The organism is Mycolicibacterium tusciae (assembly GCF_002086795.1).
In the GTDB taxonomy this organism is placed as follows: Bacteria; Actinomycetota; Actinomycetes; order Mycobacteriales; family Mycobacteriaceae; genus Mycobacterium; species Mycobacterium tusciae.
Window position 1 is genome coordinate 55,406 of the sequence record NZ_MVIM01000017.1, and the last position, 56,158, is coordinate 111,563.

The window sequence follows — 56,158 nt, forward strand, 5'->3', positions numbered from 1 at the left end:
GATACCACCGAAGATCAGCGAGCCGATCAGGCTGACGCCGGCCACGCACCAGAGCAGCACGGCCCACACCGCTGACGGCCCGGCGGGCGGGCCGTACGGCGACCATTGCGTGGGCTCCATCGCTATATGGTGGCGCACAATTCGCGAGGGACCAGCCTATTGGATGAATTCGGTTATGGCGTTCACGAATTCGCCTGGCGCCTCGACCATCGGGCTGTGCCCCGAGCCTCGGATGACGACCGGCGTCAGCCCCGCCTCGCGGTAGCGCTCGACGTTGGTCGCTGTCGGCGTCAAAACGTCGCGCTCACCCCAGACGACCAGCACCGGCTGCTCGAGGCGGGCGATGCGGTCCACCGCCGCGGGCGCGCCGCCCTGGCCGCGGGCATGACACAGCCCCGAGTGTGTCAACTGCTCCAGCGATCGGTGAGCCAGTGACGGCACCGCGAAATCGGTGGCGAAGCCCGTCTGCAACGCGCTGTCGCTGATCGCATCCACGGGGCGCAGCCTGTCGATGGCCTGTCCGATGATCGGCGCGCAGGCCAATCCGGCCAGCGCGGGCATCTGCGCGAGGCTCATTTCGGCGGGGGTATCGGAGATCACCACTCGCTCAACACGTTCGGGATCGTGCCCGGCGAGCGCCAGCGCCACGAACCCGCCCATCGAATGTCCCACCAGGACGGCGTGGCGCACCTCGAGGGCATCGAGCGCCTTGCGCACGGCGTCGGCCTGGCTTTCGACGCGGTAACTCTCGGCGTTGCGGGGTGCCTCTGACCCACCGTGGCCGACGAGATCGATGGCGATCACGCGTTGCGCGGGCAATGCCGCCGCGACGCGATCCCACCACTGGACCGACGCCGAATAGCCGTGCAACAAAACGACTGCGCGATCACCAGGCGGGCCGAACTCCTTGACGTTGAGGTCCGGGCCTTCGAGTTCGATGACCCGCCCGCCGTCGAACGCCTGAGCCTGACGTGTCGCCCTGGCTACCAGGAATGCGTTCACCACCAGCGCGGCGACCACGACGACGATCGCGATCACGCCGATTCGCCACTTCATCCGTCGGACGCTACCGCTGGGGCTGCATTGCGCGCCAACGGTTTTTCAGCTGATGGGTTCCGGCGGCGATGTCGCGGTCACCCGCGTGCCGTGACCAGCCGCGGAGTCGATCTCCATCGAACCGCCCATCGCGTCGAATCGCGCCAGCAGCGACCCGAGGCCGATATGTCCGTCGGCGACATAGCTTTCGACGCTCGCAGGGTCGAAGCCCGTCCCGTCGTCGGTAATGGTCAACACCACCCTGTCCCGGTGCCGCGACAGGCTCACCCTGACGTTGCTCGCGCGCGCATGCTTGCCGATGTTGTTCAGCAGTTCTCGCGCCGCCCGGTACAGCAGCTGCTGCGACTCGGGCTTTCCGACGTCCTCCAGGTCGGCCTCCACGGCGCCATCGGAGCGAGCCTGGAACTGCCGCAGCAGTTCTCGCACGGCCTCCGTCAGCCCGAGCTGAGCAAGCACCTGGGGATGCAGCTCGGTCACTGTCGACCGCAGCGCGGCGGCCGTCTGCTGTAGGGCGGCGTGCACGGCCTCCAGCGCAGGATCGCCGGTGCGCTCGCGGACCTCGTCGAGGTCGAGGCGGGCCGCCAGCAACGTCTGCAGCGGGCCGTCGTGCAGATGCTCGGCGACCTCCCGGTTGTGCCGCTCATCGGCCTGCATCGCCTCGGACACCAGCTGCCGACGGACCTCCTGCAGCCTCGTGACACGCGCCCGGCGCGACACCAGCACCACACACAGCGCCGTGGTGGCCGCCGCTGCCCAGAGTAGAAACCCGAAGTGCGAGTAGACGATGTCCGGCATGCCGACGGTGTCGTCGCGCTTGGAATACACGATCCACACCCCGAGATAGCACAGTGCGGTGCCGGTGCCGAGGATCGCGGTGCGCCACGGCCGGTCCTGAAAGGCGATCGCGACCGGCAGCAGGAAGAAGACCGGCAGCAGGGCCGCCGTCGCTCCCCCGGACACCAGGCACAGCAGCACGACGACGAGAACATCGAAGGTGGTCGAGGTCCAGTCCGCCCAGCGCGGCACCGGACCGCGCAGCACCACGACGAGCCACACCACGGCGGCAGCCGCGTAGATCCCCAGCACCACCTCGTACACGCCGGGCAGCCAGTGGTCGACGTCCCACGTCCACACCAACAGCGCGATCAGCGCGATCAACGGCAGCCGGAGGAGCGCGCTGACGCGCACGGGTTCTGCCGTGAGGTATCGGGCGATGCGGTCGAGCAAAGCTAGTCCAGCAGTTTGCGGCGCATCGCCTCGGCCACGGCCGCGGCGCGGTCGTTGACGCCGAGTTTCTCGTAGAGGCGCTGCACGTGGGTCTTCACGGTCGACGGCGCGAGGAACAATTCCTTGGCCATCGCGGGGATGCTGCCGCCCGCGGCGATCAGCTTGAGCACTTCGCGTTCACGCGGACTGAGCACCGGTCCTTCGGGCTCGGCGCGCTTACGTATCTCACCGGCCAGGCCGGCGGCGAGGCTGGGTGCCACGACGTCACGGCCCTTCGCGCAGTCCAGCACCGCGTTCACGAGTTCGGAGCGGCTCGACTCCTTGGGCAGGAATCCGGCCGCACCCTCCTGTAGCGCACGGAAGACGATCGCCGACTCGTCGTGCGCCGAGATCAGCAGGACGCGGGTCGGCAGGTCGTCGCGCACCACCGCGGCGGCGACTTCGGCGCCGTCCATCCCCGGCATGCGGTAGTCCAGCAGCGCGACCTGGGGCTGATGCCTACGGATCGCCTCGAGTGCCGAAACGCCGTCGTCGGCCTCGGCGACCACCTCGATCGACCCGCTGGATATCAGCGCACGGACGACTCCGTCGCGAAACATCGGATGGTCGTCACCCACCACGACTCGCACTTTTTCGCTGGTCAGGCCTGTCGACACAGCTGCCAGCTTCGCACAGCCACCTGCGTTGTTCATCCGAATGAACGACACGCGTTCACTCGGCGGCGTGCGATTCTCGGCGCGTGTAACGCCATTGCCCGGTACCACTGGCCGCCGATGTCGCGGCATTCGTACTGAAACCGTACGGCGATGCGGTTGTCGTGGAAATCCCACAGGCTTCTGCGCAGGACGTAGTCGAGCTCGCGCTGCCACTTCTGTGTCAGGAACGCGACGATCTCGGCGCGGCCGACGACGTGCACGTCACGGTTGCGCCACTCTGAATCGGGCGTATAGGCCAGGCTGACGCGCTCGGGATCGCGCCTGTTCCAGGCGTCCTCAGCGGCGTGCACCTTCTGGACGGCGGTCTCGAGAGTGAACGGCGGAAACGGCGGACGGCTTTCGGTCATGTCCTGTTATACGTGTCATACACTGCCGCGATTTCCGTATTTCCCGGGTGTCATATCGTGACTGTCATGGACTTCGCGATGTCGGCCAAGGGGCAGGACTACCACAAGCGGCTCTCTGACTTCATGACCGAGTTCGTGTTCCCGGCGGAGAAGGACTACGAGGCCTACCGGCACGAGAAGGGCCCGGACGACCACACCGTCCCACCCGTCATCGAGGACCTCAAGAAACTGGCCAAGGAACGCGGTCTGTGGAACCTGTTCCTGCCCGCCGAGTCGGGGCTGACGAACCTCGAATACGCGCCGCTGGCCGAGCTCACCGGTTGGAGCATGGAGATCGCGCCCGAGGTGACCAACTGCGCGGCACCCGACACCGGCAACATGGAAACCCTGCACCTCTTCGCGAACGAGCAGCAGAGCAAGCAGTGGCTTGAACCACTGCTGAACGGAGAGATCCGCAGCGCCTTCGCGATGACGGAGCCCGCGGTGGCCTCCAGCGACGCCCGCAACATCCAGACCACGATGCTGCGCGACGGCGGCGACTACGTGATCAACGGCCGCAAATGGTGGATATCGGGGGCAGCCGATCCCCGCTGCAAGCTCCTCATCGTGATGGGCCGCACCAACCCGGATGCCGCCAGCCATCAGCAGCAGTCGATGATTCTTGTTCCCGTCGATACACCCGGTGTGTCGATCGAGCGGTCGCTGCCGGTTTTCGGATGGCAGGACCAGCACGGCCACTGCGAGGTCAGCTTCGACAGCGTACGGGTGCCGGTGACGAATCTGCTCCACGAGGAGGGCAGCGGTTTCGCGATTGCGCAGGCCCGCCTGGGGCCCGGCCGCATCCATCACTGCATGCGCGCCATCGGGGTGGCCGAGCGCGCACTGGCACTGATGGTCGACCGGGTGAACAATCGCATCGCCTTCGGTAAGCCGCTGGCCGAGCAGGGCGTGGTCCAGCAGCAGGTGGCGTTGTCGCGCAACGAAATCGACCAGGCGCGCCTGCTGTGTCACAAGGCGGCGTGGGTGATCGACCAAAAGGGCAACAAGGAAGCGCGCAACGAGGTCGCGATGATCAAGGCGGTGGCCCCGCAGATGGCGTGCAACGTCATCGACCGCGCAATCCAGGTGCACGGCGCGGCGGGCGTCAGCGACGACACCGTGCTGGCTCGGCTCTACGGCTGGCACCGGGCCATGCGCCTGTTCGACGGCCCCGACGAGGTCCACATGCGGAGCATCGCGCGGGCCGAACTCGGTAGGGAGAAATCGGCTTTCGCTGCGGCGGTGACCGCTGGACCTACTCGGTGACCTCGAACCCTAGCGACCCTGATGCCCTGTCAGGGGCGTGGAACTTCCGTGACATCGCCGAGGAGGCCGGCATTCGGCCCGGCCGGTTCTTCCGGTCCAGCGAGTTGAGCGGGCTCGACGATTCGGGTCAGGAGTCGCTGCTCCGTTTCGGCATCACCGACGTCGCCGACCTGCGCTCCGACCGTGAGGTCGAACGTCGCGGACAGGGCCGGGTGCCCGGCGGCGTCGTGATTCACCGGCTGCCGTTCCACGAACTGTCAAAACCGGGTGCCGAGGCGCCGCACGAGCAGAGCTTCGAGCGGATGATGACGGAAAAACCCGACGACGAAGACGTCGCAGTCGCCGCGGGCCGGTTCATGACCGAGGAATACGAGCGTTTCCCGACCCTGGCCGGCGCACAACTGGCTGTGCGGCAGGTCATTTCGATGCTGACCGAGGAACGACCGGTCATCACGCACTGCTTCGCGGGTAAGGACCGCACCGGTTTCACCGTCGCGACGGTGCTCGAGGCCGTCGGCGTCGACCGCGACGCGATCATGGCGGACTTCCTGCGCAGTAATGCCGCGGTGCACCGGCTTCGGGAGAGCATCCTCGAGTCGATCCGCAATCGGTCCGAGGACACCACCGACGAAATCGTGACGTTCGCGGAGGCCCGGCTCACCGAAGAGGTGCTGGGCGTGCGCGAGGTGTACCTCGACGCGTCCAGGAAGGCCATCGACGACCAATACGGCTCGTTGGGCAATTACCTTGAGGCTCTCGGTATTACGGGGGCACAACTGGATCTGTTGCGACGCTCGCTACTGGGTTAGATAAACCCCGAACACCCACGCGACGGTGGCGAACAGGGCCCCGGCGAGTTCGACACCCATCGACAGCGCGACACCCTTCACGGCGTGCTTGGTCGACGTCCACGCCAATCGCTGGTCGCCGCGCGTGGACAACTCGGCGAGATAGACGCCCAGCACGAAGCCGATCACCAGACCGATCACCGGGATCACGAAGAAGCCGATGATGCCCAGCACCGCACCCGCCGCCAGGCTCAGCGTGCGCACGTCGTTGGCGCGCATCCGCTTCACCGGCCAGGTGTACTTGATCAGGGTGGCCGCGCCGAGCAGCGCGGTGACCACCCCGAACGTCACCCAGCCCGTGAGGTTGTTCTCGACGACGGCCCAGACCGCGATCGCGGCGAACACCAGCAGCGTGCCGGGCAGAAGCGGCACCACGATGCCGACGATGCCGACGGCGATGGCGAGCGCTACGAGGATGATGCCGACGGTACCCACGACACGAACTTAACGGGTCAGGGCTTTCTGGCGCGCACCCACTGGAACGTTGCGAGCGTCTTGGACCGTACGCCTTCCATACCGAGGCCCTCGAGGATGTCGGCCAGCTCGTCCTCGGCGAAGAAGTTGGCCTGGCCCTCAGGCAGCAGGCGCAGCAGCGGTCCAAGGTTCCCGGCGGTCGGCACCATGATGGCCATTCGCCCGCCCGGCTTGAGCACCCTGACCATCTCGGCGAGCGTCTGTGCCGGGTTGGGTATCAGCTGCAGCACGGCCAGCGACGTGGTCGCATCGACCGTCTCGTCGCGCAGGGGAAGCCGCTGCGCGTCCGCGCGCATGAAGCCGACGTTCGGGCCCGCCTGGGCCTCGACCGCCCTGGCCAGCATCGGCTCGGAGATGTCCAGACCAAGCGCGAGGCCGCCCGGACCCGCCGCCTGCCCCAATTGCGCGGTCACATTGCCGGGACCACTGCCGACGTCCAGCGCCACGCCATCGGATGGGATGTTCAGCCAATCGACCGGAAGCCGCCACACGCCGGCCACCCTGCGGGCGAGCGCCTGCGCGTTGTCGTAAAGCATCGAGCCGATCCCCGACGCCCACGCGGCTTGAATCAGGCCGGTGTTCTTTGGTGTGCCTGTCGCGAGATCGTCGGTCAGCAGATCGAGATAGCCCTTGCTGACGTCGGGATTCGCCGGCGGATCCGTCAAGAGGTCCAACGCCTTGCGGAGTGCTTGCGGGATCTCGGTGTTCAATTGCTCGGTCACCCTTCCACGCTACGCCGCGCCGATCACGCGTCCAGTTGGTCGGCGAGGTCCAGAAAATCCGTTGCCGCGAAGTCGAATTCGCCTTCGGTGACCTTGTGCGGTCGCTGGTTGGGACCGTATTCGAGCGGACGGGTCACATAGGCGGTCATGAGCCCCGCATCGCGAGCGGCCCGCAGGTCGCCCGGATGCGCGGCGACCAGCATCAGCTCACCGGGAGCAACGTCGAGGAGCCCGGCGCAACCGAGGTATGCCTCGGGATCAGGTTTGTAGTGATGGAACAACTCGGCGGAGATCACGCAGTCCCACGGCAGCCCCGCGCGCTTGGCCATGTTGGTCAGCAACGACATATTGCCGTTCGACAGCGTCGTGATGAGAAACCGTTCCTTCAGTCGCGTGAGGCCCGCGACGCTGTCCGGCCACGGGTTCAGCCGGTGCCAGGCCCGGTTGAGATGGTCGACGTCCGCATCGCTGACCGAAGTGACGCCCGCGTCGTTCAGCAGCTCGTCGAGGATCATCCGATGCAGGACGTCGATCTTGGTCCACGGCAGCTCGCCGCGGCGGACCCGATCCATCGCGGGCAGATACCCCTTGCGCCAGCTGTCGGCAAGTATGGCCCAATCTGCCTGCACACCATGGCTTTCGCCGAATTTCTCCAGTTCGGCGATGATGCTCGAACGCCAGTCGACGACCGTGCCGAAGGTGTCGAACGCCAGCGCTTTCGGCGGGGTCACGGTTCCAGCACGACCTTGCCCAGCACACCGCCGTCGGCCAGACTCTGCAGCGCCGCTGCACCGTTGGCCAACGGGTACCGCACCGGCGGCGGAGGTCGCAGACCGGCCCGGACCAGCTCGGCCACCCCGAACTCGAAGAGCGACTGCGCGCCCGGGGTGCGGTTGACGTACTCGCCGTATCCCACGCCGATGACCGAGACGTTGCGCAGCAGCAGCCGGTTCACCTTGACGGCGGGAATCCCACCGCCCGAGGCGAATCCGAGCACCAGGAGCCTGCCCTCGGTGGCCAGTGCGCGAATCGCGTCGTCGAACACCTCACCGCCGACCGGATCGACCACCAGGTCGACACCGCGGCCGTCGGTGTGGTCCTTGACCGTCTGCAACCACCCATCGGTGAGCGGCAGCACCACGTCGGCGCCCAGTGACTTCACGAAATCGGTGCCATGCGGCCGGTGCACCATCGCAATCACCTTGGCGCCCAGCGCCTTCGCCACCTGGATGGCCGCCGTGCCCACACCACCGGCCGATCCGAGGACCAACACCGTTTCGCCGGCCCGCAGGGCTCCGCGTTTGGCGAGCGCGAAGTACATCGTCTGGTAATTGCCCAGGAGGGCAACGGCTTCGGCGTCATCGAGGTCGTCGGGTGTCGGCCGCAAGTTGGCAGGCGGCACGGCGACGCGTTCCGCCCAGGCGCCCAACATCGTCAGCGCGGTCACCCGCTGGCCGGGCTTGAACTCCGACTCGTACGGCGCGGAGACGACGACCCCCGCCGCCTCCATGCCGGGGATGAACGGGGGCTCCAGCCGCAGCTGGTACTCGCCGCGCAGAAGCAGCAGGTCGGGGAAGCTCACACCGGCAGCACCGACGTCGACGACCACGACCTCCTCACTGGCGACAACCTCGTCTACGTCTACGTAGGCCAACCCCGATGGACCGGAAAGCTCCTGCGCGACAAGCGCCTTCACTTTCAGCCGAGCGAGAACGTGGCGCGCTGCGCCGCCGACAGATCGGTGATCTCGCTCCACTTACCGGCCACGTCTTCGATCGAGGGCACCTCGGTGAACGTCACGCCCTCGTTCTGGAACAGCGCTGTCCGTTGCACTTTGCCGCCGCCGACGATGAACACCGATGCGGTCTCGGGCAGTTCCTCCGTGCACAGGTACGCGACCACCGGGGCGACATACTCGGGGGTGAGCTTCTCGAAGACCTCCGGCGGCAGGATGTCCTGCGTCATCCGGGTGGCCGCGATGGGCGCCACGGCGTTCGTCTTGATGTTGTACTTCGCGCCCTCCTGGGCCAGCGTGTTGATCAGCCCGACGAGGCCGAGTTTGGCGGCACCGTAGTTGGCCTGACCGAAGTTGCCGAAGAGGCCGCTGGTCGAGGTGGCCACGACGACCCGGCCAAAGTTGTTCTCGCGGAAGTGCGGCCAGGCCGCGCGGATCACGTTGTAGCCGCCGTAGAGGTGCACCTTGAGCACGGCGTCCCAGTTCGCGAACTCCATCTTGTGGAACGTGCCGTCGCGCAGGATGCCCGCGTTGCTCACCACACCGTCGACCTTGCCGAACTCGTCGATCGCGGTCTTGATGATGTTCTCGGCGCCCTCTTGTTCGGCCACCGAGTCGTAGTTCGCCACGGCGCGCCCGCCTGCGTCCTTGATCTCCTTGACCACCTCGTCGGCCATGTTGTGGCCGGCGCCGGTGCCGTCACGCGCACCGCCGAGATCGTTGACGACGACGCTGGCGCCCTCCCTGGCAAGGGTCAACGCATACTCTCGCCCGAGCCCGCCTCCGGCACCGGTGACGACGATGACACGATCCTGCACTCCTGGCATGGGGTTCCTTTCTCAGAACAGCCGTTTCGCGAGCTTCAAAGCCTTCTCTGTATACGGGGGATAGATGAACGCGCCGACATCGGGTCGGGTCGACTTGGTCATCACGGTCTTCTTGTGGCTGAACTGCTCGAAGCCGAACTTGCCGTGATAGGCGCCCATACCCGACGGGCCGACACCACCGAACGGGAGCTTGTTGGTGGCGAAATGGAACAGCAGGTGGTTGACCACCATGCCGCCGGCCGCGACCTCTTTGATCACCCGTTCGCGAATGCTCTTGGTCTTCGTGAACAGGTAGGCGGCCAGTGGTTTGGGCCGGGAATTCACGAAACTGATTGCGTCGTCGAGGGATTGCACGGTCATGATCGGCAGGATCGGACCGAAGATCTCGTCGGTCATCAGCGATTCGGCGGGGTCGGGGTCGACCACGACGGTGGGCTGGATCTTGATCGTCGACGCGTCCGAACCGCCGCCCGCGACGACGGTGCCCTTGGTCGCCGCCAGCGATGCGGTGAGCCGGGCGAAGTGGCGCTCGTTCACGATGCGCTTCCCGCCGGGGTTGTCCGCCTCGAAGGTCGCGACGGCGTCCTTGATCTTGTCGACGAGCTCGTCGCGGATCTTGGCGTCGGCGAGCACGTAGTCCGGCGCGATGCAGATCTGGCCTGAGTTGATCAGCTTGGTCCAGGCGATGCGCTTGGCCGCGACCTCGATGTCCGCGTCAGCGGCCACGATCACCGGGCTCTTTCCCCCGAGCTCGAGGGTGACCGGTGTCAGATGCGGTGCGGCGGCCTCATAGACCTTGCGACCGATCTCGGTGCCGCCGGTGAAACAGATGTGGTCGAAGCCTTGCGCGATGAGTTCCTGGCTGCAGGAGGCGTCGCCCTCGATGACGGCGATCGCGTCCTTGTCGAGATACTTCGGCACCAGCTCGGCCATCAGGGCCGACGACGCCGGGCACACCTCGGAAGGTTTCATGAGCACGGTGTTGCCCGCTGCGATGGCGCCGACGGCGGGGCCGAGCGTCAGGACGAACGGGAAGTTCCACGCGCCGATGACCAGAACGGTGCCGTACGGCTCGTATTCGACCCAGCCGCGGCCGGGCAGCTGCGACATCTCCAGCAGCCGGTACTTGCGGCGCATCCACTTCTTGACGTTCTTCGCAGCGTCCTTGGCCTCGCCCGCGGTGCTGGCGATATCGGCCAGCCAGGCTTCGAACGGGCCGCGGCCCAGATCTTTGTCGAGGGCCTCCATGATGGCGCCCTCGTTGTCATTCATCATTTTCTCCAGCGCCAGCAGCTGCTGCTTACGCCACTCGACGCTGCGGGTTCGGCCGGACGCGAACGTCTCCCGCAGCTTGCGGACGGTGCCGGGGATGTCTGGGGTGGTCTTAGCCGCAGCGGCGGCGAATTCGGTGGTCATGGTGGGTGTCCTTCCTGACCCTGGGAACACCCGATACTAACCAACCGGTTGGGCAGCGCTGAAGGGGCAACTTTGTGCCCCTCGCGTCGTCCGTTCGGGCGGTCAGCCCAACTTCTCGCCGGTGACGAACGACGAGAACCCGTCTTCATCGGATTGTTCGGGCGGCAACACCCACCGGTCGAGCCGGCGCATCTCGTCGGCAGAGGTCACGGCCGATGCCTGCCATCCGTGCGCGTTGAGCCACTCGGCCACGTCGGCGCGGTCGGGGTCGTTGTACATCAGCTCGGCGACGTCGGGCGCGTCCTGCATCCCGAACTGCGCGGCGATGCGCTCGAACTTCTCCCGAAACTCGGCCCGCCGGTCGTCGGATCGGTGGCCGACCGTCTCTGCGGCCACGCGGCTGCCAGCGGCACTGAGCGCGGTGATCTGCTCGAACAACCGGTCCTGGGCTTGCGCGGGCAGATACATCAGCAGGCCCTCGGCCAGCCATGCGGTCGGGGCATCGGCATCGAACCCGGCTTCGCGCAAGGCATTCGGCCAATCCAGCCGAAGGTCGATGGCCACCGCGTTGCGCTTGGCCGACGGCAGCACGCCGTGCTCTGCCATTCTCGCGGCCTTGTATTCGAGGACCTTGGGCTGGTCGATCTCGAAGACGACGGTGTCGGCCGGCCAGTCCAGCCGGTAGGCCCGCGAGTCGAGGCCCGACGCCAGGATCACGACCTGGCGGATGCCCGCGGTCGCGGCGGCGGTGAAGCACGCGTCGAAGAAGTGGGTGCGCACGGCCTGGTAATTGCCCATGTGCTCGAAGATCGCGGCGACCTCGGCATCGGCCTCGGCCACCTTGGCGGCGAACTCCTCGTTGCGCACAATGTCCCACACGCCCGGGCCGACGCCGGCGACCAGCACCTCGGCGTAGGGATCGCGGATCAGGGGGTCGGCCTTGGCGGTCTCGCCGGCGCGGGCCGCGGCCACCATGACTGCCGTCGAACCGACGCTGGTCGCGATATCCCAGGTGTCGTCGTGCGTGCGCAATGAACTCATGGCGTCATGCTAGCCAGATACCGACGAGAAGTTAGCCGAGCTATATGAACTGTGGGAGATGCAACACTCAGTCGCTGAGTTGCCAGAGCTTGTTGGCGAGCAGCAGCTCGAACTTCTCCACGACCCTGGAGAGCTCGTCGTGACCGCCGACGAATCCCGCGTAGAACCCGATACCCCACATCATCGCGACCAACATCTCGACGAGGTCATTGACGTCCGTGTCGGTAGTGAGCTCGCCGGACTTGATTGCGTCGTCAACCGCCCACGCGATGAACTCGCGTGAGTTGCGCAACGAATCGTGCTCGTCGCCGCTCAGTTCCGGATGCCGCTGCGACTCCAGCACCGAGGTCACGAGAAAGGCTGCCGCCGAACGGTCTTCGGAATCGGCCTGGATCGCCGCGGTGAAGAATGCGGACAACCGATTCAGCAGGTTCGTTTCGGACTTCGCCCGCGCCTGGCCCGCGCTAACTACCAGCGCATCTGTTTGCTCGACAACCTGGGCCCACAGCACGCGCTTACTCGCGAAGTAGTGGTTGATCGCCGGCCGGGTCAAACCCGCACGGATGGCGATCGCCTGAAACGTGGCGGCGTCGTACCCAAGTTCGCTGAAGACCTCGCGCGCGGCTCCTATGATGCGCTCCCGCGTTTCGGCGGCCTTCGCTGCAGGCGGGCGACCCGGACCCCTACTCGCGGTGTGTTGCGGCACAGTCAAATTGTGCCACAGCCCGCTGGTGGGCCTGTGCGGTATTACCTGCGGGGCTCCCAAGATCGCCATTTCAGCAAAGAAATGGGAGTCGCAACACCGAAGGTCGACGTAGAGATTCGATTGTCCGAGCACTAGGGTGCCGTCCCATGGCCAGCGTCGTTTCTCGGGAGGCCTACTTCGAGACCGGTCTCGATGTGCTGTCCGATCTCGGCTATGGGGGGCTCAAGCTTGCAGAGGTTTGTCACCGTCTCGGTGTCACGACCGGATCCTTCTATCACTACTTCACCAATTGGCCGACCTACACCAAGGAACTGGTCGCGCACTGGGTGCAGGAGCGGACCGTGCTGGTGATTCAGGCGGTGCGCGGCGAGACGGACCCGCGCCGTCGCATCGACACCCTGATCGAGGTGGCACTGGGCCTGCCGCACGGCGCGGAGGCGGCGATCCGGGTATGGAGCTCGCTGGATCCGCACGTGCACGAGGTGCAGGCCATGGTCGACCGGCAGCGATTCGACATCATGTACTCCTCGGCGTTGGAGATCCTGCAGATCAAACGGCAAGCGGAGGTCTTCGCCGCATGGTCGGTGTATGTGCTCGTCGGTTACGAGCAGTCGGCCCTGCCCCCCGACCCGGATGCGTTGGCGTGGATCGCCGGACAGATTCGCGGCAAGCTCGACAACGACGGGTTCGCTTCGGTGCCCGATAGTGACTGACGCAGCATCCGCCACCGAGCCGGTCGAGGTCGAGCACGTCGTCGCGATGCTGCGGGAGCGTCTGTACGGGGCGATCTCGTGTCTGGCGACCCTGGCGATTCTGGCGCGGTACAGCGATGGGGAAACCAGCGCCTTGGCAAGGATCCTCGATATCGCGGTGGCCACCGGCGGTCTGTGGGCCGCCAGCCTGCTGTCGCACTTCGTGGCGCAGATGGCGGTGTTCGGTAAGGCACCGCGAGGGCGGCACTGGATCCAGCTACTGCAGGCGTCAGGTCAGATTCTCTGGGCCGCCGTTCCCCCGGTGATCGTCTTGCTGCTTGCGGTGTTCGACGTCCTCGACACCGACACCGCGATGTGGATCGGGATGTGGACGCTGGTGGGCGAGCTGGGCGTCATTGCGTTTCTCGCGATGCGACGCACCCGGTTGCCGGGGTGGCAGCAGGCGATATCGGTCGCCGGGCTCGTCAGCCTCGGGCTGCTCGTCGTCGGCATCAAGACGCTTGCGCACTGACATGACGAACCTGTGGCGTCGCGCGGTCGATCGGCTTCGGCAGCGCGATCCCGAGTTCGACGCGCTGCGGCGTGCCGTGCGCGCGGCGCTCGTGTTGCCGGTCGCGGCGGCGGTCGGGTTCGCCGTCGGCGATTCGCAGACCGCGCTGTTCAGCATCTTCGGCTCGGTGGCACTGCTCATCCTCGTGGACTTTCCCGGAAACCGTCCGGCCCGGGCACTCGCCTACTTCGGGCTCGGCGTCAACGGCTTCGTCCTGATCACCCTCGGGACGCTGGTGGCCGACCATCCGTGGATCAGTGTCGCGGTGATGTTCGTCCTCGGTGTGGTGGTGACGTTTTCCGGTGTGCTCAGCGAGATCGTCGCCGCCGGCCAGCGGGCCACCCTTCTGACGTTCGTACTGCCCGCCTGCACACCGGTCGGCCCGATCGGCGATCGTCTGCTCGGTTGGATCGTCGCGCTGGCGGTCTGCGTGCCCGCCGCCCTGTTCCTTCTCCCGCCACGCCATCACGACGAGTTGCGCCGCCATTCGGCACTGGTGTGCACCCGGCTGGCCGACACCTTGGAGGGCAGCGGAAGCGCCAAAGACGCGACCCGCGCCATGAATTCGCTGTGGGAGAGCTTCCTCGGCGCCGACTTCCGGCCGGTCGGGCTCACCGCGGGCAGCCGGGCGCTGGTGCGGGTCGTCGACGACCTCGGCTTCCTGGCGGACCGCATCACCGACGACACCGGCCGCCAACTCGGTGACCTCAAGCCACCGTTGATGCGCGTGCTGCGGGATTGCGCCGCCGTACTCAGTGTTCCCGAACCCTCGGCTCGTGCGGCCCGAGGCACGGATCTCAACTCCGCACTGGCCGAATTGCGATCGATCGCACAGGGCCGCTATCGCGAGGACATCCTCGAGATACTCGGCGTGCCCGACGACGCGGCGGCCGTGGACGTCGGGCGAAAGCTGTTGGGGCGACGTACCTTCTCGGCCACCGTCGGTGTGACCGGCCGAATCATCCGCAACGCCGCCGAGGCCGACGCGCGTCCGGTCTGGGCACGGGTCCTCGGGCGACGCCTGCCGCCCACGGGGACCGCCGACTGGGTGATGCCGGAGACGGCGGCGGTCGCGGCGATCACCAAGGGACTGGTAGCCACCAGGGCGGTGGTGCTGCGCAGCAGTCTGCGTACCGGTCTCGGCTTGGCTCTCGCTGTCGCCGTCACCCAGGTGTTCCCACTGCAGAACGGCTTCTGGGTCGTGTTGGGCGCCATGTCGGTGCTGCGCAGCAGTGCGCTGTCGACCGGCACCCGCGTCGTGCGTGCGGTCGCGGGCACCACGCTCGGCTTCCTCCTGGGTGTGGTCGTCATCGAACTGGTCGGGGTCGACCCGATCGTCATGTGGGTCCTGCTGCCGGTGGTGGCGTTCGGTTCGGCGTTCGTACCCGAGGTCGCGTCGTTCATCGCCGGTCAGGCGGCGTTCACCATGATGGTGCTGATCATCTTCAACCTGATCAGGCCGACGGGATGGAGCGTCGGGCTGATCCGCATCCAGGACGTCGTCATCGGCGCCGGAGTGGGCATCGTCGTTTCGGTCCTGCTGTGGCCGCGCGGCGTACGCACCCGGGTGTCGAAGGTCATCGACGCGTCCTTCGCCGTCGGCGCCTCGTTCCTCACGGCGGCCGTACTGCGGGTCACCCGCGGTGCGTCCGAAGAGGCCACCGACAAGGTGATCGCGCTCAGTCACGACGCGCTGGAGGCCTCACGCACCGTTGACGACGCTGTGCGACAGTATCTTTCGGAGAGCGGCGGGGCCGCCGACGTCCGGGCTCCGATCGTCCGGCGGGCCAACCGCGCGGTCCGGTTGCGCGCTGCTGCCGAATTGATCGCCGACGTCGTCCCACCACCGCACGGTGTCTACCCGCTTACCCGCGCGGTGCTCGAGAGTCACACCGAAGCGGTGTGCCGTCACGTCACCGGCGGCTCAGCCGGGACGGCGCTGGACCCGATCAGCGACGACTTCGTGATCGCGCTGCGCGCCGACGCCTCCGATGACGAACTTGCCGTCGCGGCGGCGCTGCCGTTGGTCACCGCCGCCGCACACATCGGGGAGCTGGAGCTCCTCTATCCGAGAAGCGATTCCAGCGACCACGACGATCTCAGCGTCAAACCCGGTGCGGCATGAGCGCGTCCGGCGGGACGGCTCCGAACTTGCCGTTGTTGTAATCCTCGAGTGCCTCGATGAGTTCCGTCTTGGTGTTCATCACGAACGGTCCGTACTGGAACACCGGCTCGCGGATCGGCTTACCGCCGAGCAGCAGAACCTCGAGTGCGGGGCGGTGCGCATCTTGCCCCGCGTCGGCGCTCACGGTGATCCGGTCGCCCGGCCCGAGCACGGCCAACTGGCCCTGGTGAATGGGATGACCGACCGGTCCGACCGCGCCGCGGCCCGAGAGCACATAGACGAGCGCGTTGAAGTCGCGGTTCCACGGGAGGTTCAGTCTCGCGCCCGGCTGGATCGTGCTGTGCGCCATGGTGATCGGGGTGTGCGTGGCACCCGGGCCCCGGAGCCGCTCGGCCGTCGACATCGGATCTGCGTGTCCGGCGATGTCACCCGCGATGAGGCGGACCAGCGCCCCACCGTCGTCGGAGGACAGCAGTTTGGCCTGGGTCCCCTCGATGGCCTGGTACCTGGGCGTGGCGAACTTGTCCTTGCGCGGCAGATTCACCCATAGCTGGATGCCGTGGAACAGGCCGCCGCTCTCGACCAGTTCGGCCGGCGGCGTTTCGATGTGCAGGATTCCCGAGCCCGCGGTCATCCACTGGGTGGCACCGTCGGTGATCAATCCGCCGCCGCCATGCGAATCCTGGTGCGCGAAGCGCCCGTCCAGCATGTAGGTGACGGTCTCGAACCCGCGGTGCGGGTGCCAGTCGGTGCCTCGGGGCTCACCCGGTTCGTACTCCACCTCGCCCATCTGGTCCATGTGGACGAACGGATCGAGATCGGCGCTGTCGACGCCGGCGAACGCGCGCACGACGGGGAAGCCCTCACCTTCGTAGCCGCGTGGACCGGTGGTGACCGACCGGACGGGGCGTTCGGTATCGGACGGTTGGGCCGCGGCGATCCTCGGCAGTGTCAGGGTGTCAGCGGTGATGGCAGGCATGCCACGACTAACCGGACCGTAGTCCGAATTATTCCGTATTATTCCTTATCATTCCAAAGCGCCCAGCGCCGCTGCCCGCGCTTGCGCCGCGGTGCTCGCCGCGAGCACGGCCTCGGCCGCGTCGCGGCACTGCTGCAGCGACACCTGAGCGAGTTTGGCGCCCACACCCTGTACGGCCGCGGCCGCCGCCGACAACGACGTCACACCCAAGCCCGCCAGCACGCAGGCGAGCAGCGGATCCGCGGCGGCTTCCCCACACACACCGACGGGCTTGCCCACCGCGGCGCCCGCCCTCGCCGCCATGGCGACCAAGGTCAGCACCGCGGGCTGCCATGGGTCGGTGAGCGCGGCGAGTTCGGCCGACATACGGTCGGCGGCCATCGTGTACTGCGCCAGATCATTGGTCCCGATCGACAAGAAGTCCACGTGCTCGAGAATGCGGTCGGCCAGCAGAGCCGCAGCCGGCACCTCGATCATCACGCCCGGTGTCAGTCCGTGCGAACGGACTTGCGCGGCAAAGTGTTCGGCTTCCTGCGCCGTCGCGATCATCGGTGCCATCACCCACGGCGGATTGCCGGTGCGTTTGCCCGCGGCGGCAATGGCCTCGAGTTGGCGGTCCAGCAGAGCCGGATTGATGCCCGCGACCCGGATGCCGCGCACACCGAGCGCGGGGTTGGCCTCGTTGGGATGGTCGGCGAACTTCAGCGGCTTGTCCGAACCCGCGTCCAGTGTCCTGACCACCACCTTGTGCCCGGCGAATGCGTCGAGCACCTCGGCGTAGATGTCGGTCTGCTCCTCGACGGACGGCTCGGTTTCCCGATTGAGGAAGCACAGTTCGGTGCGGAACAACCCGATGCCCTCGGCCGCGGTGTCCCTGGCGGCCCGCGCGGCGGCGCCGTCCTGCACGTTGGCAAGGACCGCGACCGCGTGACCGTCGGAGGTGGCACCGGGTCCGGACCATCCCGCGGCGCGTTCGGCGTCTCGGCGCGCCGCCTCGACGGCCTCGCCCGCGGCCGCCGAGTCCGGCGTGACGGTCACGGTTCCCGCGGTGCCGTCGACGAGCACCATCGTTCCCGCCTCGACGGCGTCCAGGCCCTCGACGGCGACGACGCACGGGATGCCGAGCTGGCGCGCGATGATCGCCGTGTGGCTGGTGGGCCCACCCAGCGTCGTGGCCAGCGCGACGACGAGCGCCGGGTCCAGACCTGCGGTATCGGCCGGGGCGAGGTCGTCGGCGCACAGGATCGACGGTGCCGAGGGCAGCGGCACGCCCGGTTCGGGCAGCCCCTTGAGTTCTGCGATCACGCGGTCGCGGATGTCGCGCAGGTCCGTGACCCGTTCGGCCATCAGCCCGCCGAGTTTGGTGAACATCTCGGCGAACTGGTCCACCGCGCCGATCACCGCGCGTACCGCGGGCGCGCCGGTGGCGATGCGCTTCTCGGCGGCGGCCAGCCATGCCCGGTCCTGCGCCAGGGTCGCGGTGGCGGCCAGCACCTCCGAGGCGGCGCCGGTTGCATGCGCCGCGCGGTCACGCAGCCGCGTTGCGACCGCCGATGCGGCGGCGGCGAAGCGGTCGGCCTCCGCGGGCCGATCCGGTTCGGCGACGTCGCCCGCGTCGTCGATGGACGTGGGCAGCCGGCCCGGCCGGATCACCGGTGCGTAGGCCACGCCCGGCACCACCGGGACGCCACGAAGGGCGGTGCCGGGTAACAGTGACGTGTTCGCGGATGAGGCGGTCATGTGAACCAGATTACAAGAAATGGTTGACAAGTCAACACAAACAGTAGTAAAACCAATTAAATCAACATTCAGAAGCCTGGATACCCACACATACGGAGCGCCATGTACGCCGAAGAGCGTCAGCAAGCGATCGCCTCGCTGGTGATCGCCAACGGCCGCGCCTCGGTCGCCGAACTGGCACAGACCCACGACGTCACCACCGAGACGGTGCGGCGCGACCTCGCCGCACTCGAGAAGGCCGGAGTCCTGCGGCGCGTGCACGGCGGCGCGGTTCCGGTGCGCGCGCTGCATCTCGTCGAGGCCGGCGTGGGCGAACGAGAGGCCACCCGAGCCGAACACAAGGACGCGATCGCGGCGGCCGCCGCCGAACTCCTCCCCCAAGACGGCTCCACCGTCCTGTTGGACGCGGGCACCACCACTGCGCGCATCGCCGCCCACCTGCCCACCGATCGGGAACTGATCGTGGTGACCAACTCGATACCCGTCGCCGCGCGCCTGGCCGCCCTGCCCTCGGTCTCACTGCAACTGCTCGGCGGCAGGGTGCGTGGTGTCACGCAGGCCGCGGTCGGCGAACAGACACTGCGGGTGCTCGACACGCTCCGAGTGGACATGGCGTTCATCGGGACCAATGGCATCAGCGTCCGTCACGGCCTGTCCACGCCGGACAGCGACGAGGCCGCGGTGAAGCGGGCCATGGTGAACGCGGCGAATTATGTAGTGGCGGTGGCGGACTCCTCCAAGATCGGCCGCGAAGACTTCGTCAGTTTCGCGCCGCTGTCCAGTGTCGACACCCTGATCACCGACGCTGAGATCACCGGCGCTGACCGCGCAGAACTCACCGACCACGGCGTCGAGGTGGTGGTCGCATGATCGTCACCGTCACGCCCAACCCGAGCATCGACCGCACCGTCACCCTCACCACACCGCTGACGCGCGGCAGCGTGCACCGGGTCACCTCGGTCACCACCGAAGCGGGTGGCAAGGGCGTCAACGTCGCGCGCGCGTTGACGGCGGCCAGCGTCAAGGCCGTCGCACTGCTTCCCGCGCCCGCGGCCGATCCATTGATCACCGCTCTGCACAACGCCGCGGTGCCGTTCCGGTGCGTACCCACCGACACGCCGGTACGGACCAACCTCGCGATCACCGAAAAAGACGGGACCACAACCAAGCTCAACGAACCCGGCGGTGCACTCGACGGTGCTGCCGTCGACGCCCTCACGGAGTCCGTGGTCGCCGCGGCGGAGTCAGCGTCCTGGGTGGTGTTGTCGGGTTCGCTCCCGCCGGGAGTCCCCGACCACTGGTACGCCGACGTCGTGGCACGGCTCGCCGCGTTCGGATGCCGGATCGCCGTCGATACCTCCGACGCCCCGTTGACGGCCCTCGTCCAGTCGTTCGGCCGCGCCGCTCCCGACCTCATCAAACCGAACGCCGAAGAACTCGCCGGTGTCCTCGGCCTCTCGCCGTTGGCATTGGAAGCCGCTGTCACCCAGGGCGATCCGGAGCCGGTGATCTCAGCAGCCCAGCAGTTGATCGATCGGGGTGTCGGCGCGGTGCTCGCCACCCTGGGCTCCGCGGGCGCCATCCTGGTCGACGACAACGGCGGCTGGTTCGCCACCCCGCCTCCCATCACGCCGCGCAGCACCGTCGGCGCCGGTGACGCCGCCCTCGCCGGATACCTCCGAGCCGAGGTCGGCGGCGCGACCCCACCTCAGCGACTGCAGATGGCGGTCGCCTACGGCAGCGCCGCTGCCGCGCTGCCCGGATCGGCTCAGCCGCACCCCGCCGATCTCGACCTCGACGCCGTCCACGTGACACCCGTAGTTCCCGCAACCGATCCGAAAGTAGTGCCATGACGACAGACGTCTCGATCATCAGCACCGATCTGGTCCTGCTCGACACCGACGCAGGCGACGACAAGCAGGCCGTGATCCGCAGGCTGGTGCAGCGCCTCGCCGATGCCGGACGCTCCACAGACGCCGACGGCCTGTTCGACGCCGCGATGGCGCGCGAGGGGCAGTCGGCCACCGGGCTGCCCGGTGGTATCGCGATCCCACACTGCCGCTCGCCGCACGTCGACACCGCTTCTATCGGTTTCGCGCGGCTGAACCCGCCCGTCGATTTCGGCGCACCCGACGGACCCGCAGACCTCGCGTTCCTGATCGCCGCCCCCGAGTCCGGCGGCGCCGAGCACATGAAGCTGCTGTCCAGTCTCGCGCGCGCACTGGTGCGAAAGGACTTCGTGGAGTCGTTGCGGCAAGCATCCACCCCCGACGAGGTGGTGGCGCTCGTCGACGGTGTGCTGAACCCCGAAAAGCCATCTCCTGCAAAAGAATCTGCTCCCAAGCAAGCCAAGACGCTGCTCGCGGTGACCGCCTGCCCCACCGGTATCGCGCACACCTACATGGCCGCCGACTCGTTGGTCGCGGCAGCCAAGAAGGCCGGCACCACACTGCACGTCGAGACGCAGGGTTCCTCCGGCAGCACCCCGCTGGACGCGGAGACGATCGCGGCGGCCGACGCCGTCATCTTCGCCACCGATGTCGGCGTCAAGGACAAGCACCGCTTCGCCGGTAAGCCCGTCGTCGCCTCCGGGGTCAAACGGGCGATCAACGAACCGGACAAGATGGTCGCCGAAGCCCTTGCCGCCGCAGACGATCCGAACGCCGCCCGCGTCGAGGGAGGCGCCGGTCCGTCCGCGCCGAGCGGCGCAGCCCGGGCCGGCAACGTCGGCTGGGGCACCCGCACGCGTCAGATCCTGCTCACCGGCGTGAGCTACATGATTCCGTTCGTCGCCGCAGGCGGCCTGCTGATCGCGCTCGGATTTCTGCTCGCCGGATACGACATCGCGAACACGCCGGACGGGGCGGAACCACTGTCGTTCGGCATGAACTCGCTTGGCAGCCATATCGCCACCGAGAACACGTTGACCAACCTGCCCTCCGGCGGCCTACTCCAATACCTCGGCGCGGTGCTGTTCACCCTCGGCGGGCTGGCGTTCATGTTCCTGGTGCCCGCGCTGGCCGGCTACATCTCGTTCGCGATCGCCGACCGGCCGGGCATCGCCCCCGGATTCACCGCGGGCGCGGTCGCCGTGTTCGTCGGCGGCGGCTTCATCGGCGGCATCGTCGGCGGTCTCATCGCCGGCTTCACCGCACTGTGGATCAGCCGGATCGCCGCACCGCGATGGCTGCGGGGTCTGATGCCGGTCGTGATCATCCCGCTGTTCGCCTCACTGGCAGTCGGCCTGCTGATGTTCCTGCTGCTCGGCCGCCCATTGGCCGCCATCACGTCGGGCCTGACCAACTGGCTCGGCGGCATGACCGGCAGCTCCGTCATCATCCTCGGCGTCATCCTCGGCCTGATGATGTGCTTCGACCTCGGCGGCCCGGTCAACAAGGCGGCCTACGCGTTCGCCACCGCCGGGCTCAACGTCGCCGACCCCGCCTCGCTGCGCATCATGGCCGCGGTGATGGCCGCGGGTATGGTTCCCCCGCTCGCGATGGCGCTGGCCTCGGCGGTCCGGCCCACGCTGTTCACCGAGCCGGAGCGGGAAAACGGCCGGGCCGCTTGGCTTCTCGGCGCCTCATTCATCTCTGAGGGCGCGATCCCGTTCGCCGCGGCCGATCCGCTGAGGGTGATCCCGTCGATGATGTTCGGCGGCGCCATCACCGGTGCGATGATCATGGCGTTCGACGTCACACTGAAGGCTCCGCACGGCGGGATCTTCGTCTTCTTCGCGATCGGGAACCTGCTCTGGTTCCTCGTCGCCCTAGCGGCGGGGACCGTGGCGGGCGCACTCGCCGTCGTCGCCGCCAAGCAGTTCATCAAGCCCAGCACGCAAACCGAAGAGGCGCCCGCGCTCGCGGCCGTCTGATTCCAACCCACCATTGAAGGAGAACCATGCCCAGCAAGACCGTCATCGTCGGATCGGCCATCGGTCTGCACGCCCGCCCCGCGGCGATCATCGCCGAGGAAGTGGTCAAGGCCGGAGTGCCCGTCACGCTCTCGATGGACGGCGGCGAGCCCGTCGACGCAGGATCTGCGCTGATGATCATGACGCTGGGCGCAGGCAACGGCGCCGAGGTGACCGTCGACTGTGACGACGCGGACGTGCTCGCCACCGTCGCGGGATTGGTACAGCAGGACTTGGACGCCTAGGCCGCCTGATCTCACGTGAGGCCCCTCACGTGCGCCGAGCCAAGATTGCGGACCTGACCCCCTTCGCCGCCCCTTAAGATTGGCTGCGTGCAATCAGGCAGTTCGCTCGTCGTTATGCTTTGTGCTGCCCTGGGGCCCGTAGAGGGTTTGCTGTGGGCGCACCGGCATACTGCCACCTGGTCGAAATTCGGGGGAGGTGCGTAACGAGTGCACCGTTTTGGTGTGCTGCTGGCGGTGCTGTTGCTGGCACTGGTCAGCGCTCCTCCGGCAGCGGCTATCGAGCCACCCAAGATCGATCCGGCGGCGATGCCGCCCGACGCGACGGGCCCCGATCAGCCCATGGAACAGCGCCGCGTCTGTTCGGCCCCGACGGCGTTTCCCAACTCGAATTTCGCCGACAAACCCTGGGCGAACGACTACCTGCGCCTAGCCGAGGCACAGAAGTTCGCCACGGGCGCGGGCATCACCGTCGCCGTCATCGACACCGGGGTCAACGGCTCACCGCGCGTCCCCGCAGAACCCGGCGGCGACTTCGTCGACCAGGCCGGTAACGGGATGTCGGACTGCGATTCCCACGGCACGCTGACGGCATCGATCATCGCGGGCAGACCGGCGCCGACGGACGGCTTCATCGGGGTCGCGCCCGACGCCCGCATCCTGTCGCTGCGGCAGACCTCGGAAGCCTTCCAAACCGTTGGCGCGCGAACCGACCCCAATGACCCGAACTCGACGCAGACGGCCGGTTCGCTGCGCAGCCTGGCCCGCGCGGTCGTGCACGCGGCCAACCTCGGCGCACAGGTCATCAACATCAGCGAGGCCGCCTGCTACAAGGTGACGAGGCTGATCGACGAGGCAGGGCTGGGCGCCGCGATCAACTACGCGGTCAACGTCAAGGGCGCGGTCATCATCGTCGCGGCGGGCAATACCGGCCAGGACTGCAGCCAGAACCCACCACCCGATCCCTCGATACCCGCGGACCCGCGCGGCTGGAAGCAGGTGCAGACGATCGTCAGCCCGGCGTGGTACTCGCCGCTGGTGCTGACCGTGGGCGGCGTCGCCCCGAACGGTCAGCCGAGTACGTTCTCGATGTCCGGACCATGGGTGGGCGCCGCGGCGCCCGCCGAGAATCTCGTCGCGCTCGGCTACGACGGGCGGCCGGTCAACGCGCTGACTGGTCAAGACGGACCGATTCCGATCAGCGGCACCTCGTTCGCCGCCGCCTACGTGTCCGGGCTGGCCGCACTGCTCAAACAACGGTTCCCCGTTCTGACACCAGCTCAGATCATGAACCGGATCACCGCCACCGCGCGACATCCGGGCGGAGGCGTCGACAACTATGTCGGTGCAGGCGTCATCGATCCGGTCGCCGCGTTGACGTGGGACGTGCCCGCAGGACCGCGGGAGGTGCCCTATCAGGTCAAGGAAGTCCCGCCACCGGTCTACATTCCGCCACCGGACCGGGGACCGATCACCGCGGTCGTCGTCATCGGCTTCGGTCTGGCCCTGGCGCTCGGGCTCGGCGCCCTTGCCCGGCGCGCGCTGAGGCGCCGATGAGCGGCTTCACGTCCATGTTCGGGCTGCGCCTGACGACCGGCCATGCCATCTGGGCGGCGGTGCTGATACCGGCCGTCATCCTCTTGTTCATCCAGCTCGACCTGCTCTGGGTCGGGATCACCCTGGCGGTGATCATCGCTCTCGCAGCGATTTTGACGGTTCGTGGCCGACGGCTCACCGGCTGGATCGCGGCGGTGTTCGCATGGCGGCGGCGCCATCGCAGAGTTCCCGAGAAGCCGTCCGAACCGGCCGTCGGGGCCACCGTCATGCCCGGCGATCATGTCGCGGTCCGCTGGCAGGACGGCTACCTGATCGCCGCAATGGAACTCGTCCCGCGGCCGTTCACTCCGACCGTGATCGTCAACGGCGAGGCCTTCACCGACGATGTCGTCGACACCCGGCTCGTCGAGCGGCTGCTCGCGGCGCACTGTCCCGATCTCGAAGCCGACGTGGTGTCGGCCGGCTATCGAGTGGGAAAGACCGCGCCGTCGAGCCTGGTCGCGCTGTACGAGCAGGTCGTCGGGCCCTACCCGGCCCCGGCCAATCGACGCACCTGGATCGTGCTGAGGGCCGATCCCGAGCACACCCGCAAATCCTCACAGCGACGCGACTCCGGCGTCGCGGGGCTGGCGCGGTATCTGGTGGCGTCGACCACGCGGATTGCAGATCAGTTGGCCAGCAACGGTATCGATGCCCAGCCAAGCCGAAGCTTCGACGACTTCGACCGCGCGACCGAGATCAGCTTCGAGCGCGAGACCTGGTCGGCGATCAAGGGACGCAGCACCTTCACCGCCGCGTACACCGCGCCCGGCGGCCCCGACGTCTGGTGGTCGGCGCGCGCCGACCACACGATCACGCGGGTCCGCATTCGGTCGGGGGTGGCTCCCACCGCCACCGTGTTGTTGACGACGCTGGCGAATCCGACTACGCCGCGCGGATTTTCGTGCCTGTTCGGCGGACAGCGGGCCGCGTTGCTGGGCATCAGCCCCGTCAACGACCGCCACTACGAACTGCCGGTCGGTTCTGCGGGGGTGCTCGTCGGCGAGACCGCCGACCGCTATCCGGTGTACATGCCGTTCGACGACATCGACGTGAGCATCAACGTGGGCGACGCTCGATTGTTCACGCAGTTCGTCGTGCGATCGGCCGCCGCAGGAGCGGTCGTCACCCTGCTCCCGCAGTTCGCGGAGTTCGCGGCTTCCGTCAACGGCCACATCGGCCAGGAGGCCAAGGTCGCGTGGCCGAACGCCACCACTTATCTTGGCCCACACCCCGGCATCGGACGGGTTGTGTTGCGCGACAATTTCATCCAGACACCACGCCATCGTCAGCTGCCAATCCGGCTGATCAATCCGCGTGAGGAGAGCCGCTACCAGATGGTGCTGGAGAGCTGAGCGATGTCGGTCCAGCGGGTCAACCCCGGTTCGCTCACCAGCCAAGCCGCAGAGATGAAGGGCCAGAACTGGCACAACCCTGCTGAGGACGTCGTGGCGCCGCCGGACGCGGTGCCCTCGACGGCCGACGCGATCGCCAACCTCAACCAGAACGCGCAGTCGCTCAAAGAGTTCGAGGAGTGGGCGAAGGTCGAGAATCAGCGCGTCGCAGAGATGCTCGAGATCGCCGCGCAGGCCTACCAGAAGGTCGACGACGAGTACGGCATCGCGCTCGACAATCCCGAACGGGCCGCTGCCGTCGACGCCATCAGCATTCCTTCTCCGCCGACACCAGCGCCCGAAATCCCGGCTCCCGCAGGTACTCCGCGGCTCCTTGATGCCAGCGGATATCGCAACGTCATCCAGACGCAGATCGAACTGAGCGCACCGGACACCGGCGCTTCGCTGAAGAACGCGATGCTGTACTGGTCGGCGGCGTCCAACCGGGTCAAGGGCAACAAGCCGAAACCTCCGCCCGGCGACTGGGAGGGCGACGCCGCCGACGCGGCCTACGCGCGAATGACCGCGTTCGGTAACTGGCTGGCGCAGCTGTCGGAGGCGTGGCACGAGCTGGCCGAGGCCGCATCGAAGATCCTCAACGCACATGAGAAGGCAAAGGCCGCCCACGTTCCCATCTACGACGAGTACGTCGCGCTGGAAGCGCGCATAAAGGAGCTCGCCGACGCGCCCGGGCCGCAGGCCGGGATTCAAAGACAGATCGATCTGGCCCGCCGGCGGTTGGCAGAGCTACAGGCGCTGTCCGACGAGTTACGCCAGCAGTACGCCGGCGAGGCGACGTTCACACCGGTGCGGCCGGTGGATCCGCCGTTCAAACCGGCCGACAGCTTCGCCCCCGGGGGCGGCGGTGGCGGCGACGGTGGTGGTGGCGGCGCTGAGCCCACCGGTGATCCCGCAGCGATGGCCCAGAAGATGGGCGAGTCGATGGGCACCTCGCAGCATCAAGCAGGTGCGGGGCAAGGTGGCGGCTCCGGAGGAGGATCGCCATCCGGCGGTGAATCACCCTCGGGCGCAGGCCCTTCCGCGAGCAGCGTAGGCGGATCGGAGGGCGGAGGACCCCAGACGGGCTCGCCGAGAGCACCCACCGACCCGAGCCTGCGCCCCGCGGGGGCAGGTGGTGGATCGGGCGGCGGCTCGGGCGGTGGAGCGGGCGGTGGCGCCGGATCGGCACCACTTTCACCCGCGGTGTCGGCCGAGACCGTCGCGCCCGCCCCACCCATGCCGGTGTCCGCGGCGCCCGCGGCCGCCGCGGCCGCGCCGGGAGGCATGGCCGGCGGGATGGGCGGCATGGCGCCCATGCACGGGGGACACGGCGCACAGCAGGGCAAGGAGAAGCGTCGCGATCCGCGCACGGCACCCGACGAGGATCTGTACGTTGAGGACCGCCCGTGGACCGAGGGCGTCGTCGGTAACCGCCGCCGCCGCGAAGTGCAGGACGGCGGGCCGCGCGAACACGACGACGAGCAGGACGACGACGAGTGACCGACGACATGCATCCCGACGTGGCCGCTGTGCTGCAGCAGGCGCAGCGGCTGCAGTCGCTGATGGACGAGCAGCTGCACAAGATGAAGAACGAGACGTTCACCGCCACCGACGACGCCGAAACCGTCGAGGTGACGCTCAACGGCCACCACCACCTCACCGGGACCTTCATCGCGGACGGTCTGCTGCGGTTGGGTGCACCGACAGTCGAGCAGCGGCTCAACGAGGCTCTTCGGAAGGCCACCGACGCCGCGTCCAGGTCGATCGAGCTCGACAGGGACCGTATCGACGCCGTCGTCGCCGATATCACCGCGGGTCTGCAGAAGGACTGAGCCCGAGTATCGTTCGTTCGTGGCGAACCGCGATCACGGCGACCCGGGCGATGCCCCCTCGGTCCCTCCCCCGCTCACCGAAGTGGCCAATTCCACCCGCCCGTCCGCGGCCGAGGAGGCCCGCACCATCGCGGCGTCGACCAATACGGGCACGCTGGCCACGCTGACCGAAGCCGGCGATCCGTGGGCGTCGTTCGTGACGTACGGATTGCTCGGCGGCGCACCGGTGTTGTGCGTTTCGAACCTCGCCGAGCACGGTCGTAATCTCGCGGGCGACCCGAGGGCCAGCATCGCGATCGTCGCACCGAGCTCGGAGTCCGATCCGCTGGCCAGCGGCCGCGTGACCCTGGCCGGCGTAGTGGAAGCCCCGACGGGCGACGAGTTGGCCTGGGCCCGCGACGCACATCTGGCTGCGGTCGCGGCTGCCAAGTACTACATCGACTACAGCGACTTCACCCTCTGGGTGCTGCGCGTGCAGCGGGTGCGCTGGGTCGGCGGCTACGGCCGAATGGAGTCGACCACCGGCGAGGACTACTGCGCTGCCACGCCGGACCCGGTTGCGCCGCACGCGGCGGGGGCGATCGCTCATCTGAACGCCGATCACGCCGACTCGCTCGCCGCGATGGCCAGGGCGCTCGGCGGTTACCCGGACACCACCGCGGCGACCTGCACCGGCGCCGACCGCTACGGCCTCGATCTGCGGCTGACGACCGAACGGGGCATCGCCTACACGCGGATCGGTTACGCCGACCCGATCGACTCGTACGACCAATTGCGTTCGGCGACCGTCGAGCTGGCGCGTCGCGCCCGGGGGGACTGAAATACGATCGCCCTATGGCAGATGCGAGCGCACGCCCCGAGACCTGGCCAGCAGCGTTCGAGCTGATCCGCACCCGCGGTTACGAGCACCGCGAGGAACCCTTCAAGCTGGCCAGCGGTCAGCTCAGCCATGACTACATCGACGGCAAGTACGCCATCGACAACGGGGAACGCCTGACGATCGTCAGCCGCGCCATCGCCGACCTGGCCGCGCTGAACGGCATCGAGTTCGACGCGGTCGGTGGGCTCACCATGGGCGCCGACTCGATCGCCATCGGTGTCGCGATGGTGACCGGTAAGGCCTGGTTCTCCGTACGCAAGGAACAGAAGTCGCGCGGTCGCGAGCAGTGGATCGAGGGGACCAGGCTCGAGCCGGGAACCCGGGTGCTGCTCGTGGACGATGTGATCAGCACCGGCGGTTCCACCGAGATCGCACTCGAGCGCGTCGTCGCCGTCGGCGCCGTCGTCGCCGGCGTGATCCCGATGGTGGATCGCGGCGACGTCGCGGCCAGGCGCTTCGCGAAACGCGATGTGCCGTTCGCGGCGCTGGTCACCTACCGCGACCTCGGCATCGAACCCGTCAAGGACGTCTGACGACCAGCACACCGCCCGGCTCGATTCCGACGGTGACGGGATCGCCAGGGGTCAGCGCCCTGGCCGCCGCGCCCGATATCTGGGCGTTGATCACCGAACCGTCCGGCATCGCGACGTAGACGCGCGAGATCGGTCCCAGGAACGCGATCGAGCTGACCTTGGGCGTTCCAGCACCGCCGGCCGGCCCGGCGGTGACGGTGACAGCCTCCGGGCGCACCATCGCCAGCCCGGTGCCCGACGTGATCGAGCCGGGCAGCGTCGGCACCGCGGTGCCGAGCAGCTGCGCGCGGCCACCCGAAACCTGCACGGGCACTTTGTTGTTCAACCCCACGAACTCCGCGACAAACGGTGTCGCCGGGGTGGCGTACAGGTCGGCGGGCGTGGCCAGCTGTTCGAGCCTGCCCTGATTCATGACACCCACCCGGTCGGCGACGGCGAGCGCCTCCTCCTGATCGTGGGTGACGAACAGCGTCGTGATGCCGACCTCGAGTTGCACCCGACGTATCTCGTCACGCAACTGCGCGCGGACCTTGGCGTCCAGCGCCGAAAGCGGCTCGTCGAGCAGCAGTACCCGCGGCTGGATCGCCAGCGCACGCGCCAGCGCGACCCGTTGCTGCTGCCCGCCCGACAACTCGTGCGCGTACTTTGCCTTGTGCGCACCCAAACCGACCAGGTCGAGCATATCGACGGCCCGAGATATCCTCTCGAGCTTGCCTTTTCCGCGCATCTTCAACCCGAATGCGACGTTGTCGAGCACGGTCAGATGCGGGAAGAGGCTGTACGCCTGGAACACCATGCCCATGTCACGCTTGTTGGCAGGGACGCGGCTGACATCGCGACCGCCGACGGACACCGTGCCCGACGTGGCGTCGTCGAGGCCCGCGAGGATGCGCAGCGCGGTGGTCTTGCCGCAGCCCGACGGACCAAGCAGCGCAACAAGTTCGGATGGTTCGATGTGCAGCGTCAGCCCGTCGAGGGCCTTGACGTCGCCGTACAACCGTGTCAGGCCGGCCACATCGACGGCCGTACCCTGCGTTTTCGCGTTCATGCGGTCACTCCTTGGACTCGTCTGCGCCCGCGTGTCACCAGCGACAGGACAAGCAGCAGCACGAAGCCGAACACCAACACCGCCAGCGAGGCGGCCACCGACGTCGGACCGTCCGTCTTACCGATCCCGACGATCTGCACCTGCAGCGTCTCGAACCCGGAGAGCGACGCGATCGTGTATTCGCCGAGCACCACCGCGATCGATATGAAGGCGGCAGAAAGAATCCCGGACCAGATGTTGGGCACCACGATCCGCAGCATCGTCGTCCCCCATCCCGCGCCCAGCGACCGTGCCGCTTCAGTGAGGGTCTGCAGGTCGATCGACGACAAGGCCGCATCGAGCGCGCGGTAGGCGAACGGCAGCACCAGCACCACGTAGACGAACGTCAGCGTCAGCGGGGATTCACCAAAGAAGTACGCCACCCACAGGTACACATTGCGTAGCCCGACCACGATCACCAACGCGGGGATCGTCAGCGGCAGCAGGCACAAAAACTCCACTGCGCCCCTGGCCCACGGCGAGCGCAGTCGGACCCAGATCATCGTCGGGACCAGGACCACCAGCGTCGCAACGACTGTGAACACGGCAAGCAGCAGTGAGACCACGATCGCCTGATACAGCGCGTCGTCGGTGACGAGGCTCGTCCAGGCCTGCCATGTGCGGCCGTCATCGACGAGTCGGCGGGTGGAGAAATCCGCCATGGCGTACAGCGGAAACAGGAAGAACAGGCCGAACAACACCCAGAGCCCGGCGCGGGCTGGACGTTTCATCGCAGCCACCGCGCCGTGCGCCGCACCAGGACGTTGTAGGCCGCCATCACCACCGCGACGACGACGATCATCTCGAGCGCGAGCGCGTAGGCGAACCCGGACTGACCGAGCACCACCTCACTGACCAACGCGGACCGAATGAGCAGGGGCACGATCGGGCTGCCCTGGCTCACCAACGCGGCTGCGGTCGCGTAGGCGGCAAAGGCGTTGGCGAACAACAACAATGCCGATCCGAGGAAAGCCGGCGTCAGCAGTGGTACGGCCACCTCACGGAAGTACTGCCACTTCGACGCGCCGAGACTGACGGCGGCTTCGCGCCATTGCTCGCGGATGCCTTCGAGTGCGGGCAGGAAGACGATCACCATCAGCGGGATCTGGAAGTACGTGTACACGAGTATCAGCCCGGCCAGGCCGTAGAGCCATCCCGAACCGGACAGATTCCAGCCGAAGACCTCCTGCACCCACACTGTCAGCACGCCGTTGATGCCGATCGTCGCCAGGAACGCGAAAGCCAGTGCCACACCCCCGAACTGAGCCAGCACGCTGCACAACGAGATCACCGCCCTGCGCACCATCGACGTGGGCGGGCTGCTCACGATCAGCCACGCCAGCACCGCTCCGAGCACCGCGCCGATGATCGCCGTGCTGGCCGACAACAGCACGCTGGACCACAGCGCCCCGAGCGCTGTCGACGAGAAGAGCGCGCCGATGCGGCTGAGGGAGAACGCGCCGTCCACGACGAACGCGTTGACGATCACCGTCACCGTCGGGATCACCAGGAACACCACGACGACCGCGAAGAACGGCAGCAGGGGCAGGGCCTCTGTGAGTCGGTTGCGTAGTTGCGTTCCGCCCGGCACGTCAGCCGATCGCTTCAGCCCAGTTGTCGGAGAGATACGCAGTGGCCTTGTCGGTCTGCTCGGGGCTCGGCACGGTGACCGGCCCGTCGATCACCGGGATCGACGCCGCGACCGCCTGATCCAGAGAGCCGTCCGCCATCATGTTGTCCGCTCGCACCGGACGCACACCGCCTGCCGCGTAAAGGTTCTGGCCCTCGTCGCTGAAGAGGAACTCCTGCCACAGCCGCGCTGCCGCGGGATGCGGGGCGTCCTTGTTGATCGCCTGGTAGTAGTAGCCCGCGACCGCATGGTCCGGCGGAACCAGCACCTGCCACGACGGGAGCTTCTTCGTCTCGACCGCGTTGAGATAGTTCCAGTCGATGACCACCGGGGTCTGGCCGGACTCTATGGTCGCCGGGGTCGGGTCGACCGGCAAGAAGTTGCCCGCCTCGTTGAGCTTGCGGAAGAACTCCACACCCGGCGCGATGTCGTCGGCCGAACCGCCCTGCGACAGTGCGACCATCAGCACGCCGGAGAACGCGGCACCGGCCTGGGTCGGATCGCCGTTGAGTGCGACCTTGCCGTTGTATTCGGGCTTGAGCAGATCGTTGACCGAGGTGACCGGCGGCACCTTGGCGGAATCGAAACCGATCGACATGTAACCGCCGTAGTCGTTGACCCACGCCCCTTCGCGCTCCTTGTATGCCATCGGGATGTCGTCCCATACCGCCACCTTGTAGGGCGCGAACATCGCGGTATTGGCCAGCGCCACCGACTGGCCGAGGTCGAACACGTCAGGCGCGGTGCTGCGGCCCCGCTGCTGGTTCGCGGCATTGATCTCCTCCTTGCTCGACGCGTCGGGCTGTCCCGAGTTCACTTTGATCCCGTACTTGTCCTCGAACGCCTTGATGATGGCAGCGTAGTTAGCCCAAGTAGGCGGCAGCGCAATCACATTCAGCTCGCCCTCCTTCTTGGCGGCCTCGACCAGACCGTCCATGCCGCCGAAGTCCTCGGCCGACGTGGCCGCACGGGCGTTGACCCCGGATTCTGTCTGCTCCTCCGCGTTGTTCTTCTCCGGAGGTGCGCAGCCGATCAGACCGGTGAGCAGAAGGACCGATGCGGCCGCGGCCGCCGTGAGGCGTGAGAACTTCATTGCCGAACCTTCCGATGGCGGGGAAGCGGCGCAGTGGCGCAGACATGACGGCTGTGCGACGCGGCGTGAAACGATTGCATATGCGGCGCTCGACCCTACCGTGATCACGCCAGACCGTGTGCGTGTTCACACGACTTCGGTTGCCGCACATATGCGCAGGTAACAGCGATAGCATCAGTGTGTGGCCGAACGCGAAGCCTCGGGGGATTTCGATTACCTGATCGGCGACCTGCCTGAAACGCCCTCGGAATCCGAGGACTCGGACGGCGACGAGACGCTGCTGGAGTCGGGTCCGGCCGACGACTACGAACCGGCGCCGCACGACCACCCCCCGGGGGCGTTCGACGCCTTCGACGCGGACACCTGGTACTTCGAACCCGCGCCGGCGCCCTGGTACCGCGGCAGGCATGTGCTGGCCGTGTGGATCGCCGCCGGGGCCGCCGCGGCGGCGCTGGTGGTCTCGGCAGTTCTGTTGATCGTTCGCAATCCCGGCCCGGAAGTGGAGACCACGGCGCCGACCGAGGCGCCGTCGACCACGACGGCGGTGTCGACCGAACGGACGGCCAGCAGCGAGGTGCCGCCGCCACCGCCTGCGACGTCGGCCGAGCCCATCGACCCCCCTCCGGCGCAGACGGTGCGGCCGCAGAACCCGCGGCCGCGCAGTACTCGGCCGCCCGAGATCGGGGTGACGCGCACACCGGTGACGCGGTCACCCATCAGCGTCGCGCCCCAGCCGCGCGGACCACGCTGACAGCGGTACCACTCAGCGCTGATGCCCGCGGTGATGGAACACGATGCCCGGAACTCCGTACCCGAAGAACGGGTCGTGCTCTGCGTCACACCCGTCACACGGCGAATCCGCACATCGCGCCTTCGACCACGTGAGTGTGCAGTTCCGCGTTCACCAGCGGGTCGAACTGCGCCTCGCCGATCAGTTGCGCGAAGACTCTCCCGCTACCGCCGCCGTAGAAGTGGCCCAGCCCGCGGACCACGCATTGGAAATCCTCGCGCGCGGACCCCGTATCCGGATCGGGCGCCTCGGCCATCATCTCGGTCAGGAACGCCGCGGTGCCGGAACTCACGCCTTCAACTATCGACCACCAACTGGGCCTCAGGCAGCGTTCTCACCGACTTCCCACAGCGCATCAATCGTCTCCATAGCCTGGTTCAGGCTCGCGGCCGCAAGCGGTTTGAGCTCAGCCATCGCGGGATTGACATCCGCCATCGTCAGTTCGGCGACGATGAAGCGAGGCGACAAGCCCGTCATCGACACCGCATGGGGCAACCAAGATTCAGCGTGATCCCAACCCTCCCGGGGTGTGCCCGGACCGTAGCCGCCGCCGCGACTTTCGAGCACGACGAACTCGGTATCGCCGAGCAGACCCGCCCCCGTTTCGGCGTCGATCGACAGCCCGGGCGCGACGATGTGGTCCACCCACGCCTTGACCGTGCTCGGCGGGCCGAAGTTGTACAGCGGAAGTCCGAGCACCACCGTGTCGGCGCGCTTGATCTCGCCGATGAGTTCGGTGGTCAACGCCGGCGACGTCGCGTCACCGAAGTGCGGAATCGAATCCCTCGCCAGGTCGCGATACACGACAGAGCCCTCCGGGTGGGCGTCGCGCCACCGCTGGACGGCACGGGCGGTGAGACGGCGGCTGACGGATTGATCGCCCTGGACCGACGAGTCGATGTGCAGCAACTGGTTCATCAATTCCTCCATCATAGATAGTTAGTGGATAACAAGCTATCTATACCAAATAGATCATATGCATATTCCCGTAGGCTGATGACGTGCCAGAACTGTCCGCGCCGCTGCTCGTGCACCTGGCGCGGCGCATGCAGACCGAGGCCGAAGTGGAGTTGATCGCCTTCGGTCTACGCGCGCGGCACGTCGTCGCCCTGACTCTGCTGCGTGACCTCGGTGGACAGAATCAGTCCGACCTGACCGCGATGCTCGGAATCGACGCGACGAACGTGGTGGGCCTGCTTAACGAACTCGAGTCCGGCGGCCTCATCGAGCGCAGGCGCTCCACCGCAGACCGCCGGCGGCACACCGTGATGCTGACCGCGGCGGGCACACGCAAGCTCACCGAGATCGAGAAGGTGCTCTCTGTCGTCGAACAACGGGTACTCGCCCCGCTGAGCGATTCGGAGCAGCACGATCTGTACGCGCTTCTCGCACGGGCGACCGCGAGCAGCTGCGCTGAGGTGCTTCCGACCACGCAGGCATGCATCGAGGGTTCGGAATAGTCTGAATGCCATGGCCCAAATCGACGCTGCGGCCTTGTTCGCGCAATCGCCCGTTGCGATGCTCGCCACCGTCGGGCCCGACGGCGCGCCACACATTGTGCCCGTGGTGTTCGCGGTCAACACCGACCGCGAACAACCAGTCATCTACACCGCCGTCGACGCCAAACGTAAGTCCACCAAACGGTTGCAGCGGCTGACCAACATCGAGGCCAACCCCCGGGTGAGCGTGCTCGTCGACAACTACGACGAAGACTGGACCCAGCTATGGTGGGTGCGGGCCGACGGCGTCGCCGAGATCCACCACAGCGGTGATGAGATGGCGAGCGGCTATGCGCTGCTGCGGCGCAAATACGTTCAGTACCAAAGGCTTGCACTCGACGGTCCCGTCGTCACGATCACCGTCGGGCGGTGGTCGGCGTGGCAGGCGTGACCCGTCACCTCCGTCGGATGCTCTGAGGCCACACGCCACGAGTTGTGTCATTCCCTTGTGCTCGGTGACGGTTCGGAGAATTCTGGTTCAACGAACCTGGAGGAAACGTCATGGCCGACAAGACGACAACTTCCCAAGCCGGAGCTGCCCCCACCGCGGACAGTCCGGCCGCCATCCGCAACGTGGTGCTGGTGGGCCCATCGGGTGGCGGCAAGACAACACTCGTCGAGGCGTTACTGGTCGCCGCCGGAGTACTCAACAGACCGGGATCGGTCGTCGACGGGACCACCGTCTGCGATTGCGACGAGGCGGAGATCTCGCAGCAGCGCTCGGTCGGTCTCGCCCTGGCGTCACTGGAGCACGACGGCGTCAAGGTCAACCTGATCGACACACCCGGCTACGCCGACTTCGTCGGCGAACTGCGCGCCGGGCTGCGAGCCGCGGACTGCGCGCTGTTCGTCATCGCATCCAACGAGCAGATCGACGAGCCGACCAAGTCGCTGTGGCTGGAGTGCAGCCAGGTCGGGATGCCGCGGGCCGTCCTCATCACGAAACTCGACCACGCCCGCGCGAACTACGACAACGCGCTGACGGCGGCGCAGCAGGCGTTCGGCGACAAGGTGCTGCCGCTGTACCTCCCCGCCGACTCCGGCTCAATTGTCGGCACCGCCGGCGGGCCGTGCACAGGGCTCATCGGATTGCTCTCGCAGACCCACTTCGAATACGCCGACGGCAAGCGCACCGCGTCCCACGAACCCGACACCTCCTACCGCAACGCGATCGACGAGCTGCGCGGCAGCCTGATCGAGGGAATCATCGAGGAGTCCGAGGACGAAACGCTCATGGAGCGTTATCTCGGCGGCGAGGAGATCGATCAGTCGGTGTTGATCGACGATCTCGAGAAGGCCGTCGCGCGCGGGTCGTTCTTTCCGGTCATCCCCGTGTGCAGCACCACCGGCGTGGGCACCCACGAGTTGCTGGAGGTCATCACCAGCGGATTCCCGTCCCCGCCCGAACACCAGCTCCCCGAGGTGTTCACCCCGCAGGGCAAGTCCCGCAACAGCTTGCCATGTGATCCGGCCGGCCCCCTCCTCGCCGAGGTCGTCAAGACCACGTCGGACCCGTATCTGGGCCGCGTCAGCCTGGTGCGGGTGTTCTCCGGGACCATCTCCCCCGACGCGACCGTGCATGTGTCCGGCCACTTCTCGTCGTTCTACGGCGCCAACGGCTCCTCCCCCGGCCACGGCGACCCCCGTTGGACGGCCGGCCACGCCGACCATGACGAGGACGAGCGCATCGGCACGCTGTCATTCCCACTCGGCAAGCAACAGCGGCCCGCACCGCAGGTGGTGGCCGGTGACATCTGCGCCATCGGACGGCTGTCGCGCGCCGAGACCGGCGACACGCTGTCCGCGAAGGCGGACCCGTTGGTGCTCAAACCATGGACCATGCCAGAACCGTTGCTGCCCATGGCCATTCAACCACACGCCAAGACCGACGAGGACAAGCTTGCGGTCGGGTTGCAGCGGCTTGCGGCCGAGGATCCGACGCTGCGCATCGAACAGAACCCCGAGACACATCAGATCGTGTTGTGGACCATGGGCGAGGCGCATTCCGGTGTGGTGCTCGACGCGCTGGCACGCCGCTACGGCGTCGCCGTCGACACCGTCGAGTTACGGGTGCCCCTGCGAGAAACGCTGGGCGGCAAGGCCAAAGGACATGGGCGGCATGTCAAGCAGTCCGGCGGCCACGGCCAGTTCGCGGTATGCGACATCGAGGTGGAGCCGCTGCCGGAAGGGTCCGGTTTCGAGTTCGTCGACAAGGTCGTCGGCGGTTCCGTTCCACGGCAGTTCATTCCGAGCGTGGAAAAGGGTGTGCGCGCTCAGATGGAGAAGGGCCTTCTCAACGGGGCGGGCTCGGGCTATCCGGTCGTCGACATCAAGGTGACGCTGTTCGACGGAAAAGCGCACAGCGTCGACTCATCCGACTTCGCGTTCCAAATGGCAGGCGGGCTCGCGCTGCGTGAGGCGGCTTCGGCGACCAAAGTGAACCTGCTCGAACCGGTCGACGAGGTCTCGGTCGTGGTGCCCGACGATTTCGTCGGCGCCGTGATGAGCGACCTGGCCGGCCGGCGCGGCCGCGTGGTGGGCACGGACAAGGTCGGCGAGGACCGCACCGTCGTGAAGGCCGAGATACCCGAGGTCGAGTTGACCCGGTACGCGATCGACCTCCGGTCCCTCGCGCACGGCGCCGGATCCTTCACGCGATCCTTTGCTCGCTACGAGCCGATGCCGGAGCAGGCGGCGGCCAAGGTGCGGGCGTCCGTATAGCAGGACAGGACAAGCTCACTGACGCGTCGCGTAGTACAGCACGCTGTGATACACCTCGCGCAACAGCATCGGAATCTTCGTGTGAACGGTCTTGAAGGCGCTGGTGGGAGTGGGCGACGGGTGCGCGTCAAGCCCTAGGTGGGCGGCGACGCGCGTGGCGCGGCGCATGTGCAGCGGGTCGGTGACAATCAGCACTCGGTCCAGGCCATGTTCGGAAAGCAGCGGCTGGGCGAAAACGAAATTCTGCTTGGTGGTGCGCGATTGCGCCTCGATGAGCAGACGGTCCTCCGGGATGCCCGCCCCGATCAGCCACTCGCGGCCGGCCTCGGATTCGGCAAGCGTGTCGCCCTGCCCGACGCCGCCTGTCACGACGATCCAACCGACTCGGCCGGACCGAAACAGCTCGGCAGCATGCCGCAATCGCTCCTCGAACACCGGTGACGGCTCGTCGTCGTCGACGGCCGCGCCGAGAACGATTGCCGCATACGCCGAGACGGGGTCGGATTGCTCGCTGAATGCAGCGATGTCGATGGCAAGGCCGAGGACCCCTGCCAGAAACAGCGCGGGAGCGATTGCGATTCGTCGAAGTCTTCGGACGAGCCGTCTGCGTCGCGCCGGTCCGACGAACCGCATCCATGTCACGATACTTTGTGCGACCCCCTTCCCTGGCGTTCACTATGGGGGCTAACGCGACCACCCACTAGCGCGGCGGGTCGCCCTGCCAGCTGAAGCTGTTGACGTATTTGCCCATATCCAAAGCGATCTGGGTGTTGGCGCCGGAGGGCTTGCCGAACCCGAAGTCGGGTCCGAATTCGTGGTAGGGCCCCACCGCCGAGGCCACGAGAGCGAGATCGTTCTTGATGGCGACCATGATCAGCACCCGCATCCTCTGGTAATTGCTGTTGGCACCCTGCGGCCACCAGTCGACGATCTCTCCGAACCCGCGCTGGTAGCCGACCATCGCGTTGGGAATCTCGTACGCGGTCCGGGTATCGGGAAACATCTTGCTCACCAGTTCTTCAGCGATCTGCTCAGGTGACCGGCCGGCGACGGGAACACTGAAGAACTGCATGCTGCCGCCATCACCGCCAAGGAACTCGGCCATCACCTTGTTCGGCTCGGTGGTGATGCGGTAAGCCGAACTGGGCGCGGGATGCGACACCGAGAACGTGCCGTCGGCGGCGGTGAAGCGTGGGTTTATCGTGACCGGCGTACCCGTCGGCGGCCTGCCGCACTCCGGCGGGCACATGTAGCGCGCGGGGGGCTTGCTGATCATCGCCGACAGCCCGACCAGCGCCCCCGCCACGACGGCGATGGTGGCGAACCATATCAGCACCAACCGTGTGCGCGACGTGCGACGCGGCTGGGGCGCCTCGTACGTGCCGGCCGGAACCGCGTATCCGGGAAAGAAATCCGTCGTCGTCGTGGTCACGGCGTGTCGGGACCTTCACGCACCGGACGGGCGTCGCGCCGGTCTTCGCGTGACGACCGTGACGATGCCCGCGTCGCCACCCCGCACGCGGGGCAGAAAGCCATGTCCGGCACCACATGTCCGCAGTGCGTACACAACAGCGGCTCATCCGACTGGATCTCGTCGTGCACCTCGTGCAGCAGCGCCAGATGCAAACCGATGCGCAACACCAGCATGGCGACCAGCGTCAGTGCCAGATAGAGCACCAGCATCAACAACTGCGGGACACGGGCGACGTCGATCAGGCCCAGCCCGAGATAGACGGCGAGGATCGCCGCCGCGAGGCCGACGAGAACCAGCCGCACCATGCCGGGGTGCTGGTCTTTCTTACTTGCCGGGCGGGTGAACCACAGTGCAGCACCGATCAATCCACCAGCGGCCGCAGTGATCAACGGTATCGAGATGCCCCTGATGCCCGCCTCGACGAGCAGGCTCTCCAGTGGGCGCTTGCTGATGGCCCCGGTCCCGAACAGCGGAACCGACCGCGTCATCGCCGCCGCGGCCATGAACGCGAAGGCGCCCAGCATACCGATCCTGAAGCCGTCCAACGCTTCTCGTGAGGACGGTCGGAACACCCTCACGATCACAGCCGGCATCAGCATCAGGATCACCCCGCCCAGGGGGATGCCGATCCCTACGCGGAGCATCCGCATGCCCGTGATGGCCGAGCCCAGACCGACCTCGTACGAGCGGGCGACCATCGCACCCGTGAGCAGGACCCATCCCACCCCGAATCCAACGCCGAGCACCGCGGTGAGCACCAATGTGCTGACCGGGAAGTCGCGGAAGGCATCCGACTCGCGGAGATAAATGAGGTACAGCACGGGCAGGCCCAACGTGCCGACGGTGATCAGGGCGGCGGGCAGACGCAGCAGTGTGAATGCGACGAGGCACACCAGCAGCACCACCAGACCCAGCCGGAACGCCGTTCGGGAGCGCTGCGCCACCTGAGGGAACAGCGAACTGGCCAACGACAGCTGCAGCAGGTGCTCGTTCGGCGCCGCCCCGAAGTTCTTGAGGCGCAACCAGTCCGGGCCCTCGCCAGGCCGCGGTTGCAGGTGGCATCCGCACAGTCCGCAGTACTCGCCGTCCGGTACGTCGGTCTTGCAGATGCGGCATTCCGTTGTCGGGACGGAATCGTCGGGAGTCGTCATTCGGCCGCCTCTTGGAGGATCAGCAGGTTGCGTACGAGGTTGTCGACATCTGGGGTACCGAGCCCGGTGATGAGGTCGTAACCCGGTCCGGCCTCGGCGACGGCGTTGGCGCCGAGCGTCACGTCACGGAACGCGGGCAGCGGCGCCCCCTCGGCGATCCGGTAGAGCAGCGGATTGAAGGCACCGATCAGCTGCCCGCCGTTGGCGAGCAGGTACTGGTTCATCACCGCGGCAAGGCCCGCCCAGATCGGCGCGGACTGCGAGGTCCCGCCACCGACCAGTTCGGTTCCCTTGAAGATGATGCGCACGCCGGTGAAGGGGTCGGCGACGGCCGCGACGTCCGGCGTCAGCCTGCGCTCGGTATCGCTGTCGGGCATCACAGCCCGTTGCCATTCCGGGCGGTCGAACAGGTTGGAAACCCCGCCGCCGCTGCCGACCGACAGCGGGACGTCGTACCAGGCCTGCTCGGCAAGCCACCTGCCGTCGGCGTCGGTGGACAGCGTCGTGCCGCCGACATCGGTCATCTCCGGCAGTGACGCCAGCGAGTCCAGCCCGATATCGGCGTCGCCGGGCGGAGACGACCAGTCGTCGCCACCCTTGCACTCCAGGCCGGCGAGATCGCCGCTCGCGTTGAACGCGGTAGTGCCGTTCGCCTGTGCCGCCGCGAGTGCTTCCCGCGCCGGTGCGAGATCGGCGGCGGTGATGAGTTTGTCGCAACCCCATCCGATCGAAAAGCTCCAGATCGCGCCGGGATAGCGGCGATCGGCTTCGGCGAACAACTCGCCGATCTTCTCGAACGTGCCGTCGCCGGAGATCGTCGACTGGGCGCTGAACACGACCTTGCGCGCATCCGGTGCCACGGCGTGGGCGACTTCGAGATCCATCGTCGTCTCGCCGCGCGGGTCGTCGAGCTCGCCACCGACGACTTCCGGCGTGAACTGGGGCAGCCCGTACGTGGTCGCGAACGCGTCCAGATCGGACTGGTCGAAACCGTCGAAGGCGAAGAACACGATCGTGGTGCCCTTGCCCGTATAGCCGTCGGCGGCCAGCCGCGAAGCGTTGTAGGTGTTCAACAGTGCGCTGGGCTTCAGTCCCTTGTCCGGCACGTCGAGCGGAAACATCCGCGTCTGCGACGTGTGGTGTGGCAGGTAGCCCAGGATCCGTCCCACCTCGGCGACCTCGGGGGTCAGCGCCTCGGGAATCGAGGGCTGTTGCGGCGACGCGTAGAACACCTGACCGCGCTTACCGCGGTAGTCATGGACCTCGACGTCGAATGCGTCGGCCACCTTCTCCGCCGCGCCCTCGAGCACCGCCCAGGCCCGCCCCGGCTTCCACCTGACGTCCAGGCCCTGGCTGTGCGCCCAGTCGAAAACGCCGTCCGGGCGCGCCGGCCCATGCAGCGCGAGGGTCAGCTGGGCGTTGTCGTTGTGCGACGGCCCCAGATCGGTGGAGCTGGCAAGCAGGTACGAGTACGGCCCTGCGATGGCATCGCCGCCGTCTGTGCCGGGACGCGAAGACGTCAGTCGTAGGTCGGAAACGAGCATCATCACGCTGACGGCAACCAACGCCAGCACGCCGATATGCCGCGCCTTCACTCCAACCAGCGTACTTGCGAGAATTCCGCCCAGCCGGTGCTAGCCCGTTCGGGGGTGCGTGGCCGACGGGGCCGGCGGGGCGATCACCGACGGGGAGAACGGGTTGGGGCCACCGGGCTCCAGACGCGGCGCCTTCTCAGTCGGCTCGACCGGCGCGGCCGACGTCGTGGTCGTGGTGGTCTCCGAGGTGGTGGTCTCGGTGGTCTCGCTCGGTGCCTCTTCTTCGCTGGAGCACGATGCGGTGAGCACAACCATCGCGGTGACCGCGGCGCCGCCGGCGATGGCCGCCACGCGGCGACCCAAAACTGACCTCATGTCTCAGTCCTTACTGTCCCGACCAATGCCAGCTGCTACCAAGATCAAACCGGCATCCGGAACTTTAGCCGAACGCTGAGCAAGCCGCCCGACGAATTTCTCCGTTGGCGATCGTTGTCACCGGACAACCGAACCCTTCGCTTCGGCGACCGACGATGAGAGCGACAAAACCTGGTCCAAGCCGGTTAACTGGATGGGCCGACTCGTGGCCGGACCGTCGGCGACAACCGCGAACCCCGCGGAGCCGCCGATCTTCTCGTGAGTGGCCACCAACGCCTGGAGCCCCGCCGACGCGAGGAAGTCCACCGCAGAGAGATCGACGATCAACGCCTTGGGTCGCTGGGCGAGCGCGTCTGCAATGGCCGCCTCGAACGCCGGGATGGTGGCCAGATCTATTTCGCCGCTGACCGCAAGCACAGCGACGCCGTCGTCGTCGTAGCTGACCGAGGTGGTGATCAGATCCTTCGCGGGCACGGCTTTCCTTAAGTCAGCGCCGCAAACTGGTCACGGCGGTGCGCCGAGCTTAACCTGTTGTCGCCGAACGATAGATCTTTGCTTCCACACCGCAGCCCCAGACCCGCAGGCTAGGGTCAAAACAGCAGCGGAAAGCCGGGGAGGTTTCTTCGATGTCCTATCCGACAGATGTGGCCAGCGCGAGCGTCTCGACCGAGGGCTTGTTACCGCAACTGGTGGAGCACCTCAGACAGAACCGCACCGCGCTGCGCGAGGAGTGGGCACGCAGGATCACCGAAGCGGAGTTGTTGACCGCGATGTCGCCCGAGGAGATCTTCTCGGAGGCGACCACGGTGTACGACAGCTACGTCGAAGTGCTCGAGACCGGCAGTGTGGAAGCGCTGCAGGACTACGCACGCGATCTGTCCGAGCGCATCATTCCGCGAGGTGTGGAGACCAACGAGGTGGTCGGCATCGTGCTGCTGCTGCGCGACGTGCTGGCCCGCTCACTGTTCGAGAAGTACCAAACCGACTTTGAACTGCTCAACCGCGTGCTCGACGCGTACGAGCCCGCCGCGAACCGCATCGCCAACACGGTGGCCGTCGGATTCGTGCAGGAACGCGAGCGCATCATCCGCCAGCAGCAGGAAGCGATCCGCGAGCTGTCGACACCGGTGCTGCAGGTGCGTGAGCAACTGCTGATTCTGCCGATCATCGGCGTCCTCGACAGTCAACGTGCACGACAGGTCACCGAACAGCTGCTGCGGGCCATCCGCGCCAACCGCGCCAAGGTCGTCGTCATCGACATCACCGGTGTGCCCACCATCGACTCCACGGTGGCCAACCATCTTGTGCAGACCGTCGACGCGTCGGGACTGATGGGTGCCAGCGTGATCATCACCGGGCTGTCGTCGGAAATCGCGCTGACCCTGGTGACGATCGGTCTCGACCTGTCGAAGATGAACGCCGTCGGCGACCTGCAGGGTGGCATCGAGGAGGCCGAACGGCTGCTCGGCTACGAGGTGACCCGCACCGGCGAGCAACCCGGCTAACGCGAGGCACGGCGCAGGATCTTCATGGCAGTTCCCATCCTCAAGCAGGGCACGATCCTCATCGCCTCGGTGCAGGCCGCACTCTCGGACTCCGACACCGAACAGCTTCGCCATGACCTGATGGAGCGGGTCAGCCGATACCGCGCGCACGGCATCATCGTCGACGTGACCGCGATCGATGTGATGGATTCGTTTGCAGCCCGGTCACTTCGAACGATCGCGCATATGACCCGGCTGCGCGGTGCGGACACGGTGATCGTGGGCCTGCAGCCCGAGGTGGCGTTCGCCATGGTCCAGTTGGGACTCACATTCGACGACATGCACACCGCGCTGGATCTGGAAGAAGGCCTCGCTCTACTGAGTCGGCATCTGCCGAATCGGAAGCTCGAGGATCGGAAACCGGCGATCGGACGCGACCCCGGAAATGTCCATGCCGACTGACTTCGTGGTCGACATCAACGACTCCGATGACATCGTCACCGCGCGCCAAGCGGGGCACGAACTCGCCAAGCAGCTCGGATTCTCGCTGACCGACGTCACGATGATTGCGACGGCGATCTCCGAAATCGCCCGCAACATAACGAGTTACGCCGGTCGAGGCGAGGTCCGCGTCGGAGTTCAGCTCCGCGACGGCAGGCAGGCGCTGGTGGTGAGGGCCGAGGACGACGGTCCGGGCATAGCCGACGTGGAACGCGCGCTTGACGACGGCTACTCCACCGGACGCGGACTCGGGCTCGGACTGCCCGGTGCGCGCAGGCTGATGGATCGACTGCAGATCGAGTCGGAGACGGGCCGCGGCACCGTCATCGAGATGTGGAAGTGGATACCCGAAAGTGTTTAGGCATGGCAAGTTCGGGCCCATCGAATGGGCCGCGGTTCGCCGCCCGCGGTCGGGGGAGGTGGTGTGCGGCGATCATCCGGTGGCATTCGACATCGGCGAGGGTGGCGCGCTGTTCGGGGTGATCGACGGCCTGGGCCACGGCGAGGCGGCGGCTGTGGCCGCGCAGTTGGCGGCCGAGGTCGTGGACCGGGGCCGCGCCGACCCGCTGGATGTGTTGATACAGCGCTGTCATCTCGCTTTGACTGAAACACGCGGCGTCGCAATGACATTGGCCTGCGTCGACTTCGAGGCCAACGAGCTGAATTGGATCGGTATCGGCAACGTGGCGGCCGATCTCGTTGCCAAGCATCCGAGCGGAGTCGAGGTTCGTTCCTCTGCGCTACTGGTCGGGGGCATCGTCGGATACCGGATACCGCAGAGCCTTTCTCCCACCCACGTGCCGATCTCCCCCGGCGACCTGCTGGTCATGTCGAGCGACGGCATCGCCGAACAACACCTCAACGACATCGACTTCGCCGCCCACGCAACGACAATCGCCGAACAACTCGTGGGCCGCTACGGCAGGGAGACCGACGACGCGCTGGTGCTGGCGGCCCGTCATCGAGGTACCGCGTGAGCGACGATCCGGGTGCCGGGGACTTCTACGCGCACTACGCCGCGGCTCTGACCGAGTACGTCAAGTCGGGGTCCGAGGCCAGTCTGGCGGTCGGACACGAACTCGGTAGGCGCGCCTTGAGCGACCGGATGAGCATGCTCGAGATCATCGAGAATCACGCTCGATTCGTCGTCGAGATGAAGCAGGACATGTCGATCGATCCCGACGCCCCGCTGCAGTTCCTGTTGCAGACACTGGCTGCGCTGGATGTGGCGACTCGTGGATTTCTGGACGGTACAAGGCGTTACGAACAGCAGCGGGCCCGTGCGGAGGATCTGGCCGACCGCGACGAGTTCCGCGATGCACTGGTGAATTCATTGCAAGAGGGCTTCTACGTCGCGGATCACACCGGGGCCATCGTTGAGATCAACGACGCCTTCGTCGACATCACCGGGTATGGCCCCGACGGGTTGCCCTACCGGGCCCCGTATCCATGGGTGACCGACGAGACCGCGACGAATCAGCGGCTGTCCGCACTGAGCGAGCACGGCTCCATCGCTACCGATACCGCGATCCGTCATCGCGACGGAACCGTTCGGTGGGTGGCGATCAGCATCAACGCGGTGAGGGAGCAACGCACCGACCATCACGCCTACGTCGGGACCATGCGCGACGTGACCGCCACGCACGCCGTGGCGGAGCGCGAACGAGCGGTGGCGCGGTTGGCCACCGCAGTCAGCGTGGCCCGAAACGTGGACGAGGTGTTGTCGGCCGCACTGACCCAGTCCCGATCTCGGCTCGACACGCAACGCCTGATCGCCGTCGTGTGGCCGCAGGGCGAGGGCGATCCGGTTGTCCACACCGCAGGCGAGCCCGCTGTTTCGAATTGGCGTGAACTCGACGAGGATTGGCGGCGCACCCTCGACGATGCCCGCGACTGGTTGCCTTTGACGGTCACGCCGGTCGGAGCCGTGCCCAGCGCGGGGACGACGCGCGGGTTCGTGGCGGTGACCTCGGGTGCTCGCGACGTCGTCGTATGCCTAGAGCACCGGATTCCGCGCCGGGTCAGCGACGAGGACCGTCAGCTCGTCATGGCGTTGTTCGGACACATCAGTCTGGCCATGCAGCATGTGCGACAGTTCGAGATCGCGCGTGAAACCTCACTGACCCTGCAGCGTTCGCTGCTGCCCGCAACGACGCTGCCCGTCGGCTGCGCCGTGCGGTACGAGCCCGCGGTTCCTCCGCTGGAGATCGGCGGCGACTTCTACGACGTGCTTCCGGTCGGCGAGAACCGCATCGGCATCATCGTCGGCGACTGCGTGGGCCGCGGTCTGGCCGCCGCGGCGGTCATGGGCCAGTTGCGTGCGTCGACGCGCGCCCTGCTGCTCACCAGCGCTGAACCCGCCAGGGTGCTCGAACAGCTCGACTCGGTGGCCGAATTGATCCCGGATGCGTTCTGCGCCACGGTGTTCGTCGCTGTCGCCGACCTGGACTCCCAAACGCTGCGCTATAGCAGTGCCGGCCACGTGCCGCCGGTGTTCGACAGCGGTGCGGAGCGCCCGGAGCTGCTCACCGATGGTCACTCGGTGCCGCTCGCGGTGCACCGGGACGGGCCCCGACCGCAGGCCTCGCGATCGTTGACGGCCGGTTCGACCCTGCTGCTGTACACCGACGGCCTTGTCGAGCGGCGTGACATGGCGATCGACGAACAGATCGACCGCGCGGCCGAGGTGGTGTCCGAAACCGTTGACCTGCCGGTCGAAGCGGTGGCCGACGAGATCCTGCGCCGGCTCGCTCCGGAAGGGGGCTACGACGACGACGTCGCGATCGTCGTGTACCGATGCCCGCCGTCGGCCTTACTGATCGACGACGAGGCGGCGCCGAGGCTGTTGAGCGACGTCCGGCACCGGTTGGCGGAATGGTTGCGCACCCACCAGGTCGAGTCACCGCTCGCGGACGACATCATCCTGGTGGTCAACGAGGCCTGCTCCAACTGCGTCGAGCACGCGTATCGGGGACACGATCCGGGGCGTATGCGCGTGGAGGCCGAGGTGCGCGACGGCCAGGTGCGCGTCAGTGTCGTCGATTCGGGTTCGTGGAAGACGCCGCCCGCCGACCCCGGAACCCGCGGCAGGGGCCTACTGCTCATCAGCTCCGTCAGCGATCACGTCGATGTCGTCGGAACGGATGACGGGACGTCCGTGCAGATGACGTTCCGGCTGCCCACGACCGAAGGGTTGCTCAGTGCTCCCGCTTCGCGATAGCGGCCTCGAGTTCTTCTTCCAGCGCACCCTCCTCGCGTCCGAGAGCCACGGTTGCGGCCAGCATCGCGAGTAGCGCGACCGTGATCGCGACGGCTTTGACGCCGTTGACGTCCATGTGCTCGCCGAGCACCACGGCGCCCAGCAACACGGCGACGAGCGGTTCGAGCACCAGCATCGTCGGCACCGACATCTGCAAAGAGCCCGCGTGAAATGCCGACTGCTGCAACAACACCGCGATGACGCCGACCACCACGAGTAGATAGACCCCCGGCGAGGTGAAGACGGTCCGCACCCCGTCCTCGGTCAGCAGGTACATCACGAGCTTGGTGAGCATTGCGACAACACCGAAGAGCACACCCACCGCCACCGCGAGTAGCACCGCCCGTCGCCACCCGGGATTGCGGATCGCGACGAACACACACGCCGACACCGCCACGACGCACACCACGGCCACGATCAACGTGAGCGGTACCGAGGCCTCGTAGTCACCGGCACTGGTCTTGGCCAACAACACGAACACTGCCAGGGAGGCGGTGAGCAGCAACGCCCACAGCCACTCACCGCGGGTGACCCGGCGATTGGCCAGCCGCGCGCTCAGCGGGAGCGCGAACAACAGCGCCGAGACGAGGATGGGTTGGACCAGCAGAAGTGACCCGTAGGCCAGCGCGACGGCCTGAAACGCGAAGCCGGCGACCGCCGCGGCGGTCCCGGCCCACCACAGCGGACGGCGGATCAGCGTCAGGACCATGGTGGGGCTGACGCCCTTGTCCTCGGGGACATCCATGGTGGCTCGCTGCCGGACCACGATGCCGACGGCGAGGAACAGCGCTGCGAGGAAGGCGAACAGCACCGCCAGCCCATGGCCTACCAAAGGGGATCAGCTCCTCCGAGACAAACACCGACCACTGCCGGCACATCCGACAAGGACAACATAGGGGGCGTTGTACCCATTCGCCGTCCGCGCCTCCCTGTTCTTCATCGAGGTTTGGCCTCCGGTCGAGTGGGCATTAAACCGAGCATGAATCTGCGACGGTTGGTTTTGCTGGCAGGGGCGGTCGTGTTGCTCGTCGGTGTCATCGGTCTGCTCATGCCCGTATCGGTGGCAGGACCCGAGGGCCAGAGCATCGGCTGCGGCAACGCCATCGCCGCCGACGACTCGGCCGCCCGTGAAGCGGACAACAACAACCCGGTGAATCTGCCGATCCTCAACGAGGTCATTCCGCACACGGATTACGCGGCACTGTGCTCGTCGGCGATCTCGCAACGGCGCACCTGGGCCATCCCGGTGGCGATCGTCGGCCTGGTGGTGATCGCCGGAGGGTTCTTCGTCGGCGGGCGCGCGGGCAGTCCCCGCACCGTCTAGCCGGCTTCGCGGACGGCCGCCAGGTGCGGGCGTCCAACGACGGGCCGCCCATCATGCCCGGCACGCCCCCCATCGGGCGATGCCGCTGACGGCGCAATCTTGTCGTTGACCCCTGCGACCGCGGCATCGACCCGGTCCACGGCCCGGTCGCACAATCCGCGAACTTTGTCGCTGGCCGCGTCGACGTCATCGGCCGCGCTGAGCAGGTAAGCGCGCACGTTGAGGCGCAACCGCTCGCCCTTGGCCCTCAGCCGACGCCGCAGCCGATCGTCAACCTCGACCGTGACGTAGGGCAACACCCGAAGCTTCATGTCCCCACAGTAACGGGGAGGTCGGTTGACCGGCAGCCAGCGACCTTTCGGGCCAACTGGACCTTGTCGTCTAGCTTGCGCGCTAGCCATGGCCGCTGACCAGGCTTGAAACGTTGACTTCAAGCTTTTCTGGACGATATAGTTCAGTTACCACACAGATAGGACTCAACCATGAAGTCAGTTCTCGGTCGGCGCTTGACGCTGGTCGCCGGTGGCGCCGCGGTCACCGCGATGGTCGTGCTCACCGCATCGTGCGCCACAGAAGAAGAGCAGGCGCCCGAGACCACCACGACGACCACCACCACTAGCACGGCGGCGCCGGCCTCGCCCACGGAGAAGGCACCGCGCCTGGAACCCGGCGGCCCCAACCCGTTCTCCCCGACGGTGATCGCTCCACCCGCACCGTCGGCGACCCACCCCCGCACGGGCAGCTGACATCCGTCAGGCCCGCGCCCCGTTTGGACGATATAGTTCAGTTAACTCACAGATAGGACATCAGCCATGAAGTCAGTTCTCGGCCGGCGTATCGCGGCGGTCGCCGGTGGCGCCGCAGTCACCGCAATGGTGGTGCTCACAGCATCGTGCGCATCAGAAGAGGAAGCGCCCGAGACCACCACCACGACGACCACGACCACGACGTCGGCCGCGCCAGTCGAGCCGACCGAGAAGGCGCCGCGTCTGGAGCCCGGCGGTCCCAACCCGTTCTCCCCGTCGGTAGTCGCACCGCCCGCGCCAGAGGCAACCCCTGGTCGGCACCGCTAGCCGCGGTTTCCGCTTCGACGTTCGCGGTCGCCGTCAGCGCATTGTTTCGGCGGCGGCCGCGAACGACGCCACATGGCCTATCGCCATGTCCAGCGCCGCCTGCATCAGTCGCGGGTCGCGGCCGGTCTGCGACAGCAGGTAGCCGCCCTCGACGGCCGCGAGCAAACCTGTTGCAAGAGATCGGGTCTCGGCCTCCGGACGCAAGACGCCGTTGTCACGCATGCGCTCCAGAGCCTCTCTGAGCAGCATCTGCCATTCGGCGAAGTGCTCGGAAAGTGAGACCCTGGCCTTATCGTCGGAATCGGCCAATTCCGCGGCGAGAGAACCGAGTTCGCACCCCCAGAAGCCGCTACGTAAGGCGCACCGCTGCACGATGGCGTCGCGCCACTGGTACAGCCCGCGGAACGAGTCGACCTTCTCCAGACGTAGCCGCTGCCACGACAACACTTCGTCGGCCCGCTGCGTAATCACCTCGTAGACCAGCTCGCCCTTGTCCTCAAAGTGTTGGTAGAACTGGGATTTGCTTGTCGAGCTGGCCGCGAGGACATCGTCTATCGTCGTCGCCGCGACGCCCTGAACATGCATCAGTTCGGCGGCCGCAAGGACGATCCGGCTCCGTGTCGCGGCACCTCGAGAAGTCAGTCGAGGCCGCGATGGAGGATCGGATTGTTGCGGCACATACTTACTCTAACGCTGTCGCCAGGCTGCGGTCGCTGGTCTGCGGAAGCGGCCGCGCCGCCGTCTCTCGCAGTGTCAGGACCGTGCCGAGCGAGATGACCGCCGCGGCGATCAGGTAGATCGCCGGTGCCGTGTTATCACCGGTTCGCGCCGTGAGCCAGGTGACGACATACGGCGTCGTGCCGCCGAATCCTGCGACGCAGATGTTGTAGCCGATCGAGAACCCGCTGTAGCGCACTCTCGTGGCGAACAGTTCGACACCGGCGGACACCGCGGTCGACACGTAGATCGACTCGATGGCCGCCAGTACGCAGTGGGCCGTGATCGCAGCGCCCAGCGACCCGGAATTCAGCAGTAGGAACAACGGGTAGGACAGGAGCACAAAGGCCACTGACCCGGCGATCAGGAGCGGCTTGCGACCGAAACGGTCGGACAGCGCCGCGAGCGGAAGGATGAGCACCAGCGCGACGAACGTCGCCAGGGTCATCGACGTGAACGCCTCGGTCTTGGAGAACTTCAGCGTCACGATCAGATAGGTCTGCAGGAACGTGAACACCACGTAGTACCCCACGTTGAACACCACGAACAGGCCGATCACCTGCAAGATGGGCCGCCACGACGTCGTCACCGCTTCACGCAGCGGCGACTTGGCGACCTGTTCGGTCTTGCTGAGTTCAGCGAACTGCGGGGTGTCGTCGAGGCGCAGCCGAATGTAGAGGCCGATGAGGCCGAGCGGCCCCGCGATGAGGAACGGAATCCGCCAGCCGTAGCTGTTCATCGCGTCGGCGGGCAGCAGTGCCTGCAGCAGCGTCACGGTCACGGATCCGAGGAGAAACCCGACGACCCCCGACCACGCCATGAACGTGATCGTCACGCCCCGGCTTTTCTCCGACGCGAACTCGGCCAGGTAGACAGCGCCGCCACCGTACTCGCCGCCGGCCGAGAACCCTTGCAGACAGCGCAGGAAGAACAGCAGCAGCGGGGCCGCGACACCGATCGAGGCGTACGTCGGAAGCATGCCGATGGCCACGGTTGCGCCCGACATCAGCAGGATCACCACGGCGAGCACGCGCTGTCGCCCGATCCGATCGCCGAGGGGGCCGAAGACGAAGCCTCCCAGCGGTCGCATGAAGAAGGCAGCCGCGAAGATCGCGAACGTTTTAAGCAGCGCCGCCGTCTCGTCGCCGGACGGGAAGAAGTTCGCCGCGATGAAGGTCGCCAGGAATCCGTAGATCGCGAAGTCGAACCATTCGACGGCGTTACCGATCGATGCGCCGGTGACGGCCTTGCGGACATCTGACGGCATGGTGACTTCTCCCGAATTTAAGCGTCCCGCTGAGCATTTCGCTTACCAACTCACAGGTTGTGCCAGACAAAGATAACGCGATCAGGACTGCCGCTGCGCCCAGAACGGCCGCGTCACCAGGGCCACCAGTGCGACCACCACCAGTGGTGCCAGCAGCGGAGCCCAGGCAAGCTCCAGCGGCAGTGTCACCGCCGCCAGGCCCACGGCCGTAAACCCCACGGCACCAACGACCGTCGGCGCGGTGATGGCCGCGGTGTGCCGGAGCACCAGGTAGCAGGCCGCACAGAGCCCCGACAGCGAGGCGAGCATGGCCGGCGATTCGTTGAGCACCAGAGCGGTGGCGGCCAGCAGTACTGCCAGGGTGGCGGCCGGACGAAAGACGTTGCCCACCAATATCCCAAGCGTGGCCAACGCCGCCGCAATCAAGGCCGCGTCATCGGCTTGCAGCGCGGCCGCGGCGACCATCACCAAGCCGAAGGCCGTCGACAACGCGCGGTTCATCGCCGTCCCCGCACGGAACGACGGTGATCGGGTACCAGCTGCATGACCGTATCGAGCGTGTCGACGGCGCGCCAGGTGACGATGTCGACCCCGACGGTGCCCATGTCGCGATACATGAATGACCGCTGCAGCGACCACATCCTGGTGACGATGCTGTCGCATTCGTTCTCGAACGGTGCACCTTCGAGGACGTCGACCGCGACCACGGTGTGGCCGCGCCTGCGAAGGTCGATCAGCGCCAATGCGAACTCCGTGTCGAGCAGTGTCGAGAACGCGACGACGATCGCCCCCGGCGGAACCGCCGCGCGCGGTGCCAGCGTGCCGGGTGTCGTCTCGTAACCACCCTCCACAGCGAGCACCGCGTCGAGCACCCGGTAGAACTGTCGCCGACCGATGTCGGCGCCGAGCCAGCGCGGTCGACGGTCCCCGAGCGCGACGACCCCGGCCCTGTCACCACCGCGCAGCGCGCTCTGCACTACCTGAACGGCACCCCGCACGGTGCGATCGGTGGCTTCGGTGGCCGGCCCGGCGGGCTGCCGATAGTTGTCCACCAGCACCACGACGTCGGCGGCGCGGTCGGTCAGTCGCTGCGTGACGTGCAGGCTGCCGCGGCGTGCGCTGACCGGCCAGTTGACGGTCCGCAGTTGATCACCGGGCACGTATCGGCGGACGTCTGCGTATTCGACGCCGGGACCGATGTGCCGGGTGAGGTGGGTGCCCAGTCGGTCGAGTAGGTCGGTGCGCGGAATCGATGTCGACTGCGGCGGCGCCATCGGGAACACGTAGATGTCGGCGGCATCCACGACGGCTGCGCCCTGCAGCAGCCCGCCCCTCGCACGCACGGCCACGCTAGCCAGGATCGGGTACCGGCCCCATCTCTCGGCGGAGACCGTGTGGCATTGGCGAGAGCCGTTTTCCGCCTTATCGATTCGCATTCCGGGCATGACCTCGACCGAGAGCGCGAGCGCGTCGCAATCGGTCTCGGGATCGGCGGTCGCCCACACCTGCACCTGTGCGTTCTCTGATTCGAAGCAGCGGTGCGCACCGGGGTCCGCATGCACGACGACCCTGGGAGCAGGGCGCTGCCAGCCGACCGAGCACACCACCCCCAACAGCGGTGCGGCGAACGCCACGAGCTGCCAGAGCGAGGCGATCACGGCCATTGCCAGCAGAACTGCGACGCAGGTGAGGATCGCGAGCGTGAGTGACGATGGGCGCCAAAGCAATTGCGCCTGGGTGGAGCGGATCTCGATCACAGCGGATCACCCGCTGGTCCGTGGCACCGGAAGCCGCCGCAGCAGCTCCTCCACCACGTCGCTGCCGTGCACGCGGCGCACCCACATCTCCGGGCGCAGGCTGATGCGGTGCGCGATCGACGGTACCGCAAGGGATTTGACGTCCTCGGGGATCACGTAGTCGCGGCCGAGCAGCAATGCCCGCGCGCGGGCGAGCTGGACGAGGTCCAGTTCGGCCCGCGGGCTCGCGCCGACCGCGATCTGCGGATGCTGACGCGTCGCGGCGGCCAGGGACACCACGTACCGGAGTACATCGTCGTGGACGGTGACCTCTTCCACCGACTCCCGCATCGCGAGCAGTTCGTGGGCATCGACGATCTGGTGCACCGTGGGTTCGGCGGCGCCGCGGTCGATGCGCCTGCGCAGCATCGAGGCCTCCTCCTGCTCGGAGAGGTACCGCAGTTCGAGCCGGATCGTGAACCGGTCCAGCTGCGCCTCCGGCAAGGGATAGGTGCCTTCGTACTCGATCGGGTTGTCGGTGGCCAGCACGATGAACGGAGCGGGCAGCTGATGGGTGACGCCGTCGATGCTGACCTGCCCCTCGGCCATTGCCTCGAGCAGCGCCGCCTGGGTTTTGGGCGGGGTGCGGTTGATTTCGTCTGCGAGAAGCAGGTTTGTGAAGATGGGTCCCGACCGGAACTCGAAACGGCCGGACTGCATGTCGTACACCGTCGACCCCAGGAGGTCGGCGGGCAACAGGTCCGGGGTGAACTGCACCCGTTTGAACTCCAGGCCCAACGCGGCGGCGAACGACCGTGCGATCAACGTCTTGCCGAGGCCGGGCAGGTCCTCGATCAGCACGTGCCCGCCTGCCAGCACGGTGGTGAGGATCAGGGTCAGCGCACCGCGTTTCCCGACCACCACCCGGCCGATTTCGTCGAGAACCGACTCGCAGTTCGCCGTGGTCGTCGTGCCAGCGTGTTCGGTCACACCCGCTCCAGCCGTTGCAGTATTTCGTCCAATGCCGTTCGCCCGGGCCCTGGTTCGTCGAGGCCGCTTCGTGCCACGTTCTCCGGATCGACCCACGCCCAGAGGTCGGCGCCGAACAGCATCAATCCGGTGGTGTTGTAGGCGGCGCGGTTCTTGGACCGTTTCTGACCGGTGGCCATCTCGAATTGCCTGGCCAACGTCGGCCGCAGGTGACGGTCCCAGTCCCTTCGGGTGGCGTCCGACTGACCGATCAGCGTCTCGGTGCGAGACAGCCAGCGGCGCAATGACTCTGCAGCATCATCGATGTACTGCTCCTCGCCATCGAGAGCGGCTTCGCGTACCAGATACCAGCGCAGGCCCAGCAGCGCGCAGGCGACGGCGACGCCAGACATGATGAGGATCAACCCCCGATCGGGTCCGGCGAGCGCCAGCAGCTCTGCCCCGGCGACCAGCAGAACTCCAGCTGCGACAATCTTTTTCATGCGCTGCTCCTCGCGGCGCTGTCCGGGAGTTCGGCGAGCACACGCTCCAGTACGCTCACGGCCGCGTCGCGATGCTCTTCCGTCATCACATGCGGGGAGAATCTCGCCTCCTCGAACAACTCGACGAGTTCGGTCGCGCTGTCGGCCTGCAGGGCACGGTTGTGCACGGCCCGGGCCAGCACCTCGGAGGGGGTATCGCAGTCCTGCGGGACGGCACCCGGTACGCGGGTCAGCTCACGTTCCATCGCGGCATAGCAGGCGATGATCGCCTCACGCGGTTCCCTGGTGCGGTCGCCGATCTCGGCAAGCCCGACTTCCGCCGCGCGGACGAGGGAAGCCCCCGCCGCCGGAGCCTCGGCGGCGGCGGGGCCGTCGTCGTCGCCGAGGAACTGCACTGCGCTGCTTCGTTGCCGCCTCGACATGACCGCCGTCCCTACGACCACCAGCACCATCAGGATCAGCATCGGCGGGATCAGGTATCCGATCACGTTGGTGTCCGGTTCAGCTTCGTCGTCGGCGGGGGCCGGTCTGGTGGTGGTGTCCGGCGCCTGCGCACTGGTCTCCGGGGCCGTCGGCGGATCAGACGCAAGTTCGGGCGGACCGCCGAGCCGCGTCAACACCAGCACCAGCAGCAGCCAGGCGAGGACCAGGCCCGCCACGATCAGGGTGAACCGCAGGCTGGGCCGACCCGTCATACGCGATGCCTGCGGCAGTTCTCCCTGCGCCGCGGGCCGCGGCGTGCGGTCGCGCAGCCGGGCGATGATCGCGAACCCGATGATCGCGACGGCGGCACACACCATCACGATGACCACGATCAGCGCGGCCGGATTGCTCGGCGGGCGTTCCCGCTCGGAGATCGGCTCGCCGCCGCCGGGGATGAAGCCGCGCAAGGCCACGGCGGCAACGATCATGAGCGCGATCACCGCGATCACGCGCTGTGTCGACCTGTCGATACCGGTCATGGTCTCTCGCCCTCATCCTGGCACGCGGCCGCTCAGGAACCGCTCAGATCGGATGGATACGTTCGTAGGTGTGACGACCACACTTGCAGAC

The 56,158-nt window shown here is 67.1% G+C and carries 63 protein-coding genes and 1 pseudogene (2 of these 64 cut by a window edge); 28 read left to right on the forward strand and 36 right to left on the reverse strand.

Annotated features, from left to right (window positions below):
• The 5 genes and pseudogenes from BST47_RS24465 to BST47_RS24485 form a co-directional block, all read right to left on the reverse strand.
• On the reverse strand, positions 1-120 hold the 5' end (the start) of the coding sequence (locus BST47_RS24465) for a DUF3592 domain-containing protein (RefSeq protein WP_133056242.1). Its footprint begins 375 nt before the window's first position; only the first 120 of its 495 coding nucleotides appear in the window; it begins with the start codon at positions 118-120; its stop codon lies beyond the left edge, outside the window.
• Between the two features lie 36 nt (positions 121-156).
• The gene (locus tag BST47_RS24470) at positions 157-1,056 is read right to left on the reverse strand and encodes an alpha/beta fold hydrolase (protein WP_083128276.1); all 900 of its coding nucleotides are present in this window, start codon (positions 1,054-1,056) and stop codon (positions 157-159) included.
• 45 nt (positions 1,057-1,101) lie between these two features.
• Positions 1,102-2,283, reverse strand: coding sequence for a sensor histidine kinase (locus tag BST47_RS24475; RefSeq protein WP_083128277.1), 1,182 nt, complete (start codon positions 2,281-2,283; stop codon positions 1,102-1,104).
• A 2-nt stretch (positions 2,284-2,285) separates the two neighbouring features.
• Positions 2,286-2,939 carry a response regulator transcription factor gene (locus BST47_RS24480; protein WP_272937647.1) on the reverse strand — a complete coding sequence of 218 codons (654 nt, stop codon included), beginning with the start codon at positions 2,937-2,939 and terminating at the stop codon, positions 2,286-2,288.
• A 95-nt stretch (positions 2,940-3,034) separates the two neighbouring features.
• A pseudogene (locus BST47_RS24485) lies at positions 3,035-3,346 on the reverse strand (DUF1348 family protein); the annotation flags it as partial.
• Positions 3,347-3,412: 66 nt separating this feature from the next.
• On the opposite strand from BST47_RS24485, the gene BST47_RS24490 reads away from it, so the two are divergent.
• Together BST47_RS24490 and BST47_RS24495 are read left to right on the forward strand one after the other, a co-directional pair.
• Entirely contained in the window at positions 3,413-4,651 is a 1,239-nt protein-coding gene (locus BST47_RS24490) for an acyl-CoA dehydrogenase family protein (protein WP_107529076.1), read from the forward strand.
• A complete protein-coding gene (locus BST47_RS24495; RefSeq protein ID WP_083128280.1) occupies positions 4,648-5,460 on the forward strand; it encodes a tyrosine-protein phosphatase in 813 nt (270 codons plus the stop codon). The genes BST47_RS24490 and BST47_RS24495 overlap by 4 nt, the downstream gene beginning before the upstream one ends.
• Here BST47_RS24495 and BST47_RS24500 read toward each other — a convergent pair.
• The 8 genes from BST47_RS24500 to BST47_RS24535 all read right to left on the reverse strand — a co-directional run bounded on the left by BST47_RS24500 (position 5,449) and on the right by BST47_RS24535 (position 12,420).
• Entirely contained in the window at positions 5,449-5,934 is a 486-nt protein-coding gene (locus BST47_RS24500; RefSeq protein WP_083128281.1) for a DUF456 domain-containing protein, read from the reverse strand. The genes BST47_RS24495 and BST47_RS24500 overlap by 12 nt on opposite strands.
• 17 nt (positions 5,935-5,951) lie before the next feature.
• The gene (locus BST47_RS24505; protein ID WP_083128282.1) at positions 5,952-6,695 is read right to left on the reverse strand and encodes a methyltransferase domain-containing protein; all 744 of its coding nucleotides are present in this window, start codon (positions 6,693-6,695) and stop codon (positions 5,952-5,954) included.
• Positions 6,696-6,718: 23 nt separating this feature from the next.
• Positions 6,719-7,426: a haloacid dehalogenase type II gene (locus BST47_RS24510; protein WP_083128283.1), complete on the reverse strand. Its 708-nt coding sequence runs from the start codon at positions 7,424-7,426 to the stop codon at positions 6,719-6,721.
• Complete coding sequence (locus BST47_RS24515) at positions 7,423-8,391, reverse strand: NADPH:quinone oxidoreductase family protein (RefSeq protein WP_083128284.1); 969 nt, start codon at positions 8,389-8,391, stop codon at positions 7,423-7,425. Before BST47_RS24515 ends, BST47_RS24510 begins: the two co-directional genes overlap by 4 nt.
• A gap of 2 nt (positions 8,392-8,393) precedes the next feature.
• Positions 8,394-9,257, reverse strand: a complete 864-nt coding sequence (locus BST47_RS24520; protein ID WP_083128285.1) for an SDR family oxidoreductase — start codon at positions 9,255-9,257, stop codon at positions 8,394-8,396.
• Between the two features lie 12 nt (positions 9,258-9,269).
• The gene (locus BST47_RS24525; protein WP_083128286.1) at positions 9,270-10,673 is read right to left on the reverse strand and encodes an aldehyde dehydrogenase family protein; all 1,404 of its coding nucleotides are present in this window, start codon (positions 10,671-10,673) and stop codon (positions 9,270-9,272) included.
• A gap of 102 nt (positions 10,674-10,775) precedes the next feature.
• Positions 10,776-11,714 carry a class I SAM-dependent methyltransferase gene (locus BST47_RS24530; protein WP_083128287.1) on the reverse strand — a complete coding sequence of 313 codons (939 nt, stop codon included), beginning with the start codon at positions 11,712-11,714 and terminating at the stop codon, positions 10,776-10,778.
• Positions 11,715-11,781: 67 nt separating this feature from the next.
• A complete protein-coding gene (locus BST47_RS24535) occupies positions 11,782-12,420 on the reverse strand; it encodes a TetR/AcrR family transcriptional regulator (protein ID WP_207568692.1) in 639 nt (212 codons plus the stop codon).
• Between the two features lie 146 nt (positions 12,421-12,566).
• Between BST47_RS24535 and BST47_RS24540 the strand changes: the two genes are divergently transcribed.
• The 3 genes from BST47_RS24540 to BST47_RS24550 are packed head-to-tail and all read left to right on the forward strand — an operon-like array spanning position 12,567 to position 15,808.
• Positions 12,567-13,133: a TetR/AcrR family transcriptional regulator gene (locus BST47_RS24540; RefSeq protein WP_083128288.1), complete on the forward strand. Its 567-nt coding sequence runs from the start codon at positions 12,567-12,569 to the stop codon at positions 13,131-13,133.
• Positions 13,126-13,644 (forward strand): hypothetical protein, encoded by a 519-nt coding sequence (locus BST47_RS24545; RefSeq protein WP_083128289.1) that lies wholly within the window; start codon positions 13,126-13,128, stop codon positions 13,642-13,644. The genes BST47_RS24540 and BST47_RS24545 overlap by 8 nt, the downstream gene beginning before the upstream one ends.
• Before the next feature lies 1 nt (position 13,645).
• Entirely contained in the window at positions 13,646-15,808 is a 2,163-nt protein-coding gene (locus BST47_RS24550; RefSeq protein WP_083128290.1) for an FUSC family protein, read from the forward strand.
• Here BST47_RS24550 and BST47_RS24555 read toward each other — a convergent pair.
• Together BST47_RS24555 and BST47_RS24560 are read right to left on the reverse strand one after the other, a co-directional pair.
• The gene (locus tag BST47_RS24555; RefSeq protein ID WP_083128291.1) at positions 15,789-16,787 is read right to left on the reverse strand and encodes a pirin family protein; all 999 of its coding nucleotides are present in this window, start codon (positions 16,785-16,787) and stop codon (positions 15,789-15,791) included. The genes BST47_RS24550 and BST47_RS24555 overlap by 20 nt on opposite strands.
• 48 nt (positions 16,788-16,835) lie before the next feature.
• Complete coding sequence (locus BST47_RS24560; RefSeq protein WP_083128292.1) at positions 16,836-18,527, reverse strand: phosphoenolpyruvate--protein phosphotransferase; 1,692 nt, start codon at positions 18,525-18,527, stop codon at positions 16,836-16,838.
• 102 nt (positions 18,528-18,629) lie between these two features.
• On the opposite strand from BST47_RS24560, the gene BST47_RS24565 reads away from it, so the two are divergent.
• From BST47_RS24565 to BST47_RS24610, 10 genes are all read left to right on the forward strand, one after another.
• Positions 18,630-19,397 carry a DeoR/GlpR family DNA-binding transcription regulator gene (locus tag BST47_RS24565; protein ID WP_083128293.1) on the forward strand — a complete coding sequence of 256 codons (768 nt, stop codon included), beginning with the start codon at positions 18,630-18,632 and terminating at the stop codon, positions 19,395-19,397.
• Positions 19,394-20,380, forward strand: coding sequence for a 1-phosphofructokinase family hexose kinase (locus BST47_RS24570; protein WP_083128294.1), 987 nt, complete (start codon positions 19,394-19,396; stop codon positions 20,378-20,380). Before BST47_RS24565 ends, BST47_RS24570 begins: the two co-directional genes overlap by 4 nt.
• The gene (locus tag BST47_RS24575) at positions 20,377-22,401 is read left to right on the forward strand and encodes a PTS fructose transporter subunit IIABC (RefSeq protein WP_083128295.1); all 2,025 of its coding nucleotides are present in this window, start codon (positions 20,377-20,379) and stop codon (positions 22,399-22,401) included. Before BST47_RS24570 ends, BST47_RS24575 begins: the two co-directional genes overlap by 4 nt.
• Positions 22,402-22,427: 26 nt before the next feature.
• Positions 22,428-22,685 (forward strand): HPr family phosphocarrier protein, encoded by a 258-nt coding sequence (locus BST47_RS24580; protein ID WP_083128296.1) that lies wholly within the window; start codon positions 22,428-22,430, stop codon positions 22,683-22,685.
• A 207-nt stretch (positions 22,686-22,892) separates the two neighbouring features.
• Positions 22,893-24,239, forward strand: a complete 1,347-nt coding sequence (gene mycP, locus BST47_RS24585; RefSeq protein WP_083128297.1) for a type VII secretion-associated serine protease mycosin — start codon at positions 22,893-22,895, stop codon at positions 24,237-24,239.
• Positions 24,236-25,633: a type VII secretion protein EccE gene (gene eccE / locus BST47_RS24590; protein ID WP_083128298.1), complete on the forward strand. Its 1,398-nt coding sequence runs from the start codon at positions 24,236-24,238 to the stop codon at positions 25,631-25,633. The genes mycP and eccE overlap by 4 nt, the downstream gene beginning before the upstream one ends.
• A 3-nt stretch (positions 25,634-25,636) precedes the next feature.
• Positions 25,637-27,172: a PPE domain-containing protein gene (locus BST47_RS24595; RefSeq protein ID WP_083128299.1), complete on the forward strand. Its 1,536-nt coding sequence runs from the start codon at positions 25,637-25,639 to the stop codon at positions 27,170-27,172.
• Positions 27,169-27,504, forward strand: coding sequence for a YbaB/EbfC family nucleoid-associated protein (locus BST47_RS24600; protein ID WP_083128300.1), 336 nt, complete (start codon positions 27,169-27,171; stop codon positions 27,502-27,504). The genes BST47_RS24595 and BST47_RS24600 overlap by 4 nt, the downstream gene beginning before the upstream one ends.
• 19 nt (positions 27,505-27,523) lie before the next feature.
• On the forward strand, positions 27,524-28,324 hold the full coding sequence (locus BST47_RS24605) for a HugZ family pyridoxamine 5'-phosphate oxidase (protein WP_083128301.1): 801 nt from the start codon (positions 27,524-27,526) through the stop codon (positions 28,322-28,324).
• 14 nt (positions 28,325-28,338) lie between these two features.
• Entirely contained in the window at positions 28,339-28,917 is a 579-nt protein-coding gene (locus tag BST47_RS24610; RefSeq protein WP_083128302.1) for an orotate phosphoribosyltransferase, read from the forward strand.
• Here BST47_RS24610 and BST47_RS24615 read toward each other — a convergent pair.
• Genes BST47_RS24615 through BST47_RS24630 form a run of 4 tightly spaced genes read right to left on the reverse strand, consistent with a single transcriptional unit; the run spans position 28,904 to position 32,727 of the window.
• Positions 28,904-29,965 (reverse strand): ABC transporter ATP-binding protein, encoded by a 1,062-nt coding sequence (locus BST47_RS24615; RefSeq protein WP_083128303.1) that lies wholly within the window; start codon positions 29,963-29,965, stop codon positions 28,904-28,906. The genes BST47_RS24610 and BST47_RS24615 overlap by 14 nt on opposite strands.
• Positions 29,962-30,735: an ABC transporter permease gene (locus BST47_RS24620; protein ID WP_083128304.1), complete on the reverse strand. Its 774-nt coding sequence runs from the start codon at positions 30,733-30,735 to the stop codon at positions 29,962-29,964. The genes BST47_RS24615 and BST47_RS24620 overlap by 4 nt, the downstream gene beginning before the upstream one ends.
• Positions 30,732-31,595: an ABC transporter permease gene (locus BST47_RS24625; RefSeq protein ID WP_083128305.1), complete on the reverse strand. Its 864-nt coding sequence runs from the start codon at positions 31,593-31,595 to the stop codon at positions 30,732-30,734. The genes BST47_RS24620 and BST47_RS24625 overlap by 4 nt, the downstream gene beginning before the upstream one ends.
• Position 31,596: 1 nt before the next feature.
• Positions 31,597-32,727: an ABC transporter substrate-binding protein gene (locus BST47_RS24630; protein ID WP_083128306.1), complete on the reverse strand. Its 1,131-nt coding sequence runs from the start codon at positions 32,725-32,727 to the stop codon at positions 31,597-31,599.
• A 181-nt stretch (positions 32,728-32,908) separates the two neighbouring features.
• Between BST47_RS24630 and BST47_RS30470 the strand changes: the two genes are divergently transcribed.
• Positions 32,909-33,478, forward strand: coding sequence for a hypothetical protein (locus BST47_RS30470; RefSeq protein WP_083128307.1), 570 nt, complete (start codon positions 32,909-32,911; stop codon positions 33,476-33,478).
• Positions 33,479-33,572: 94 nt separating this feature from the next.
• Here BST47_RS30470 and BST47_RS24640 read toward each other — a convergent pair whose 3' ends face one another.
• Together BST47_RS24640 and BST47_RS24645 are read right to left on the reverse strand one after the other, a co-directional pair.
• On the reverse strand, positions 33,573-33,809 hold the full coding sequence (locus tag BST47_RS24640; RefSeq protein ID WP_234809847.1) for a TetR-like C-terminal domain-containing protein: 237 nt from the start codon (positions 33,807-33,809) through the stop codon (positions 33,573-33,575).
• Between the two features lie 29 nt (positions 33,810-33,838).
• Positions 33,839-34,435 (reverse strand): FMN-dependent NADH-azoreductase, encoded by a 597-nt coding sequence (locus tag BST47_RS24645; RefSeq protein ID WP_083128342.1) that lies wholly within the window; start codon positions 34,433-34,435, stop codon positions 33,839-33,841.
• An 83-nt stretch (positions 34,436-34,518) separates the two neighbouring features.
• On the opposite strand from BST47_RS24645, the gene BST47_RS24650 reads away from it, so the two are divergent.
• The 3 genes from BST47_RS24650 to BST47_RS24660 all read left to right on the forward strand — a co-directional run bounded on the left by BST47_RS24650 (position 34,519) and on the right by BST47_RS24660 (position 37,737).
• Positions 34,519-34,977, forward strand: a complete 459-nt coding sequence (locus tag BST47_RS24650; protein WP_107529077.1) for a MarR family winged helix-turn-helix transcriptional regulator — start codon at positions 34,519-34,521, stop codon at positions 34,975-34,977.
• A gap of 10 nt (positions 34,978-34,987) precedes the next feature.
• Positions 34,988-35,407, forward strand: a complete 420-nt coding sequence (locus BST47_RS24655; RefSeq protein ID WP_083128308.1) for a TIGR03668 family PPOX class F420-dependent oxidoreductase — start codon at positions 34,988-34,990, stop codon at positions 35,405-35,407.
• 110 nt (positions 35,408-35,517) lie between these two features.
• Positions 35,518-37,737 carry an elongation factor G-like protein EF-G2 gene (locus BST47_RS24660; RefSeq protein WP_083128309.1) on the forward strand — a complete coding sequence of 740 codons (2,220 nt, stop codon included), beginning with the start codon at positions 35,518-35,520 and terminating at the stop codon, positions 37,735-37,737.
• 15 nt (positions 37,738-37,752) lie between these two features.
• Here BST47_RS24660 and BST47_RS24665 read toward each other — a convergent pair whose 3' ends face one another.
• From BST47_RS24665 to BST47_RS24690, 6 genes are all read right to left on the reverse strand, one after another.
• On the reverse strand, positions 37,753-38,370 hold the full coding sequence (locus BST47_RS24665) for a YdcF family protein (RefSeq protein ID WP_083128310.1): 618 nt from the start codon (positions 38,368-38,370) through the stop codon (positions 37,753-37,755).
• A 67-nt stretch (positions 38,371-38,437) separates the two neighbouring features.
• Positions 38,438-39,169 (reverse strand): hypothetical protein, encoded by a 732-nt coding sequence (locus BST47_RS24670; protein WP_083128311.1) that lies wholly within the window; start codon positions 39,167-39,169, stop codon positions 38,438-38,440.
• On the reverse strand, positions 39,166-40,362 hold the full coding sequence (locus tag BST47_RS24675) for a zinc ribbon domain-containing protein (RefSeq protein WP_083128312.1): 1,197 nt from the start codon (positions 40,360-40,362) through the stop codon (positions 39,166-39,168). The genes BST47_RS24670 and BST47_RS24675 overlap by 4 nt, the downstream gene beginning before the upstream one ends.
• Positions 40,359-41,957: a S53 family peptidase gene (locus BST47_RS24680; RefSeq protein ID WP_083128313.1), complete on the reverse strand. Its 1,599-nt coding sequence runs from the start codon at positions 41,955-41,957 to the stop codon at positions 40,359-40,361. Before BST47_RS24680 ends, BST47_RS24675 begins: the two co-directional genes overlap by 4 nt.
• 39 nt (positions 41,958-41,996) lie before the next feature.
• Positions 41,997-42,272, reverse strand: coding sequence for a hypothetical protein (locus BST47_RS24685; protein ID WP_083128314.1), 276 nt, complete (start codon positions 42,270-42,272; stop codon positions 41,997-41,999).
• A gap of 117 nt (positions 42,273-42,389) precedes the next feature.
• Positions 42,390-42,746: an STAS domain-containing protein gene (locus BST47_RS24690; RefSeq protein WP_083128315.1), complete on the reverse strand. Its 357-nt coding sequence runs from the start codon at positions 42,744-42,746 to the stop codon at positions 42,390-42,392.
• Between the two features lie 152 nt (positions 42,747-42,898).
• Between BST47_RS24690 and BST47_RS24695 the strand changes: the two genes are divergently transcribed.
• The 5 genes from BST47_RS24695 to BST47_RS24715 are packed head-to-tail and all read left to right on the forward strand — an operon-like array spanning position 42,899 to position 47,477.
• Complete coding sequence (locus BST47_RS24695; RefSeq protein ID WP_083128316.1) at positions 42,899-43,777, forward strand: STAS domain-containing protein; 879 nt, start codon at positions 42,899-42,901, stop codon at positions 43,775-43,777.
• A gap of 24 nt (positions 43,778-43,801) precedes the next feature.
• On the forward strand, positions 43,802-44,218 hold the full coding sequence (locus BST47_RS24700) for an STAS domain-containing protein (protein ID WP_083128317.1): 417 nt from the start codon (positions 43,802-43,804) through the stop codon (positions 44,216-44,218).
• On the forward strand, positions 44,208-44,618 hold the full coding sequence (locus BST47_RS24705) for an anti-sigma regulatory factor (RefSeq protein ID WP_083128318.1): 411 nt from the start codon (positions 44,208-44,210) through the stop codon (positions 44,616-44,618). Before BST47_RS24700 ends, BST47_RS24705 begins: the two co-directional genes overlap by 11 nt.
• Positions 44,611-45,234 (forward strand): SpoIIE family protein phosphatase, encoded by a 624-nt coding sequence (locus BST47_RS24710; RefSeq protein WP_083128319.1) that lies wholly within the window; start codon positions 44,611-44,613, stop codon positions 45,232-45,234. The genes BST47_RS24705 and BST47_RS24710 overlap by 8 nt, the downstream gene beginning before the upstream one ends.
• Complete coding sequence (locus tag BST47_RS24715) at positions 45,231-47,477, forward strand: SpoIIE family protein phosphatase (RefSeq protein ID WP_083128320.1); 2,247 nt, start codon at positions 45,231-45,233, stop codon at positions 47,475-47,477. Before BST47_RS24710 ends, BST47_RS24715 begins: the two co-directional genes overlap by 4 nt.
• Here BST47_RS24715 and BST47_RS24720 read toward each other — a convergent pair.
• Positions 47,455-48,348: a DMT family transporter gene (locus BST47_RS24720; protein WP_083128321.1), complete on the reverse strand. Its 894-nt coding sequence runs from the start codon at positions 48,346-48,348 to the stop codon at positions 47,455-47,457. The genes BST47_RS24715 and BST47_RS24720 overlap by 23 nt on opposite strands.
• A gap of 147 nt (positions 48,349-48,495) precedes the next feature.
• On the opposite strand from BST47_RS24720, the gene BST47_RS24725 reads away from it, so the two are divergent.
• The gene (locus BST47_RS24725; RefSeq protein ID WP_083128322.1) at positions 48,496-48,840 is read left to right on the forward strand and encodes an aminopeptidase; all 345 of its coding nucleotides are present in this window, start codon (positions 48,496-48,498) and stop codon (positions 48,838-48,840) included.
• Here BST47_RS24725 and BST47_RS24730 read toward each other — a convergent pair.
• Positions 48,837-49,151 carry a hypothetical protein gene (locus tag BST47_RS24730; protein ID WP_083128323.1) on the reverse strand — a complete coding sequence of 105 codons (315 nt, stop codon included), beginning with the start codon at positions 49,149-49,151 and terminating at the stop codon, positions 48,837-48,839. The genes BST47_RS24725 and BST47_RS24730 overlap by 4 nt on opposite strands.
• A 171-nt stretch (positions 49,152-49,322) precedes the next feature.
• On the opposite strand from BST47_RS24730, the gene BST47_RS24735 reads away from it, so the two are divergent.
• Positions 49,323-49,586, forward strand: coding sequence for a hypothetical protein (locus tag BST47_RS24735; RefSeq protein ID WP_083128324.1), 264 nt, complete (start codon positions 49,323-49,325; stop codon positions 49,584-49,586).
• A gap of 66 nt (positions 49,587-49,652) precedes the next feature.
• Positions 49,653-49,913, forward strand: coding sequence for a hypothetical protein (locus BST47_RS24740; RefSeq protein ID WP_083128325.1), 261 nt, complete (start codon positions 49,653-49,655; stop codon positions 49,911-49,913).
• 33 nt (positions 49,914-49,946) lie between these two features.
• On the opposite strand, the gene BST47_RS24745 is transcribed toward BST47_RS24740, so the two are convergent.
• The 7 genes from BST47_RS24745 to BST47_RS24775 form a co-directional block, all read right to left on the reverse strand.
• Positions 49,947-50,591, reverse strand: a complete 645-nt coding sequence (locus tag BST47_RS24745; protein ID WP_083128326.1) for a TetR/AcrR family transcriptional regulator — start codon at positions 50,589-50,591, stop codon at positions 49,947-49,949.
• Positions 50,592-50,595: 4 nt separating this feature from the next.
• Entirely contained in the window at positions 50,596-51,897 is a 1,302-nt protein-coding gene (locus BST47_RS24750; RefSeq protein ID WP_083128327.1) for an MFS transporter, read from the reverse strand.
• Positions 51,898-51,978: 81 nt separating this feature from the next.
• A complete protein-coding gene (locus BST47_RS24755) occupies positions 51,979-52,398 on the reverse strand; it encodes a hypothetical protein (protein WP_083128328.1) in 420 nt (139 codons plus the stop codon).
• The gene (locus BST47_RS24760) at positions 52,395-53,654 is read right to left on the reverse strand and encodes a DUF58 domain-containing protein (protein ID WP_083128329.1); all 1,260 of its coding nucleotides are present in this window, start codon (positions 53,652-53,654) and stop codon (positions 52,395-52,397) included. The genes BST47_RS24755 and BST47_RS24760 overlap by 4 nt, the downstream gene beginning before the upstream one ends.
• A 6-nt stretch (positions 53,655-53,660) precedes the next feature.
• Positions 53,661-54,623: an AAA family ATPase gene (locus BST47_RS24765; protein WP_083128330.1), complete on the reverse strand. Its 963-nt coding sequence runs from the start codon at positions 54,621-54,623 to the stop codon at positions 53,661-53,663.
• Positions 54,620-55,105 carry a hypothetical protein gene (locus tag BST47_RS24770; RefSeq protein ID WP_083128331.1) on the reverse strand — a complete coding sequence of 162 codons (486 nt, stop codon included), beginning with the start codon at positions 55,103-55,105 and terminating at the stop codon, positions 54,620-54,622. The genes BST47_RS24765 and BST47_RS24770 overlap by 4 nt, the downstream gene beginning before the upstream one ends.
• A complete protein-coding gene (locus BST47_RS24775) occupies positions 55,102-56,067 on the reverse strand; it encodes a DUF4129 domain-containing protein (RefSeq protein ID WP_083128332.1) in 966 nt (321 codons plus the stop codon). Before BST47_RS24775 ends, BST47_RS24770 begins: the two co-directional genes overlap by 4 nt.
• Positions 56,068-56,137: 70 nt before the next feature.
• Between BST47_RS24775 and BST47_RS24780 the strand changes: the two genes are divergently transcribed.
• Positions 56,138-56,158: the start of an O-methyltransferase gene (locus BST47_RS24780; protein ID WP_083128333.1), read on the forward strand. It continues 639 nt past the right edge of the window; only the first 21 of its 660 coding nucleotides appear in the window; it begins with the start codon at positions 56,138-56,140; the stop codon falls past the right edge of the window.

Bases quoted from the DNA above. Each gene is read 5' to 3' on its own strand.
- BST47_RS24470 (WP_083128276.1), bottom strand. From the start codon at position 1,056: ATGAAGTGGCGAATCGGCGTGATCGCGATCGTCGTCGTGGTCGCCGCG.
- BST47_RS24490 (WP_107529076.1), top strand. From the start codon at position 3,413: ATGGACTTCGCGATGTCGGCCAAGGGGCAGGACTACCACAAGCGGCTC.
- BST47_RS24520 (WP_083128285.1), bottom strand. From the start codon at position 9,257: ATGCCAGGAGTGCAGGATCGTGTCATCGTCGTCACCGGTGCCGGAGGC.
- BST47_RS24525 (WP_083128286.1), bottom strand. From the start codon at position 10,673: ATGACCACCGAATTCGCCGCCGCTGCGGCTAAGACCACCCCAGACATC.
- BST47_RS24530 (WP_083128287.1), bottom strand. From the start codon at position 11,714: ATGAGTTCATTGCGCACGCACGACGACACCTGGGATATCGCGACCAGC.
- BST47_RS24540 (WP_083128288.1), top strand. From the start codon at position 12,567: ATGGCCAGCGTCGTTTCTCGGGAGGCCTACTTCGAGACCGGTCTCGAT.
- BST47_RS24550 (WP_083128290.1), top strand. From the start codon at position 13,646: ATGACGAACCTGTGGCGTCGCGCGGTCGATCGGCTTCGGCAGCGCGAT.
- BST47_RS24555 (WP_083128291.1), bottom strand. From the start codon at position 16,787: ATGCCTGCCATCACCGCTGACACCCTGACACTGCCGAGGATCGCCGCG.
- BST47_RS24560 (WP_083128292.1), bottom strand. From the start codon at position 18,527: ATGACCGCCTCATCCGCGAACACGTCACTGTTACCCGGCACCGCCCTT.
- BST47_RS24565 (WP_083128293.1), top strand. From the start codon at position 18,630: ATGTACGCCGAAGAGCGTCAGCAAGCGATCGCCTCGCTGGTGATCGCC.
- BST47_RS24570 (WP_083128294.1), top strand. From the start codon at position 19,394: ATGATCGTCACCGTCACGCCCAACCCGAGCATCGACCGCACCGTCACC.
- BST47_RS24575 (WP_083128295.1), top strand. From the start codon at position 20,377: ATGACGACAGACGTCTCGATCATCAGCACCGATCTGGTCCTGCTCGAC.
- BST47_RS24580 (WP_083128296.1), top strand. From the start codon at position 22,428: ATGCCCAGCAAGACCGTCATCGTCGGATCGGCCATCGGTCTGCACGCC.
- eccE (WP_083128298.1), top strand. From the start codon at position 24,236: ATGAGCGGCTTCACGTCCATGTTCGGGCTGCGCCTGACGACCGGCCAT.
- BST47_RS24595 (WP_083128299.1), top strand. From the start codon at position 25,637: ATGTCGGTCCAGCGGGTCAACCCCGGTTCGCTCACCAGCCAAGCCGCA.
- BST47_RS24610 (WP_083128302.1), top strand. From the start codon at position 28,339: ATGGCAGATGCGAGCGCACGCCCCGAGACCTGGCCAGCAGCGTTCGAG.
- BST47_RS24615 (WP_083128303.1), bottom strand. From the start codon at position 29,965: ATGAACGCGAAAACGCAGGGTACGGCCGTCGATGTGGCCGGCCTGACA.
- BST47_RS24620 (WP_083128304.1), bottom strand. From the start codon at position 30,735: ATGAAACGTCCAGCCCGCGCCGGGCTCTGGGTGTTGTTCGGCCTGTTC.
- BST47_RS24630 (WP_083128306.1), bottom strand. From the start codon at position 32,727: ATGAAGTTCTCACGCCTCACGGCGGCCGCGGCCGCATCGGTCCTTCTG.
- BST47_RS24645 (WP_083128342.1), bottom strand. From the start codon at position 34,435: ATGAACCAGTTGCTGCACATCGACTCGTCGGTCCAGGGCGATCAATCC.
- BST47_RS24655 (WP_083128308.1), top strand. From the start codon at position 34,988: ATGGCCCAAATCGACGCTGCGGCCTTGTTCGCGCAATCGCCCGTTGCG.
- BST47_RS24660 (WP_083128309.1), top strand. From the start codon at position 35,518: ATGGCCGACAAGACGACAACTTCCCAAGCCGGAGCTGCCCCCACCGCG.
- BST47_RS24665 (WP_083128310.1), bottom strand. From the start codon at position 38,370: ATGCGGTTCGTCGGACCGGCGCGACGCAGACGGCTCGTCCGAAGACTT.
- BST47_RS24675 (WP_083128312.1), bottom strand. From the start codon at position 40,362: ATGACGACTCCCGACGATTCCGTCCCGACAACGGAATGCCGCATCTGC.
- BST47_RS24685 (WP_083128314.1), bottom strand. From the start codon at position 42,272: ATGAGGTCAGTTTTGGGTCGCCGCGTGGCGGCCATCGCCGGCGGCGCC.
- BST47_RS24695 (WP_083128316.1), top strand. From the start codon at position 42,899: ATGTCCTATCCGACAGATGTGGCCAGCGCGAGCGTCTCGACCGAGGGC.
- BST47_RS24700 (WP_083128317.1), top strand. From the start codon at position 43,802: ATGGCAGTTCCCATCCTCAAGCAGGGCACGATCCTCATCGCCTCGGTG.
- BST47_RS24705 (WP_083128318.1), top strand. From the start codon at position 44,208: ATGCCGACTGACTTCGTGGTCGACATCAACGACTCCGATGACATCGTC.
- BST47_RS24725 (WP_083128322.1), top strand. From the start codon at position 48,496: ATGAATCTGCGACGGTTGGTTTTGCTGGCAGGGGCGGTCGTGTTGCTC.
- BST47_RS24730 (WP_083128323.1), bottom strand. From the start codon at position 49,151: ATGAAGCTTCGGGTGTTGCCCTACGTCACGGTCGAGGTTGACGATCGG.
- BST47_RS24735 (WP_083128324.1), top strand. From the start codon at position 49,323: ATGAAGTCAGTTCTCGGTCGGCGCTTGACGCTGGTCGCCGGTGGCGCC.
- BST47_RS24740 (WP_083128325.1), top strand. From the start codon at position 49,653: ATGAAGTCAGTTCTCGGCCGGCGTATCGCGGCGGTCGCCGGTGGCGCC.
- BST47_RS24750 (WP_083128327.1), bottom strand. From the start codon at position 51,897: ATGCCGTCAGATGTCCGCAAGGCCGTCACCGGCGCATCGATCGGTAAC.
- BST47_RS24755 (WP_083128328.1), bottom strand. From the start codon at position 52,398: ATGAACCGCGCGTTGTCGACGGCCTTCGGCTTGGTGATGGTCGCCGCG.
- BST47_RS24770 (WP_083128331.1), bottom strand. From the start codon at position 55,105: ATGAAAAAGATTGTCGCAGCTGGAGTTCTGCTGGTCGCCGGGGCAGAG.
- BST47_RS24775 (WP_083128332.1), bottom strand. From the start codon at position 56,067: ATGACCGGTATCGACAGGTCGACACAGCGCGTGATCGCGGTGATCGCG.